Raw genomic sequence first — 57,671 nt, 5'->3', positions numbered from 1 at the left:
CTGTTGCGGCGGGGCGTACTGCTGCTGCGGCCGGCCGCCGCCGTATCCGGCGGGCTGCTGCTGTCCGTAGCCGCCCGGCTGCTGGCCGTACCCGGCGGGCTGCTGGCCGTACCCGTCCTGTCCGCCCTGCCCGCCCTGGCCTCGCGGCTGCGGCCGGCGTACCGGCTGCTGCTGCGGGGCCTGGCGCGGCGGCTGCTGCTGCGGCCGGGCCACCTGCCGCTGCGGGCGGCGGCGCAGCGGGTCCTCGCCCGGGTCGAGGTACTGGACCTGGGTCTGTTCGTTGCGGTCGCGGGCCGCGCGGAGCTGGGTCTGCCAGGGGTGCGGCTGTTCCGGCTGCTGCTGGCCGGGCTGACCCGGCTGGCCCGGCTGCCCCTGGGGCATCGGCGGCAGCACGGCCGTCGGGTCGGCCGCGCCGGTGTTCGGCAGCACGGCGGTCGGGTCGGCGGCGCCGAACGGCACCGGACCGCCGGTGTGCGGCAGGAAGCTGGTCGCGGCGTTCGGGTCGTACGTCCCCATCGGCGCGCCCGTGTTCGGCAGCACCTGGGTCTGGTCGGCGGCGCCCGGTACGGCGGTCGGCGCCGGGTCGGGGGCGAGCAGCGCGCCGACGCCCTCGGCCGCCGCGATCTGCGCGGAGTTCGCGTGCACGCCGACGCCCTCGGCGACGACCCGCAGGCCGCGCGCGAGGTTCTCCGCGCTGGGGCGTTCGTCGGGGTTCTTGCGCAGGCAGCGCTCTATGACCGTCCACAGCGGGTCGGGGACGGTCGAGGGGCGGCGGGGCTCGGCGCTCAGGTGCTGGTGGAGGACTTCCAGGGCGCTGCCGCCGGAGAACGGCGGACGGCCGGTGACCAGCTCGTACAGCAGGATGCCGGCGCCGTAGATGTCGACGGCCGAGGTCTGCGGACGGCCCTCGGCGGACTCCGGGGCGATGTACGCGGGCGTGCCGACGAACTCGTGGGTGCGGGTCAGGCCCGGGGAGTCGGCGAGGCGGGCGATGCCGAAGTCGGTCAGCATCGGGTGCATCTGGCCGTTGTACTGGGCGAGCAGCACGTTGGCGGGCTTCAGGTCGCGGTGCACCACGCCGTCGGCGTGGCTGGCGGCGAGCGCGTCGGCCACCTGGGCGGTGAGCAGGGCGGCCGCCACGGGTGTGAAGGGGCCGTTCTCCCGCAGGTAGCGGTGCAGGTCGGGACCGTCGACGAGGTCCATGACCAGGGCGAGGAGATCGCCCTCCACGACGAGGTCCCGGACCCGGACGATGTTCGGGTGGGTGAGCCGGAGCAGGACGGAGCGCTCCCGCAGGAAGCGCATCACGATGTCGGAGTCGTTCGCGAGCTCTTCCTTGAGCACCTTGATCGCGACGGTCTCGCCGGGCTGTCCGGGCACGGCTGCCTCGGCGCCCGCGGTCTCCCGCTGGCGGGCACGCCAGACGGTACCCGTGGCGCCGCGTCCCAGCGGCTCCTCCAGGAGGTACTTGCTGCCTACCGGCCGCACGTCATGCACTCCCTGCTGCTTGCTGAATGTCTCCGACCCATGTGTCCGACCCACTGTAGTGCCGTGGTGCCTGGGACCGGGCTGTCGTCCGGCTGTGCCTTCCCCTCCCTCGTAGGGGGCCGATAAGCGTCCCGACGTATCCCCATACGTTGGCGTTCCTGTATGCGTTCGATGGAAAGACGCTTGCTTCGGTCCGCCGGTTGCCGGGCTCGGACGTGACCGATCTCAAGTGATCGCGCGCAAGGTATTGGTCAGGCACTTTTGGGGGCAGAGCTGACCAATCAAGATCACTTACCATCGGGGCGTGGGCACGTTGTCAGTGGCAGGTGCGAGGATGCGTGCGACAGCAGAACTCGCCCACGCGCTAGTGATGGTGGGGGGAAATCCGCGCCCGCGCAGAAGGGACCGCTGACGGCGATGCAGATCCGGCTGACCGTCGTAGACCCGCTGGGCCCTGCCGCGCAGCGGGGCCGGGCCGTGAGCCGGGACGTGCTGGTGACGGCGCCCTCGGGCACGGACCTGGCCGCGGTGGCGTCGGGGCTGGCCTCGGCGGTCACCGGGGACGGCAGCCTGGGCGGCCGTGAGCCGAGCGGTGCCCCGGTCGTGCTGTACGCCGGGATGGAGCGGCTGGACGCCCGCCGCCGCATCCTGGGCGAGCCCCCGCTGGTCGACGGCGCGGTGCTGTCCCTGGGCGCGCCCGCTGCCCCCGAGCCCCACCCCGAGCTGGACGACGCCCCGACCCAGCTGCACGTGATCGCCGGCCCGGACGCGGGCGGGGTCCACCTCCTGCACGGCGGCCAGATCACCATCGGCCGTTCCGCCGACGCCGACGTCCCGCTCGACGACCCGGACGTCTCCCGGCTGCACTGCGCGGTCACGGTCGCCGCGGACGGCCGGGTCTCGGTCGCCGACCTGCACTCCACCAACGGCACCGCCCTGGACGGCACCCGCGTCACCGACCACCCGGTCCGCCTCACCCCGGGCTCGCTCCTGCGCATCGGGGAGTCGGCCCTGCGGCTTACGCCGTCCGGGGGCCCGGGCGCCCGGGTGGGCACGGCACCCGACGGGGAGGGGTGCGTGCGGGTGCTGACGGGGAGCGAGGGGGCCGACGAGGGCGGTCCCGCCGGCCCCGGGGGCGGTACGGCCGCTCCGGCGGGCCGTACCCATCACGCCTACGGCACCGCGGGCTGGGGAGCCGCGGGCGGGGCGGCCGGGGGCCAGGGGCACGGCCCGGTGGAGCCACCGGTCGTACCGGCCCAGGGGGACGCACCGAGGATCGAGAGCCGGGGCGGGCTGCCGACGGCCGGCCGCGGGGACGGAACACCACGGACCGAGCGGACCGGGCGGAGCGAGCGGACCGGACGGGAGAGCGGACCGCCGGCCGGGCACGGCGGGTACGCGGGCGGGTTCCCGTCGGCCGCCGGTCAAGGGATCGAGCCGCTGTCCGCCGGGCCCGGGGGCGACGACGACCGCCACGGACACCCGGCGGCCGGCGAGCACGGCACGCACGGCACGCTGCCGGGTCCACGCGGCGGTTCCGGCACCGCACCCGGGTCGGGCGCCGCGCAGGGCCCCGTCCCGTCCCACGGATCAGGGGCCGCACCCGGTCATGGCGCGGCACAGGGCCCCGGCACCGCGCACGGCTCCGCCGTCAAGCACAGCTCGGGCGACACCCATGCCGGCCGCTCCGGAGCCCTCGGCGGCCCGAGTTCCTCCGCCGGCGCCGCAGGCACCGGCGCCACCCGCCCCGCGGCCTCCGCGGCCTCCGCCGCCACCGACGACAACCCCTTCACCGACACCTCCGCCGACACCCCCGTCGACGCCTCCGCCCCCTCCGGCAGGCGCAAAGGCACCCCCCTCCGCGGTACCGACGCCCCCGCCCTGCCCGCTGCCCGCAAGCGCGGCGGTGGGCTCGGGGCCTGGGCGCGGCGGCTGGCCGGCGGGCGCGGTGAGCCCCCGTCGGCCGTCGACGACGAGACCGCGGCGGAGGACGGCGGCACCGCCTCCGTCGGTCTTCCCGCCCAGCCCGAGACCTGGCCGGACCCCGCCGCCCTGCTGCTGACCGTGCTCGGCCCCGGCCCCCGTCTCTGGGAGCGCGGACCCGGCCACCCGGAGGCGCTCACCGTCCGGCTGGGCACCGCGGACCGCTCGGCGCCCGACGGTTCGGGTCTGCTCCCCGCCGTCCCGGTCACCGCCGATCTGCGCGAGGCCGGCGCCCTCGGCCTGGCCGGCCCGCGCACCCGTCTGGCCGGCCTCGCCCGCGCGGTGCTGGCCCAGCTCGCCGCGCTGCACTCGCCCGACCTGCTGGAGATCGTGCTGATCAGCGCGGACCGGGCCCGCCCCTTGGAGGAGCGCACGGCCGAGTGGTCCTGGCTCGGCTGGCTCCCGCACGTCCGCCCGGGGCACGGCCAGGACTGCCGCCTGCTGCTGGCCTACGACCGTGAACAGGCGGCGGCCCGCGTGGAGGAGCTGCTGCGGCGGACGGAGGAGCTGTCCGCCCCCCGAAGGCCGGCCACCCCGTCCGACCGCCCGGCACCGGTCCCGCCGCAGGCACCGGCATCCGCCCGTACGGCAGCGGACGCCTCGCCCGCCGAAGCCGCCCACCGCCCCTCCTGGGCCCACGACGACCTCGGCGTCGACGACGACGGCAAGGGCGGCTTCCCGGGGCCGTACACGGTCGTCGTCGTGGACGGCGATCCCGGTGGATCCGCGCTGCGCGAGGCGGTGGCCCGGCTGACCGTGGCCGGCCCGCGCGCCGGAGTGCACGTGATCTGCCTCGCGGAGACGGCGCCCACCTCGTCCACCTCCCCGGTCGACCGGACCTACGAGGAGGCGTGCGCGGTGACGCCGACGTTCCGGGAGTGCGGGGCGGTCGCCCTGCTCAGCGGGGACGTGGCGACGGCGCTGCACCTGATGCGGGTCTCCGCCGGTCACGGCGGCCATGCCGGTCACACCGGCCCGGTCGGCCCCGGCACCCTGGCCGCGGTGGACGCGGTCTCCCCCGCCTGGGCCGAGCGGTTCGCGAGGGCGCTGGCCCCGCTGCGCCCCGACGGCCCGGGCGCCGACCGGCACGCGCGCGTGGCCGCCCCGCTCCCCCAGTCCTCGCGGCTGCTGGACGAGTTGGGGCTGGCGAGGGCCACCCCGGCCTCGCTGATGGCCCGATGGGCGGACGCGGCCGACGACACCGAGTCGCTGGGCGGCCGGGCCCGGGCGGTGCTCGGCGCCGGACCGCGCGGTCCGCTCACCGCCGACCTGGTGGCCGACGGACCGCATGTGCTGGTCGAGGGCCCGCCCGGCAGCGGCCGTACGGAGCTGCTGCGGTCGACGGTCGCCTCGCTGGCCGCCGCCGAGCGGCCCGACCGGCTCGGGATCGTCCTGATCGACGGCCGCGACGGCGTCGGCAGCGCTGCCGGGCACGGCGAGGGCCTGCGGGTCTGTACGGACATACCGCATGTCACCACCCACCTCACCGCCAACGACCCGGTGCGGATGCGGGAGTTGGCGCAGTCGCTGAGCGCCGAGCTGAAGCGGCGGGCCGAGCTGCTGGGCCGTTCCGACTTCACCGACTGGCATGCGCAGCGCGAGATCTCCGGCCGCATCGTCCCGCAGCGCACCCGCTCCGCCGCCGCAGGCGCCGCCGACATAGAAGCCCCGCCGAGTTCGACGATCCGGCTGCGCCCGTCGTCCGGCGCCGCGGCCCGCGAGCGTACGGAGACACCGCCCCCTCTCCCCCGTCTCGTGGTCGTGGTCGACGACCTGGACGCTCTGGTCTCCCCCGCCCTAGGCTCACCGGGCCGCCCGGCCGCCGGTTCCGTGATGCGGGCGCTGGAGGCGGTGGCGAAGGAGGGCGACCGACTGGGCGTGCACCTGGTCGCGGCGGCCGGCGCAGGCGGCCGTACGGCGGAGACGGAACCGGCCCGGCAGGCCACCCTGCGCATCACCCTGGACACCCCGGCCGGCGGCCCCGACGAACCGGCACCGGGCCGTGGCCGTCTGACCACCCCGGACGGCCGGACCACGGCGTTCCAGACGGGCCGCGTCACCGGCCGCATCCCGCGCACGGCGACGCAGCGCCCCACGGTGGTCCCCCTCGACTGGCACCGCATGGGCGACCCCCCGGCCCGCCGCCCGGTCCGCGAACTGGGCAACGGCCCGACGGACCTGGCCCTGCTGGCCAGCGCGGTGGAGCGGGCGGCGAAGGAGGTCTCGGCGGCTGAGGTTCCTTCACTTCTCTGAGCGAGGGCTCCCGCCGGTCACCGATCACAACGCAGTCACGATCCCCCGCGCTGACCTGTCGGCCCACTTGCCGCATACGCGGCCCCCGCGTACACCGGAGCGCACGGCACAGAGTTCTGACGTTCAACGAGGAACGACGAACGGGGAAGTGATGCGCGTCATGAGCAACACCATCCGGACACACAGGACCCTCACCACACTCGCCGCTCTGCTCGCGGGATCCCTCGCGCTCACCGCGTGCGGAAGCAGCGACAAGAAGTCCGGCGGCGGCGACACCAGCACCGGCGCCACCGCGACCAGCACCCTCACCCTGCCGAAGCTCGACGGCACCACCCTGGAAGTGGCCGCCGTCTGGACAGGTCAGGAGCAGAAGAACTTCAAGCAGGTGCTCGCGGAGTTCGAGAAGCGCACCGGCGCGAAGGTCACCTTCGTGCCCGCCCAGGACCCGATCATCAACTTCCTGGGGTCGAAGATCGCGGGCGGCCAGCCGCCGGACATCGCGCTGCTGCCGCAGCCCGGCGCGATCAAGCAGGCCGTGCAGAAGGGCTGGGCGAAGCCGCTCGACGCGGACACGCTCGCGGAGGTGCAGAAGAACTACTCGCAGGGCTGGCAGGACATCGGCAAGGTCGACGGCAAGCAGTACGGCGTCTACTACAAGGCCGCCAACAAGTCGCTGGTCTGGTACAACGCGAAGGTCTTCGAGAACGCGGGGGCCAGTGAGCCGAAGACCTGGAAGGACCTGCTGACGACGTCTCAGGCGGTGTACGACTCGGGCGTCACCCCGTTCTCGGTGGCCGGCGCGGACGGCTGGCCGCTGACCGACTGGTTCGAGAACGTGTACCTCTCCCAGGCGGGCCCGGAGAAGTACGACCAGCTGGCCCAGCACAAGATCAAGTGGACTGATCCGTCGGTGAAGCAGGCGCTGACCACGCTCGCCGAGATCTGGGGCAACGCGAACTACCTGGCGGGCGGCCAGGACGGCGCGCTGCAGACGGAGTTCACCACCTCGGTCACCCAGACCTTCACGGGCGGCGACCAGCCGAAGTCGGCGATGGTCTACGAGGGCGACTTCGTGCAGGTCAACATCGGTGAGACCAAGGCGAAGGTGGGCACGGACGCCAAGGTGTTCCCGTTCCCGGCCGTCGGTTCGACCGCGCCCGTGGTCTCCGGCGGTGACGCGGCCGTCATCTTCAAGGACTCCGAGGGCGCCCAGGCGCTGGCGAAGTTCCTGGCCTCGCCGGACGCCGCGACGATCCAGGCGAAGCTCGGCGGCTATCTCTCGCCGAACAAGAGCGTGCCGAACTCGGCGTACCCGAACGAGGTGCAGCGCACGATCGCCAAGTCCCTGATCGCGTCCGGCGACGACTTCCGCTTCGACATGTCCGACCAGGCCCCACAGGCCTTCGGCGGCACCCCGGGCAAGGGCGAGTGGAAGGACCTCCAGGACTTCCTGAAGAACCCGAAGGACGTCGCGGGCGCCCAGGCGAAACTGGAGAAGGACGCGGCGGCCGCCTACGGCAGCGGAAGCTGACCCGGCGATGGCCGCACCCGCGACCACGGCCCCCGCTCCGCCTCCTGGCCACCGCAGGAGCGTGACCGGCACCCGGAAGACCGTGGCGGCTCTCTTCCTCCTCCCCGCCCTGGTGCTGCTCGGCGCGCTCGTGGTCTACCCGATCGGGTACTCGCTGATCCGCAGCTTCTACAACGCGGACGGCGACGGTTTCGCCGGCGTCGACAACTACAAGGCGATCTTCACGGACGACGGCATCCGCACCGCCCTGAAGAACAACGTCATCTGGCTGGTGTTCGCGCCGACGGTCTCCACCGCCCTCGGTCTGGTCTTCGCGGTGCTGACCGAACGGGTGCGTTGGGGCACGGCGTTCAAGCTGGTCGTCTTCATGCCGATGGCGATCTCGATGCTGGCCGCCGGGATCATCTTCCGTCTCGTCTACGACCAGGACCCGGACAAGGGGGTCGCCAACGCGGTCTGGGTCGGCATCCACGACACCTTCGCCCAGTCCTCGGCGTTCCCCAACGCCCACCTGGGCCGCGAGTCGCCCCTGACGGCGGATCAGGGCGGCTTCGTCACGAAGGCGACGGTCCACACCGGCCAGGCCGTCACCCTCCCCCTCCTCGGTGTGGCCCCCGACCAGATGCCCGACGGCGCGAAGAAGGCCGTGGCGGCGAAGCCCGACCCGGGGAGGATCACCGGCACCACCTGGCAGGACTTCACCCGCGGCAAGGGCGTCGGCACGCTGGGCGCCCCCGACCCGTCCGAGGTCGGCTACGACGGGATGCGTGTCGAGGCGGTGAAGGACGGCAAGGTGGTGGCGTCCACGAAGGCCGCGGCCGACGGCACCTTCACCCTGCCCGCCGCCGCCGACGGTGCCCGGCTCCGGCTCCCCGCGAGCAACTTCAAGCAGCCCTACAACGGCGTCGACTGGCTCGGCCCGTCCCTCGTCACGCCGGCCATCATCGGGTCGTACGTCTGGATGTGGGCGGGCTTCGCGATGGTGCTGATCGCGGCCGGACTGGCAGGTGTGCCCCGGGAGCTGCTGGAGGCGGCGCGGGTCGACGGGGCCACCGAGTGGCAGGTGTTCCGCAAGGTCACCGTGCCGCTCCTGGCGCCGGTCCTCGCGGTGGTCACCGTCACCCTGATGATCAACGTGCTGAAGGTCTTCGACCTCGTGTACATCATCGCGCCGGGCTCCTCGCAGGACGACGCGAACGTGCTCGCCCTGGAGCTGTACCGCAAGGGCTTCTCGGAGGGCCAGCCGGGCATCGCCAGCGCCATCGCGGTGTTCCTGCTGCTCCTCGTGATCCCGGTGATGTGGTTCAACGTCAGGCGGCTGCGGCGGGAGGAGCGGCGATGAGCGTGCACCGCCTGTTTTTCGGCTGGGGGTCCGGGGGTTACCCCCCGGGATGGCGCAGTAACGTCAGGCGGCTGCGGCGGGAGGAGCGGCGATGAGCTGGCTGCTGGAGAAGATCAACGGCGGTCTGGTGCGGGTCTTCCTGATCGTCGTCGCCCTGTTCTGGCTGGTGCCGACGATCGGTCTGCTGGCGTCCTCCCTCCGTTCCCCGGAGGACATGAGCGCGAACGGCTGGTGGCACGTGTTCGCCAAGCCGTCCCAGCTGACGTTCGACAGTTACCAGAAGCTCCTGGAGAACAGTGACATCACCAACTCCCTCTGGAACACGGTCCTGATCACCGTCCCGGCGACGGTCCTGGTCGTCATCGTCGGGGCGCTGGCGGGTTACGCGTTCGCGTGGCTGGAGTTCCGGGGCCGGGACTGGTGGTTCCTGATCGTGGTCAGTCTGCTGGTCGTCCCGGTCCAGGTGGCGCTGATCCCGATCGCCGAACTCTTCGGGAAGATCGGCCTGTTCGGGACGGTCTTCGGGGTGGTCCTCTTCCACGTCGGCTTCGGGCTGCCGTTCGCGGTGTTCCTGCTGCGGAACTTCTTCGCGGAGATCCCGCGGGAGCTGCTGGAGGCGGCCCGTCTCGACGGCGCCGGTGAACTGCGCGTGTTCACCCGGGTGGTGATGCCGCTCGGCGGGCCGGCGATCGCGAGCCTGGGCATCTTCCAGTTCCTGTGGGTGTGGAACGACATGCTGGTCGCGCTGGTGTTCACCAAGTCGAGCACCCAGCCGATCACGGTCGCACTCCAGACCCAGGTACGCCAGTTCGGCAACAACGTCGACGTCCTCGCGCCCGGCGCGTTCATCTCGATGGTGATCCCGCTGGCCGTGTTCTTCGCGTTCCAGCGGCAGTTCGTGTCGGGGGTGATGGCGGGCGCGGTCAAATAACCGCACAAGACCGTACAAGGGGCTCTCGAAAGGGGCGAGTCGGCCTTCGGCTCGCTCCTCCCCGCTCACGGAACGTAACCCACATGACGTAGCGAACCGTAACCGAATCACTCCATTGGCCGTTCCCGGGCAGAACGCCCGCGCCGACCGACCCATGGATGCCCCTTGCCCAGGTTCAGTGTCATTGTCCCCGCGTACCAGGTCCAGGCGTATCTGTCCGAGTGCCTGGACTCGGTGCTCTCGCAGTCGTACCCCGATCTGGAACTGATCGCCGTCGACGACTGCTCCCCGGACGCCTGCGGCACGATCATCGACGAGTACGCGGCGAGGGACGCGCGCGTGAAGGCCGTGCACCTGCCGGAGAACCAGGGCCTGGGCGGCGCCCGCAACGCGGGGATGGCGCAGGCGCGCGGCGACTACCTGCTCTTCCTGGACAGCGACGACACGCTGACGCCGGACGCGCTGCGGGCGATCGCCGACCGGATCAAGGAGACCGGCGATCCGGACGTGCTCGTGTACGACTACGCGCGGACGTTCTGGACGGGCCGGGCGGAACGCAACAAGGTCGCGCTGCACCTGACCGAAGAGGGTCCCGCGCCGTTCCGCCTTGAGGACCGGCCGGGTCTGCTGCGGGTGCTGATGGTGGCCTGGAACAAGGCGTACCGGCGGGAGTTCGTCGAGGAGAACGGCCTCGCCTTCCCGCCCGGCTACTACGAGGACACGCCCTGGACCTACCCGGCCCTGATGACCGCCGGGTCGATCGCGACCCTCGACCGGGTCTGTGTGCACTACCGGCAGCGGCGGCAGGGCAGCATCCTCGGCACCCGGAGCCGCCGGCACTTCGACGTCTTCGACCAGTACGACCGGGTCTTCGCGTTCATCGAGGAGCGGCCCGAACTGGCGCGCTGGCGGCCGGTGTTGTTCCGCCGGATGGTCGACCACTTCTCGACGGTGTTCACCAGGAAGGACCGGCTCCCGAAGGGCAGCCGCGCCGAGTTCCTGCGCACGGCCCGCGCCCACTACCGGCGTTATCACGCGGGGGGCTCGAAGATCCCGTTCCGTACCCGGCTCCGGCACGGTCTCGTCCACTACGGCCTGCACCGCACCTATCGCGCCCTCCAGCTGGCGATGTCCGCCCGCCGCCGCGCCCTCAAGGCCGGCGTCAAGTCCGTCCGCGGTCTGCGCTCGGCCCTGCTCCAGCTGCACTACCGCATCCAGCTGCGGCTCCCGCTGCGCGCCGACCGCGCGGTCTTCGCCGCCTACTGGAACCGCGGCCACGGCTGCAATCCGGGTGCGCTGGAGGAGGCGTTCCGCACCCACGCCCCGCACATCCGCACCTCCTGGATCGCCCGCCCGGAGCACCACCACACGGTCCCGCCGGGTCCGCGCCGGCTGCGGCCGGGCACCTTCGGCTACTGGACGGCGCTGGCCCGCTCCAAGTACCTGGTCAACAACGTCAACTTCGACCGGCGGCTGAAGAAGCGCCCCGGCCAGGTGTTCGTGCAGACCCAGCACGGCACCCCGCTCAAGCACATGGGCCTGGACCTCCAGGAGCACCCGGCGGCCGCCGCCGACATGGACTTCGAGGAGCTCCTGCGGGGTGTCGACAAGTGGGACTACGTCCTGTCCGCGAACCGGCACACCACCCTGACCTGGGAGCGTGTCTACCCCGGCGGCTACCGGACCCTCGAATACGGCTACCCGCGCAACGACGTCTTCCAGCAGGCCACCTCGGCCGACGTCACCCGGATCCGCGCGTCGCTCGGCATCCCCGAGGGCACGGTCGCCCTGCTGTACGCGCCCACCCACCGCGACTACCGGCGCACCCAGCGCCCCGCCCTCGACCTGGACCGGATCGTGCGCCGCCTCGGCCCGCGCTTCGTGATCCTGGCCCGCGCCCACTACTGGCACGGCGGTCCGCTCGCGTCCGGGGACCGGGTGATCGACGTCAGCGGCCACCCCCGTGTGGAGTCCCTCTGCCTGGCCGCGGACGCGCTGGTCACCGACTACTCGTCGATCATGTTCGACTACGCCAACCTGGACCGGCCGATCGTCGTGCACACCGAGGACTGGGACGCCTACAGCGCGGCCCGCGGCACCTACTTCGACCTGCGCTCCAGCCCGCCCGGCGCGGTCGCCCGCACCGAGGACGAGCTGATCGACATCTTCGCGACCGGCCACTGGCGCGGCTCCCGCTCCGCGCAGCTGCGCGCCGCGTTCCGCGAGCGGTTCTGCCGGTACGACGACGGACGCGCCGCCGAGCGGGTCGTCCGGCACGTGGTGCTCGGCGAGCCGGCCGGGCTGCCGGAGGTCGTCCCGCTGGAGCAGCGGCACCCCGTGCCCTCGGCGGCCGCAGGGCTCGCCCACTCCCCGCTGGCCACCGTTCCGCAACCTTCCGGCCATCTGCCCGTCACCGAGAGCCGCTGAACGCCGTTTGCCTTGCAGGGAGTTCCCTCATGCCCCCCAACACCTCGCGACCCACTCCGTCCCGGCCGTCCACCTGGCGACCGACGGGAAGGCCGGGCCGCATGCACACCTGAGAAAGAGCAGCATGACCCGCTTCAGCATCATCGTCCCGTCCCACGGGGTCGCCGGCCGGCTGTCCCAGGCGCTGGACTCGGTCCTCGCCCAGTCCTTCGGCGACCTGGAGCTGATCCCGGTCTGCGACGCGCCCGACGCCCCGGCCGCCTCGGTCGCCGCCGCCTACGCCGAGCGGGACTCCCGGGTGGCCCCGGTGCACTCGCCGCCGGCGGCCGGGCTGAGCGGGGCCCGGAACACCGGGATGCGCGCGGCGAACGGCACGTACCTGCTCTTCCTCGACGGCGACGACGTGCTGGTCCCGGGCGCGCTGGCGCTGCTGGACGCCCGGCTCGCCGAGACCGGTGACGTGGACGTCCTGTATGCCGAGCACGAGCGGGCGCCCTGGTGGGAGGGCGAGCCGGGCAACCCGGCGGCCCCCCTGCTGGCGGGCGTCCCGGACGGCGCCTTCGCCCCGGACCGGGCGCCCCGGCTGACAGGCGTGGCCCTGCCCGCGTGGAGCGCGGTCTACCGCCGTGCCTTCCTGGCCGAACGGCGGCTGAGCTTTCCGGACGGATACTTCACGGACCTCGGCTGGGGCGGCCTGACCACCGTCGCCGCCGAGCGGATCGCTGTGCTGCGCTCGGTGGTCGTACGGCACCGGCCGCGCCGCCAGGGCAGCCGGCTGAACCTGCCCGGGCCGCACCAGCACGAGCTCCTCGACCAGGCGGAGCTGGTCCTTGAGCGGGCCGCCGCGCTGCCCGGGGAGCGGGCGCGGGCGCTGTTCGAGCAGGTCTTCGGGGTGGTGCTGAAGACGGCCGCGCGGCCGGACCGGATGCCGTCCGGGCGCCGGGCGTTCTTCTGGCGGGCGGCCCGGCTGCACCGCGCGCACCGGCCGGACGGGTTCCGGATGCCGGGCGGGAGCGTGGGTGTCCAGCACCGGCTGCTCGCGGCGGGCGCGTACACGGCGTTCCGCGTGCTGCGTGGTGCCAACCGGGTCGCGGCCTCGGCGGCCGGGCGGCTGCCGCGCCCGCGCCTGCCGCTCACCCGGCTGCGGTACGCCCTCGACCTGCGCCGCCCGCTGGACCAGAACCTCGCCGTGTACTGCGCGTACTGGGGGCGCGGCTACGTCTGCAACCCGGCCGCGATCCACGCCGTGGCCCGCGAACTCGCCCCGCACCTCCGCTCGGTGTTCCTGGTCGAGGCAGGCCAGGAACACACCGTGCCGGAGGACGTCGAGTACGCGGTGATCGGCAGCCGCCGGTACTGGCAGGTACTGGCCCGCGCCAAGTACCTCGTCAACAACGCCAACTTCGCCGAGGGGATCGTCAAGCGGCCCGGCAGCGTGCACGTCCAGACGCAGCACGGCACCCCGCTGAAGAAGATGGGCGTCGACCAGTCGACGTACCCGGTGGTCGCCGCGCAGACCGGCAGCTTCACCAAACTCCTCGGCCGCGTCGACCGCTGGGACTTCAACCTCTCCGCCAACCGCCACTCCACCCAGACGTGGGAGCGCGCCTTCCCCGGCTCGTACCGGACGCTGGAGTACGGCTATCCGCGCAACGACGTCTACTACACGGCGACCGCCCACGAGGTGGTCCGGGCCCGCCGCAGGCTGGGCGTCCCCGACGGCAGGACGGCCGTGCTGTACGCCCCCACCCACCGCGACCACCACACCGGTTTCGAGCCCGGCCTGGACCTGGAGGCGTTCTGCGAGGCGGCCGGCGAGGACGTCGTCGTGCTCCTGCGCGCGCACTACTTCTACGACCGGGGCCCTTCGGCGGGCACCGGCCGGGTCATCGACGTCACTGCGCACCGCTCCGTCGAGGACGTGTGCCTGGCCGCGGACGCGCTGGTCACCGACTACTCCTCCATCATGTTCGACTACGCCAACCTGGACCGGCCGATCGTCGTGTACGCCGACGACTGGGAGGTCTACCGGCAGACCCGGGGCGTCTACTTCGACCTGATGGCCGAGCCCCCGGGGCCGGTCGCCCGCACCCCCGAGGAACTGGCCCGGATCTTCCGCGACGGCTCCTACCGGGGCCCGGAGTCCCGGCAGCTGCGGGCCGACTTCCGCGCACGCTTCTGCCAGTTCGACGACGGCCTGGCCGCCGAGCGGGTCGTGCGCCGGGTGTTCCTCGGCCGGCCGCCGGAGGACATCCCGGCGGTGATCCCGCTCGCCGAACGCCTGCCCGCCCCGGCCGCGACCCTCGTCAGGAGCTGACCGTGCCCCGACTCAGTGTGATCATCCCCTGTTTCAAGGTGCAGGGCTTCCTCCGGGAGTGCCTCGACTCGGTCCTGGAGCAGTCCTTCCACGACATCGAGGTGATCGCCGTCGACGACCGCTCCCCGGACGGCTGCGGCGCGATCCTCGACGAGTACGCGGCCCGCGACCCGCGTGTGCGGGTCCTGCACCTGCCGGAGAACGTCGGCCTCGGCCGTGCCCGCAACGCCGGACTCCCCTACGCCACCGGTGACTTCCTCCTCTTCCTCGACAGCGACGACACCCTCGTCCCGGGCGCGCTGCGCGCGATCACCGACCGGCTGGCGGAGACCGGCGACCCGGACGTGCTGGTCTTCGACTACGCCCGCACCTACTGGTGGGGCGGGACCCGGCGCAACGCCCTCGCCGAGGTGCTCGGCGCGACGGCGGACGTGTTCACGGCGGCTGAACGCCCCGAGATCCTCGACCTGTTGATGGTGGTGTGGAACAAGGCCTACCGCCGGGACTTCGTCGAGGAGAACGGCTTCCAGTTCCCGCCGGGCTACTACGAGGACACCCCCTGGACCTTCCCCGTCATGCTCAGCGCGGCCCGGATCGCCACCCTCGACCGGATCTGCCTCCACTACCGCCAGCGCCGGCAGGGCAACATCCTCTCCACCACCAGCCGCAAGCACTTCGACGTGCACGAGCAGTACAAGCGGGTCTTCGCCTTCGTCGACGCCCGCCCGGAGCTGGCGGCCTGGCGGCCTTACCTGCACCGGAAGATGGGCGAGCACTGCCTGGACATCCTGGCGAAGCCGGACCGGCTGCCGCCCGCCGCCAAGGGCGAGTTCTTCCGGCGCACGGCGGAGCTGTACCGGGCGTTCCGGCCTGAGGGGGCCGACCCCGGTTACCCCGGTGACCTCGGTGACTTCGGTGACCTCGGTGACTTCGGTGACCTCGGTGTGCTGGGCGTGCTCGACGGGTCGTACGCCTCGTACCGGCTGCGGCAGCAGGCCGGGCGGGTCGGCCGGGAGAGCGGTCGGCAGGCGCTGCGGGTGCGGCGGGCGGCGGAGGCCCGGGCCCGGCGCGCGCTGACCGGGCTGCGCGGCCTGCGCCCCCTGGACGAGGAGCTGGTCCTGTACTCCGCGGCCTCGCACCAAGGGCTGCGGGGCGACCCGGCGGCCGTGTACCGCGCGGCCCGGGAGATCGCCCCGCGGCTGCGGGGCGTCTGGGTGGTGCGGGACGCGGAGGTCGCGGCGGGGCTGCCGCCCGGCGTGCAGCATGTGCTGCTGGACTCCCCGGAGTACCTGCGGCTGACCGCCCGCGCGAAGTTCTTCGTCAACGACGTCAACTGGCCCGGCACACTGGTGAAACGGCCCGGCAGCGTGCACGTCCACACCCACCGGGGCACCCCGCTCAAGTACCTGGGCGCCGACCTGCTGGGCAAGCCCGGCGCCCGGCTCGGCTTCGACGTCCCGCAGATGCTGCGCCGGGCCGACCGCTGGGACCACAGCCTGGTCGCCAACCGCCACTCGGAGCTGGTGTGGGAGCGGGCCTACCCCTGTCACTTCGCGTCGGCCCGCACGGGCAGCCCGCGCAACGACGTCCTGGTCACCGGCGGCCGGACGGACTTCCGGGCCCGGCACGCCATTCCCGCCGACCACACGGTGGTGCTGTACGCGCCGACCCGCCGCGACTACGTCCGGGGCGGTCACGTCGACCGGATCGACCTGGCCCGGTTCGCCGCCGACCTCGGCGAGGGGCACACGCTGGTGGTCCGGCTGCACCCGGCCCTCGCGACCGGTCCGGCACGCGGGACGGGCCTGGCCGAGCTGCACCGGCGCGGCATCGTGGTCGACGCGACCGGCGAACCGCACGCCGAGGAGGTCATGCTGGCCGCGGACGCCCTGGTCACCGACTACTCGTCGATCATGTTCGACTACGCCAACCTGGACCGGCCGATCGTCGTGCACGCCGACGACTGGGCCGCGTACACGGCGAGCCGCGGCGCCTATCTCGACATCACCGCCGAGGCGCCGGGCCATGTCTCGCACTCCTACCGGGAGTTGGCGTGGCTGTTCGCCTCGGGCGGCTGGCGGGACGAGGAATCGGCGCGGCTGCGGGCCGACTTCCGGTCCCGGTTCTGCGAGTTCGACGACGGCCGGGCCGCCGAACGGGTCGTACGGACGCTGCTGCTCGGCGAGTCGATGCCGGAGCCGCCGGCCCGGGTGCCCGGTCCGGCCGGGGCACGTGACCTGCTGGCGTCGACGTGAGACCGCGTACCTGGGTGCTCGTGCTGGCCGCGGTCTTCGCGGTGCTGCAACTCGCCGACGTCACCGGCCGGGACACCCCCGACTCCAAGAACTACGTGTCGTACGCGCTGACCCTGGCCGGGGCGGGCAAGCGGGAGGCGGCGGCCGAGACGACGGACTGGGCGTGCGCCGGCGAGGCGTCGGCGGCGGAGCGCGCCCAGCGCGTGGACGTGCTGCGCTTCCACGGGCCGAGTCCGGCGGACCGCGTGTTCGCGGACTGCCGGGCCGGTGAACTGGGGCGGGTGGAGCGGCGGTTGCGGGCCGGGGGCGCGCAGACGGACGGGCACGTCGTGCCGTTCGTGGCCCCCCGGCTGCGGCGGATCTTCGAGGTGCGGCCGGGCTATCCGGTGTTCCTGGTGCCGTTCGTCACCGTGTTCGGGGTGACGTGGGGGGTATGGCTGGCGAGCGTGCTGGTCGCGGGCGCGGGCGGGGTGCTGGTCTTCCTGGTGCTGCGGACGGTGTCGGTACCGGTGCCGCTCGCGCTGACCGGGCAGATCCTGTACTACGTCCTGCCGGTCGGCACGACCGCGATGCGGCCGATGGCGGAGGGCCTGATGCTGGCCCTGACCCTGACGGCGGTGTGGGGCTGCGCGCTGGCCCTGACCGGGCGAGTGCGGGCGGGGACGGCGCTGGTGGCGGGCACGCTGCTCGCGCTGTTCGCGGTGAAGCACTCGCAGGCGCTCTTCCTCGGCGGGTGCCTGGCCGGGGCCGCGGCGGTGGTCGCGCTGTGGCGGCGCCGGCACGGCCGGGGACCCGGGCGCGCGGTGTCGGCGATCGCGGTGGCGGGGTGCGGGGCGATCGCGAGCACCCTGCTGCTCGCCCGGCTGCTGCGCTATCCCTCCGAGGCGGAGAGCGTGCAGGATCTGCTGACCGTCCACTACACCCACCCGGACCGGGCCCACCCGTGGCGGGAGTTCCTCCATCTGGAGTTCGACTTCTGGGTGGAGTGGCTGCGCCGGCAGCTGACGGAGCCGCTGTTCCCGGCCGCGCTGGCGGCCGGGGCGTGGGGAGCGCGGCGGCGGCCGGCCTTCGGTGTCTTCCTGCTGGCGGCCGCCGCAACCGGGATCCTCACCCAGGCCGGGCATCCCGACATCACCGTCTTCGGCGACCGGCTGATCGTGCTGGCCTGGCTGCTGCCGGTGCTGGGCGTGCCGCTGCTCCTCGAACCGCTGCTGCGCCGACCGGTCCCGGTTCCCGCGCAGGGGTCGCCCAGGGCGGTCGGCGTCACTCGATGAGGTGGGCGTCACTCGATGAGGTGATGGACGGCAACGCCGTCGGGACGGACGGGAACACTTGGCAAATGGTCCGCCCTGTCCGTTTCCTCCGGTGAGCACCGGCGCCCTGCTCCGGCGCGCCATGCGTGGCTCCACCGCCCTGCGCGGCGGCCGGGTCCGCAGACTCACCCCGTACCAGGTCTTCGGCCTGCTGTTCTGGCTGCTGATGACCCTCGCCTACTGGCGGGTGCCGCCGTGCTGCGAGGCAGGGCTCCACGCGGCGGCGGTGGCACGGCTGCGGGCGGGCCTGACGGACCCCGCCGTGTCCCCGTACGTGCTGGCGCAGGGTGCGCTGGCCCGGCTGACCGGGCTCAGCGGCTGGCAGCTGCTGCGGGTGTGCGGCCCGCTGAACCTGGTGGTCCTGCTGACGGGCCTCGGCCGGCTGGTCCGGGTCCTCACCCCGCGGCCGTGGGCGCCGGTACTGACGCTGGCCTTCCTGTCCGTGCTGTGGGGCACGCGACCGGCCTGGGGCGGGGGCTCGCTGGCCCTGCTGCCGCTGACCGGCAGCCTCGGCTACCCGTCCGCGTTCGCCCTCGGCCTCACCTTCTGGGCCTGGTCCCTGACCGGCGCCCGCGCCCGTGATCTGCGCCGGGTGCGCTACGTCGGCCCGAACGGCCTGCGCAGCCTGTCCGGATACGCGGCGCTCGGACTGCTGTACGGGACGGTGGCCCTGGTCGACCCGGTGACCGGAGTGGGCGCGGCGGCCGGGGCGGTGGCGTTCGTGGCGGGGTGGCAGCGGGGGTGGCGGGGCTCGGTATGGGGGCGGTGGGCGCTGACGTGCGCGGTGGCGGCGGCGGTGCTCGCCTTCGGGACGCACGCGCGGGTGCCGGCGGCTTCGCCGTACGAGCCGTACGTGTCATCCGCGCTCTACGGGTCGCACGCGCCATACGGGTCGCACTCGTCATACGGGTCGCACGCGCCATACGGCTCGTACTCGTCATACGGGTCGTACGACGGGTCGGTCGGGTCGGTCGGGTTGGCCGGGCTGACCGGATGGGCGGGTCAGTGCTGGCTGGCCCTGCTCGGGGTCCCGGCGCTGTGGCTGCGGGCGCGGCGGGCGGCCGGGGTCGGTCCGCCGAGTTCGCTGGGTTCGCTGGGGTCGCGGGGTTCGCTGAATTCGCCGGGGCTTGCGGCACGGCGTGATCCGCTGGTGCTGTTGTTCGCCCTGGAGTGCCTGGTGCTGGCGGGCGGCCGACTCGTCGGCGTGCTCGGCCTCGCGCTGCTGGCGCCGCAGTGCGCGCTCGCCGTGGAGCTGGCGGCGGAACGGCCCTGGCCCCGGTGGCGGCGGGCGCTCGGCTGGGCCGCGGCCGGCGGGGTCTGCCTGGGCTTTCTGGCCGCGCAGGCCGGAGCGGTCGTACCTCGCTCGGTGGACCCGGTCGGCTTCGTCCAGCCACCGCGCTGGCCGTCGTACGACTGGGCGGCCCGGCACATCGGCCCGGGGGAACCGGTGATCACGGACGCCTACTACGCCGTCCGGCTGCTCCCCGGGTACGGCATCGACCTGACCGACGGCCACGACCACCGCCCCCGGGTGCGCTGGCTGCTGCTGACGCGGCAGGAGCGGCTGCCCGCGGAGGCGGTGGTCGTGGACTGGAGCCGGCGCACCGGCGAGGTGCTCGCGCGGCTCACCCGGACGCGGGACGCGTCCCCGGCGCCGCTGACTACTCGATGACGAGGTCGACCGGGATGTTGCCCTTGGTGGCCTTGGAGTAGGGGCAGAAGGCGTGGGCCTGGTGGACCAGCTTCTCGCCGGTCTCGTTGGCGAGCGCCTCGGGGAGCTCGACGCGCAGGGTGACCTTGAGCGCGAAGCCGCCGTCGGACTCGTCCTTGCCGATGCCGACCTCGGCGGTGACGGAGATCTCGCCGGTGTCGACCTTGGCCTGGCGGCCGATGGCACCGAGGGCGCTGGCGAAACAGGCGGCGTAACCGGCGGCGAAGAGCTGCTCGGGGTTGGTGCCCTGGCCGTTGCCGCCCAGCGCGGGCGGGAACGCCAGCGTCAGGTCCAGCTGCCCGTCCGAGCTGACCGCCCGTCCTTCCCGGCCGGTGGCGGTGGCGGCTGCCGTGTAGATGGCGTCCATGGAAGACCATCCCTCTCGAAGTACTCGAAGTCTCGGTGTTCCGGCGGCTCCCGTTCGGCCGCCCTCACGACGACAAGTAGAGCACACAACTCAATTGCGCACAACTAAATGACCCACAAGCGCTACCCTTGAACCATGACCGCGACAACCCCGGCCCCCGGCCCCGCCGCTCCTCCCGAGGCGCAGTGGCTCCACCTGGACCGCCAGATCTGCTTCTCCCTGCACGCCGCGTCCCGCGCCTTCAACGGCGTCTACCGCGTGATCCTCAAGGACCTCGGACTCACCTACCCGCAGTACCTGGTGATGCTGGTGCTGTGGGAACAGGGCGACCTGCCGGTCAAGAAGCTCGGCGAACACCTGCGCCTGGACTCCGGCACCCTTTCGCCGCTGCTCAAGCGCCTGGAGTCGGCGGGCCTGGTCCACCGCGAGCGCAGCACACGCGACGAACGCTCGGTGGAGGTACGGCTCACGGAGGAGGGCGCCGCGCTGCGGGAGCGGGCCCTGGAGGTACCGCGCCGGATCGTCTCGGCGACGGGGTTCGACGTGGACGAGATCCGGGACCTGAAGGCGCGCCTGGACCAGCTGACGGGAACGCTGGACGCGGCGGCCGCGGAGGAAGGGGCGCGCTGAGCGCGCCCCTCAGGGGCGCGGGGCCGTTGTCGATGTGCGGCTGTCGCCGCGCGGGCGCGACCAGCCACCGCCGGCCCGCATCGCGGACTCGGCCGAACCCACCCGAATCGGCCGCACATACAACCTCAACGCAACCCGGTCGATCACCATCTCCTCCCGCAGCACGAACTCCTGGTTCAGCACAGCCCACTTGGCCCGCTCCGTCCCGAGCCGCGGCCGATACCCGCTCACCAGCGCGTACTTCTCCATCACCGCCCACACCTCGTCCACCCCGGCGAGCCGCCGCCGCAGCGTCCCCACCTCCACCTCACGCCCGTACAGCGTGCCCGACGCCGGCCCCGGCTCGGCCAGTGCAACGTCCCTCGTGGACTTGAAGTCGGCGGGATACGCGAGCTCCGCCCCGCGCGCGTGGGCCGGCAGGAACAGCACGGGGTCGCCGGGCCGCAGCACCCGGGCCACGGCCGCCGCGACCCCGCCGAGGTTGTCGGGACGGGTGCCCGGCACCCGGTCCGCCCGCAGCAGCGGGATCTGGTGGGTGAAGGCGAGGAGGACCGCCAGGACCCCGGCCAGGGTGAGCGCGGGCGACCGGGGCGCGGGCGACCGGGGCGCGGTCGCCGTGCCGTGGGACCAGAGCCGGCCGAGCACCCCGGCGACCCGGTCCGCGCCGAGCGCCACCAGCAACGGCCCCCCGGCCAGCGCGTACAGCACGTACCGGTCGACGTAGAGCGGGGTGAGCTGGGAGGCCAGCATCAGCGCCACCGGTGGCAGCACCGCGAGCGGCAGCGCGACCGCCGCGAGGGTCACCTCACCGCGCCGGCCCACCAGCCGCGTCAGCCCGAGCAGCCCGAGCGCCAGGCACGCCCAGTACACCCCGTCGGTCGGTCCGAGGTACTGGCGCAGCAACTCCTGCGCGGTCTCCACGTCCGGCTCCCGCAACCACGCCACCTGGGCCGACTGCCCCCGTGAGACCACGACCATCGGCAGCAGCGACAGCGCCACGCCCCCGGCCGCGCAGCCCCACCCCCGCCACACCCTTCCCGACGAACGGGCCAGCACCAGAGTTCCCGCGTGTGCGAGCAGCAGCAGGACGGCGAACTCGTGCAGCCAGCAGGTGACTCCGAGTACGACGCCGTACCGGCACCAGGCCCGCCGTCCCCCCTCCCGCACCGCCCGGACGAAGAGCAGCGTCGCGCCGGTGGCGCCCGCGGCGACCAGGGCGTACGAGCGGCCCTCCTGCGCGTAGTGGCCGACCAGCGGGGTGACCGCGTACAGCAGCCCGGCCCACAGACCGACGCGCGGCCGGGCCAGACGGCTGCCCAGGGCGGCCACCAGGCCCGCGGTGACGGCCGCCGCGCACACCGAGGGCAGCCGGAGGACGACCTCGCCGGGGTGGCCGGGGTCGGCGGCGAGGACGACGTGCATCAGCAGGTAGTACAGGCCGTGCACCGCGTCCACGTCGTGCAGCAGCCGCCAGATCTGCGGCACCGTGCGCCGCGCGACCTGGTAGGTGACGGCCTCGTCGCGCCACATGCCGCCGCGGTGCAGCCCCCACAACCCGACCGCGAGCATCACCGCGGCCGGGACGGCCAAGGCCACGCCCCGGGCGGCCCCCGGCCACCGGGGCGGACCGCCCAACGGGCGCGGCCGACTCCGTGGAGCCGGCCGGCCGTCTTCTGCTGTTCGCGTCGTTCGCGGATGCGCTTTTACGAGAGGCCCGATAGTCACCACGGCCCGATCTTTTGCGATTAGCCAACCTTTGCCGGGTATTGACGGCGTATCGGCATGGATACACCATCCGCGCGGCTTACGCTCGCGGTTGATGAACCGCCGCTCGTACTTGCCGCTCCCGCGCGTCCCGTTCGCCCCGCCTGTTCGACTCCCGCGGCTCCGCCGCCCGCCCGGCCTCCCGCGTCTCCTCCGCCTCCTCTGTCTCGCCGTCGCCTGGGCCGTCACGCGCGCGTCGATGCTGTGGCTCCTCGCCCACAACAACGAGCGAACCCTGGGCCACGGAGCGGTCGCGCGCGAAGTGTGGCGGCTGTACTTCCACTGGTACGGCGTGCTGTCGCACGGCGCGTTCCCGGCGCACGACACGTTGTGGCAGTACCCGCCGGGCGCCGGCGCGGTACTGCTGGCGCCGGGGCTGGTGCCCGGACCGAGCTACTTCCAGGCGTTCGTGGCGCTCACCCTGGCCACCGACGCGCTGATCACGGCGGCGCTCGCCCGCGCGGGCACGCGTCCCGGCCGGACCCTGCTCGGCGCGGCCCTGTGGACCGGCGGCCTCCCCCTGCTGCTGCACCTCCCGCTCGCCCGCTACGACGTGGAGGTCACCGCCTTCGCCGTGCTCTCCCTGCTGGCGCTGTCGCGCTCCACGCGCGTGTGCGGTGCGCTGGCGGCGCTGGGCGCGCTGGTGAAGGTGTGGCCGGCGCTGGTGCTGCTGGGCCTGGCGCGCGGGCAGCCGACGCGCACGGCGTGGCTGTCCGCGGCCCTGACCGGGACCGTGGCCCTCGCCGCCTTCGTGGTGTCGTTCCGCAACCCGCTGGCCTTTCTGCGTCAGCAGGGCGGCCGGGGTGTGCAGGTCGAGTCGCTCGGCGGGACCGCGCTCAGCCTCGCGCGGCAGGCCGGCTGGCGGGGCACGACCCGCTACCAGTACGGCGCCATGGAACTGGTCGGCCCGCACGTGCACGCGGTCGCGACGGCCTCCCTCGCGCTCACCGCGGCAGCCTTCGCCCTCCTCCTGCTGTGGCGGGTACGGGCCCGGCGCTGGACCCCGGCCACCCCGTACGACGCGGCCCTGAGCGCCGTCCTCCTCTTCACCGTCACCAGCCGGGTGATCAGCCCGCAGTACATGATCTGGCTGCTCGGCCTGGCCGCCGTGTGCCTGACCTCCCGGCACACCACGCAGCGTCCGGTCGCCGCGCTGGTCGTGGCGGCGACCGCGCTCAGTTCCGTCGCCTACCCCGCGTTCTACGCCGAGGTCATCCACTGCACCTGGACCGGCTGCCTGCTGATGCTCGCCCGCAACGGCCTGCTGGCCACCGCCGCCGTGCTCTCCCTCACCCGTCTGTGGCGCGCCTCCCGCCGCCGGGAGAGCACGTCCCGTGTCCACATGGTCACCTCAGGTCAGGTCGGCCGTCCGCAGATGTCCGCGGCACCTGCTTCACTGAGGGGTGACCGCGGCTGACGAACACCACGGGCCAACTGACGGAGGGGACGGCCACACATGACCTGGCTGATCACCGGCGGCGCCGGTTACATCGGGGCGCATGTCGTACGCGCGATGGCGGAGGCGGGCGAGCGGACGGTGGTGTACGACGACCTGTCCACCGGCATCGCCGAGCGCGTGCCCGAGGACGTGCCCCTGGTGACGGGCTCCACCCTCGACGGTGAGAAGGTCGCGCGGGTCCTGGCCGAGCACGAGGTGACCGGGGTCGTGCACCTGGCGGCGAAGAAGCAGGTCGGCGAGTCGGTGGGGCGCCCGCTGCACTACTACCACGAGAACGTCGAAGGCCTGCGCGTCCTGCTGCAGGCGGTGACGGAGGCACGGGTCCCCTCCTTCGTCTTCTCGTCCTCCGCGGCGGTCTACGGCATGCCGGACGTCGACCTGGTGACGGAGGAGACGCCGTGCGCGCCGATGTCGCCGTACGGCGAGACGAAGCTCGCGGGCGAGTGGCTGGTCCGCGCGACGGGCCGGGCCACGGGCCTCGCCACGGCCTCGCTCCGCTACTTCAACGTGGCCGGCGCGGCCCGCCCCGAGCTCGCCGACACGGGCGTCTACAACCTCATCCCGATGGTCTTCGAGAAGCTCACGGAGAACGCGCCGCCGCGCATCTTCGGCGACGACTACGCGACACCGGACGGCACCTGCGTCCGCGACTACATCCACGTGGTGGACCTCGCCGAGGCCCATGTGGCCGCGGCCCGCGCCCTCCAGGCGGAGCCGGGCCGCACGCTGACCCTCAACATCGGGCGCGGCGAGGGCGTCTCGGTCCGCGAGATGATCGACCGCATCAACACGGTCACCGGCTACGACCTCCCCCCGACCGTCGCCCCGCGCCGCCCCGGCGACCCGGCCCGCGTCGTCGCCTCCGCCGACCGCATCACCACCGAACTCGACTGGAAGACCAAGCACGACATCCAGGACATGATCACCTCGGCCTGGGACGGCTGGGTACGCCTGCATCCGGAGGCGGCCCGGGGCTGACGTACGGCCCGGCCACCGGGTAGGTGACCTCCCGTCATGCCCCCGCACTGCGGGCCTGTTTGGCCTCCTCGGCGATGGACCAGGCGTCCGCGACCGGGCCCACGTGGCCGAGTTTGTCGGGGTTGAGGACCAGGCGGACGGCCTGGACGCGGCCGTCGAGGATGTCGAGGGAGAAGGTCTGCAGGACCTTGCCGTCACGGTCGCGGAAGATCGCGCCGGGCTGGCCGTTGACCTCGTGCTGCTCGCAGGTGACGTCGATCCGGAAGAGCAACGGGATGACGGCGGCGAGGAGGCGGGCCACGTTCTGGGCGCCCAGCACCGCGCGGGCCAGCTGCGGTGCCTTGCCGCCGGCGTCGCTGACCAGCGACACGTCGGCGGCGAGCAGTTCCTGGAGGCCGGCCAGGTCGCCTTCGTGGAGGGCCTCGAAGAAGCGTGCGGCCAGTTCGTCGCGTTCCCTGCGGTCCGCCGCGAAACGGGGGCGGCCCTCGGCCATGTGGCGCCGGGCCCGGACCGCCAGCTGGCGGCAGGCGGCCTCCGAGCGGCCCACCGCCGACGCGACCTCGGGGAAGCCGAAGTCGAACACCTCGCGCAGGACGAAGACCGCACGCTCCAGGGGGCTGAGCCGCTCCAGGAGCAGCAGGGCCGCCATCGACACCGAGTCGGCCAGCTCCGCCGACCGCACCGGGTCCTCGTAGGGGTCGGCGAGCAGCGGCTCGGGGAACCACGGGCCGACGTACTCCTCACGCCGGACCCGGGCCGAGCGCAGGACGTCGATCGAGATCCGGGTCACCGCGGCCGACAGGAAGGCCTTCGGCGACCTGACCTCGGTCGGCGAGCCGGCGAAGCGCAGCCAGGCCTCCTGGACCGCGTCCTCGGCCTCGGCGACGCTGCCCAGGATCCGGTACGCGATCGAGAACAGCAGCGGCCGCAGCTCCTGGAACTCCTCGGTCTTGCTCTTCATGTGCGTCTCCCCCTCGTCCCGACCTGTCCGGAACCGTGCCGGTCCCGCTCCGTGCTGCCCTGTCCCGCCCTGTCCCGCCCTGTCCCGTCAGAAGGCGCCCGGGCCGAACCGGCCCGCCGCGACGACCAGCGCCAGCGCGAGATAGACCAGGTTCAGCGCCACGAACGCCCGCTCGCCGCGCCGGCCGTGGGTGATCATCGCGCCGATCATCAGCAGGATCCAGGCGGTGGCGGTCACCGGCACCAGGACCGGGGCGACGCCTGTGACGGCGGGCAGCACCAGGCCCGCCGCGGCCAGGAGTTCGAGGATGCCGAGCGTCCGCACGAAACCGTCGCCGGCGTCACCGGTCCAGCCGCCGCCGTGGGCCGCGGCCAGCTTCTCCCTCGGCACGAACGCCTTGCTGATCCCGCCGGCCAGCGCCACCGCGGCGAGCAGCACGGTGGCGATCCACAGCGCGAGGTTCATCGTCCACTCCTTGATCGGGGATGCCTGCGCCCTCTACGACGAGACGGCCGCGCCGCCTGTGACATCCCCGGCGGAGTGGTTACAGCGCCTTGAGCGCCTCCGTGGTCCCGCGGGCCAGCGCCGCCAGGTACCCCTTCGGCAGCTTCGGGGTGCGGATCACCACCGAGCGCCAGTACAACGGGCCGGAGATCAGGTCCATGGCCAGGTCGTCGTCGAGGCCCTCGGCGAGTTCGCCGCGCCGCTGCGCCGCCTCGATGATCTTGCTGGCGACGCCCTCCTGGCCCTCGCGCAGCGTCTTCTGCATGGCCTCGGCGATGTCGGGGTTGCGGGCCGCCTCGGCCTGGAGGTCGGGGATGATCTGCGAGGCGACCGGATGGCGCAGCGCACGCGAGGTGACCTCGTACAGCAGGCGCAGGTCGCCCTCCAGGGAGCCGGTGTCGGGTACCGGCAGGCCAAGCACGGCGAGGGCCGAGACGACGTCGAGGACCAGGTGCAGCTTGGAGCGCCAGCGGCGGTAGACGGCGGTCTTGCCGACGCCCGCGCGGCGCGCGATGCCCTCGATGGACATCCGGGCATAGCCGACCGCCGCGAGCTCCTCGAAGACGGCGGCCCGGATGGCCTCGGTCACGTCCTCGCGGAGGACGGCCGCCCCGGCGGGGGCTCGTCGGCGCGGACGCGTCTGGGACTCCTCGGCGTTCGTCGTCATGACTCCCAGCATAGGGGCGTAACGACGAAACGGTTGCGTTCCGACGACGCAGCGGCACGGAGCCGCCACCCGAACGCCGCAACGCGGGCCCGCTGAACGCGTCCCAGGTCATCGCCGTACCGAACACGTGCCCGCACCACACCGCAACGAATCGGTCGCGCCCCGACCTCGAAAGTGTTACGGCGCACACCCGCCCGTGACGACGAAACGGTTGCGTTCCGACGCCAACTCGGCCTACGCTCCCGTTGCGACGATACGGTCCCGTCCCGACGTAAGAAAACGTGAAGAGAAGCGTAAGGAAACTTCGGGTGACGGGCCCGGCCCCAGCCGGACGCCGCAGCACCCCCACCCCCCGAGTGAAAGCAGCGGATGTGACCCAGGTTCTCCACACACCGCCCCCGGCCCCGGTCACGGCCGAGGACGACCTCGCGGCGCTCGCCGCCCGGCACGGTCTCTCGGTCAGCGGCGCCCGCCCCACCCTGCCCCAGTACATCCGCCAGCTGTGGGCACGACGGCACTTCATCGTCGCGTTCGCCACCGCCAAGCTCACCGCCCAGTACGCGCAGGCGAAGCTCGGCCAGGTCTGGCAGATCATGACCCCGCTGCTGAACGCCGCGGTGTACTACTTCATCTTCGGCATCCTGCTGGGCACCAAGAGGGGCGTCCCGGACTACATCCCGTTCCTGGTCACGGGCGTGTTCATCTGGACGTTCACGTCGAGCTCGATCATGACCGGCACCCGCGCGATCGCCGGCAACCTCGGTCTCGTCCGTGCCCTGCACTTCCCGCGGGCCGCGCTGCCCATCTCCTTCTGCCTCCAGCAGCTGCAGCAGCTGCTGTTCTCGATGGCCGCCCTGATCGTCATCCTGCTCTGCTTCGGCGTGCCGGTGGCCGCCTCCTGGCTGCTGGCGATCCCGGTGCTGATCCTGCAGTTCACCTTCAACACCGGCATGTCGCTGATCATGGCCCGATGGGGCGCCAAGACCCCGGACATCTCCCAGCTGATGCCGTTCGTGCTGCGCACCTGGATGTACATCTCCGGCGTCATGTGGAGCATCGACCGGCTGACCGGCAACCACAAGGGTCTGCCGAGCTGGGTGGCCCCGGTGCTCAAGGACAACCCGGCCGCCGTCTTCATCGACCTGATGCGCTACTCCCTGATCGACAGCTTCCACTCCAGCCAGCTGCCGCCGCACGTGTGGATCGTCGCGACCGGCTGGGCCCTGGTCGTCGGCGTCGGCGGGTTCATCTACTTCTGGAAGGCTGAGGAGACGTACGGCCGTGGCTGAGAACGTGAGCGACACCCCCAGCATGAGCGACGACATCCCCACCGTGCGCGAGTCCCGCACCGTGAGCGACGTCCCCACCGTCGTCTGCGACAGCGTCGACATCATCTACCGGGTCAACGGCACCGGCGCCGGCCGAGGCTCCGCCACCGCCGCCCTCAACCGCATGCTGCGTGGCAAGAAGAGGGCCGAGAACGCGGCCGGCGTCCGAAAGGTGCACGCCGTCAGGAACGTCTCGTTCGTCGCCTACAAGGGCGAGGCGATCGGTCTGATCGGCACCAACGGCTCCGGCAAGTCGACCCTCCTGAAGGCGGTCGCCGGCCTGCTGCCCGTGGAGAACGGCGCCATCTACACCGACGGCCAGCCCTCCCTCCTCGGCGTCAACGCGGCCCTGATGGGCGACCTGACCGGCGAGAAGAACGTCTACCTCGGCGGCCTCGCCATGGGCATGTCCCGCGAGGAGGTCAAGGAGCGCTACCAGGACATCGTCGACTTCTCCGGCATCAACGAGAAGGGCGACTTCATCACCCTCCCGATGCGCACCTACTCCTCCGGCATGGGCGCCCGGCTCCGCTTCTCCATCGCCGCCGCCAAGGACCACGACGTCCTGCTCATCGACGAGGCGCTGGCCACCGGTGACGCGAAGTTCCGGATCCGGTCCGAGGAGCGCATCCGCGAACTGCGCCAGCGCGCGGGCACGGTGTTCCTGGTCAGCCACAGCAACAAGTCCATCCGCGACACCTGCGAGCGGGTGCTGTGGCTGGAGCGCGGTGTGCTGCGCATGGACGGGCCGACCGAGGAGGTCCTCACGGAGTACGAGGCCTTCACCGGCGACAAGTCCGACAAGGCGAAGCCCAAGCCGAAGCCCAAGCCTAAGGTCACCCAGCCTTCCTGAAGCAGGCCCTGTCTACGACCGCGAGCCGCGCCGTTGCCGAACGGCGCGGCTCGCGTCCGTCTGGAACACCCAGGTCCGGTAGACGAGGAAGCGGAAGGCGGAGGCGAGCACGATCGACAGGGCCTTCACGATGTTGGATTCCAGCGGCCCGGCGAGACCGAGACCGTGATAGCCGGCATAGAACAGACCGCTTTCCAGCACGACACCCACCCCGCTGAACACGAAGAAAAGTGCGATCTGCTGTCGTGTGCGCGAGGCCCGGTCCCGATAGGCGAAAAACCGGAAGCCCACGTAATTGGTCGCCATCGCCAGGCAGCTGGCCACCACCGTCGCGGCCATGGCCTGCCAACGCAGGCCGTGCAGCAGCAGGTTGAAGACCAGGAAATTGACGAGGACACCGCTGCCGCCGACGACCCCGAATTTCACGACCTCAAGGACGACCTGCGGGACCGGCCGCCCCACCGTGAGTTGCACTGTCACACGGCAGACCATATCCGAGATGCCCGGATTAGCAGGAAACGGTAAATTAGCCGCCCATTCCCCCCTAAACATCGGCAAGAATCAGCACGGGTAAGAAAGAAAGCGCCCCGAGCCGTCACCGGCTCGGGGCGCATTTCATGTCGTACTACTGCTGTGTACGGACCCTTCGTACGACTACGAGTGCGTGCGCAGCAGCGTCCGCATCGTCCGCATGGCCACCGAAAGGTTGGCCAGGTCGAAGGAGTCCGAGCTGCGGATCTCCTCCAGGGTGGTCCGGGCCCGGCCCAGGATCGCGCTGTTGTTCTGCTCCCAGGCCTCGTAGCGCTGCTCGGGCGTCGACGTGCCGTTGCCCGCGGCGAGCACGTCGGCGGTGAGCAGCGCGTGGGCCGCGTACAGGTCCTCGCGGATGGAGGCGCGGGCCATCGACTGCCAGCGGTCGGCGCGCGGGAGCTCGATGATGCGGTCCATCAGCTGGGTGACGCCGAGCCGGTCGGCGAGGTCGTAGTAGACCTCGGCGACGTCCAGCGGCTCCTTGCCCGTGCGGTCGGCCACCGAGACGATGTCCAGCGCCGGGAAGGCGGAGGAGAAGCCGGCCACGCGGGTCGCGACCTCGGCCGGCACACCGGCGCCGGACAGCTCGTCGTACACGTGCTGGTACCACTCCAGGTCCGCGCCGCGCAGCAGCTTCGGCAGCTGCTGCCAGACCTGCTCGACCCGCTCGGAGAAGAAGTCGACGGTCTCCAGGAGCTGGAGCGGCTGCGGCCGGTTGTTGAGCAGCCAGCGGGTGCCGCGCTCCACCAGGCGGCGGGAGTGCAGCCGGATCCGGGTCTGAACGGCCGCGTCGACCTTGTTGTCCAGTTCCTCGACCGCGTCCCACACCGCGGCCGAGCGGAAGATCGCGCGGGCCGCGGTCTGCGCCCGGACGATCTCCTCCAGGGAGGCCCCGGTCTCCTCGCGCAGCCGGTGCAGGTAGGTCGTACCACCGGTGTTGACCGTGTCGTTGACCAGGACCGTGGTGGTGATCTCGCGGCGCAGCGGGTGGGTGGCGAGCGCGGCGGCGAACCGCTCGCGCAGGGCCGTCGGGAAGTACGCGTGCAGCAGGCTGCTCAGGTACGGGTCGTCCGGCAGCGTGGTCGCCAGCAGTTCGTCGGCGACCGTGATCTTCGTGTACGCCATCAGGACGGCCGTCTCCGGGCCGGTCAGGCCCTGGCCGGTGCCGATGCGCTCGCGGATCTGGCGGTCCGTGGGCAGGAACTCCAGGGCCCGGTCGAGGTGGCCTTCCCTGACCAGGTGGCGCAGGAAGCGCTGCTGGGCGTGGAGCATGTCCCCGGACTGGGCGAGCGCGTTGGCGATCGCCACGTTCTGCGCGTAGTTGTTGCGCAGCACCAGGGCACCGACCTCGTCGGTCATCTCGGCGAGCAGCTTGTTGCGCTGCTTGACCGTCATGTCGCCGTCCGCGACCGCGCCGTTGAGCAGGATCTTGATGTTCACCTCGTGGTCGGAGGTGTCCACGCCGGCGCTGTTGTCGATGGCATCGGTGTTGATCTTGCCGCCCTGGCGGGCGAACTCGATCCGGCCGAGCTGGGTCAGGCCCAGGTTGCCGCCCTCGCCGACGACCTTGACGCGCAGATCGGCGCCGTCGACGCGGATGGCGTCGTTGGCCTTGTCGCCGACGTCCGCGTTGGACTCGGTCGACGCCTTGACGTAGGTGCCGATGCCGCCGTTCCACAGCAGGTCGACCGGCGCCCCGAGGATCGCCTTCATCAGGTCGGCCGGGGTCAGCTTGGCGACCTTCTCCTCGATGCCGAGGGCCTCGCGGATGTGGCCGTTGACCGGGATGGCCTTGGCGCTGCGCGGGAAGATCCCGCCGCCCTGCGAGAGCAGGTCGGTGTCGTAGTCGCCCCAGCTGGAGCGGGGCAGGTCGAACAGGCGGCGGCGCTCGGCGTAGCCGGTGGCCGCGTCCGGGTTCGGGTCGATGAAGATGTGCCGGTGGTCGAAGGCGGCGACCAGGCGGATGTGCTCGCTGAGCAGCATGCCGTTGCCGAACACGTCACCGGACATGTCACCGATGCCGACGACCGTGAAGTCCTCGGTCTGGGTGTCGGTGCCCAGCTCCCGGAAGTGCCGCTTCACGGACTCCCAGGCGCCGCGCGCGGTGATGCCCATGCCCTTGTGGTCGTAGCCGGCGCTGCCGCCGGAGGCGAAGGCGTCGCCGAGCCAGAAGTTGTAGCTGCCGGCGACCTCGTTGGCGATGTCGGAGAACGTCGCCGTGCCCTTGTCGGCCGCGACCACCAGGTAGGTGTCGTCCTCGTCGTGCCGGACCACGTCCTGCGGGGGCACGACCTCGCCGGCCACCATGTTGTCGGTGATGTCGAGCAGGGCCGAGATGAACGTCTTGTAGCTGGCGATGCCCTCGGCCAGCCACGCGTCCCGGTCCACGCCCGGGTCGGGCAGCTGCTTGGCGACGAAGCCGCCCTTGGCGCCGACCGGCACGATGACGGTGTTCTTCACCATCTGCGCCTTGACCAGGCCGAGGATCTCGGTACGGAAGTCCTCACGCCGGTCGGACCAGCGCAGACCGCCGCGCGCGACCTTGCCGAAGCGCAGGTGCACGCCCTCGACACGCGGCGAGTACACCCAGATCTCGAACGCCGGGCGGGGCGCCGGGAGGTCGGGGATGGCCTGCGGGTCGAACTTCATGGAGACGTAGGAGTGCGGCTTGCCGTCGACCGTCTCCTGGAAGAAGTTGGTGCGCAGCGTCGCCTTGATGACGGTCAGGAAGGAACGCAGGATGCGGTCCTCGTCGAGGCTCGCCACCTGGTCCAGCGCCGCGTCCAGCTCCTCGAGGAGGGCGTCGGTGATCTCCAGGCCGGCCTTCTGCCGGTCCGGCGACATCCGCGCCTCGAAGAGGGAGACGAGCAGCCGGGTGGTGTGGACGTTGTTGCGGAGCGTGGTCTCCATGTAGTCCTGGGAGAACGTGGACGCGGCCTGCCGCAGGTACTTGGCGTAGGCCCGCAGCACCATCGCCTGCCGCCAGCTCAGCCCGGCGCTCAGCACCAGCGCGTTGAAGCCGTCGTTCTCCGCGAGACCGGTCCAGGTCGCGGAGAACGCGTCCTGGAAACGCTCACGGCCGTCGTCGCCCAGGTAGTCGCCGTTGCCGCCGCCGGCCACCTTCGGCATGCGCAGCCCGAAGTCGTAGATCCACGCGGTCGTCCGGTCCGCGCAGCGCAGCTCGTACGGCCGCTCGTCGATCACCTCGACGCCCAGCCGGTTCAGGACCGGCAGCACGGCCGACAGGGAGATCGCCGCGCCCTTGCGGTAGATCTTGAAACGGCGCTCGCCGGGGGCGGCGCCCACCGGCTCGTAGAGGCTGAGCGCGAAGTCGTTGCCCGGCTCCTCGGTGAGCCGCTCCAGGTGGACCAGGTCGGCGACCGCCGCGCGCGGGGTGTGGTCGGCCTTGTAGCCCTCGGGGAAGGAGTTCGTGTAGCGGCGCTGCAGCTCGGCAGCGCGCTCCTCGCCGCACTCGGCGTTGAGCGCCTCGGCGAAACCGTCGGCCCAGGAGCGGGCCGCCTCGACCAGCCGGGCCTCGATGCGGTCCTTGTCGGCCTCGGACAGCTCGGGCAGCTCGGTGCCCTGCGGGACGCGGACGACGAAGTGCAGCCGGGAGAGGATCGACTCGGTGTTCCAGGCGGTGAAGTCGACGCTGGTGCCGCCGAGCTCCTCCTTCAGGATGTCGATGATCCGCAGCCGGACGCCGGTGGTGTAGCGGTCGCGCGGGAGGTAGACGAGGGCCGAGTAGTAACGGCCGTACTCGTCCTGGCGCAGGTACAGCCGCAGCCGGCGGCGCTCCTGGAGGTAGAGCACGCTCGTGACGATCGACTCCAGCTCCGGGACCGGGGTCTGGAACATGTCGTCGCGCGGGTACGTCTCCATGATCTGCATCAGGTCGCGGCCGTCGTGGCTGTTGGGCGAGAAGCCCGCCCGCTCCAGCACCGCGTCGACCTTGCGGCGGATGACCGGCACCCGGCGCACCGACTCGGTGTAGGCGGCGGAGGAGAACAGGCCCAGGAAGCGCCGCTCACCCACCACGTTGCCGGCCGCGTCGAACTTCTTGACGCCGACGTAGTCCAGGTACGACGGCCGGTGCACGGTGGCCCGGCTGTTCGCCTTGGTCAGGACGAGGAGCTTGTGCTCACGGGCCTTGGCGCGCGCGTCGGCCGGGAGCCGCTCGAAGGACGGGCTGACCGGGTGGCCCTCCTCGCCTGCGTGCTGCGGGTCGGAGCGCAGGATGCCGAGACCGGTGCCGGGCACGGCCGCCAGCGAGTCGTCCTCGCGCAGCTCGTACTCGCGGAAGCCCAGGAAGGTGAAGTGGTCGGCGGCGAGCCAGCGCAGCAGCTCGCGGGCCTCCTCGACCTCGGCGCGCGGCAGGTCGGCGGGGACCGGCTCCTCGCCGAGCTGCTCGGCGACGCGGACGGCGCCCTCCCGCATCTTCTCCCAGTCCTCGACGGCCTCCCGGACGTCGGAGAGGACGCGCAGCAGGTCGGCGGTGATCTGCTTGAGGTCGGAGCGGTCGGTCTCGCGGTCGATCTCGACGTGGATCCAGGACTCGACGTGCGTGTCGTGCGGCAGTTCCTCGTCGTCGGACGGCGAGGTGGGCAGCACCTCGATCAGCTTGCCGGTGAGATCACGGCGGACGACGAACTGGGGGTGGATGACGACGTGGATCCCGCGCCCCTGCCGGGTCAGCTCATTGGTGACCGAGTCCACGAGGAAGGGCATGTCGTCGGTGACGACCTCCACCACGGTGTGGCTGCAGGTCCACCCGTTCTCCTCGACGGTCGGGGTGTGCACCCGGACGTTCGCGGTGCCCTGCGGGCGGGTCTCGGCGAGACGGTAGTGCGAGACGGCGGCGCCGAAGACGTCGACCGGGTCGCGGTCGGCGAGGTCCTCCGGTGCGGTGTGCAGGTAGTAGCGCTGGAGGAACGCGAAGACGGACTCCTGGTCCACCTCTCCCGTCGTCCCAGTCGGTAGGTGCCCCCCGGCCGGGCTGTTCTCAGCTACCCGGGCGGCCCGATCGAGCAGCTCGGCCTTGGCTTCGTCCAGCTTGGTCTGCATTGTCCTCTGGCTCCTGTCGCGCGCCATTGCGTGACGTAGAAGGAAGTACGGGCTCTTCCCCCTGCGGCTCGACGCCACGGCCGGGTTCTCCGGTCTGCTCCGACGCTATGCCGCAAGGTGAGACGAGCGGGGGGTATTGAGCCATATTTGAGCTGCTCGGCAGGTGTGATGCTGCTCTCGGCAGCGCTCCTGCCTGGGCCGCCTTCGGCGCCCTCCGCCCGGGAAGACCAGCGACCGCCGCCCGGTCACGGAGGTGCTCCGTGCAAACCGGGCGCAGGGCAGGGGCACCGAGGCCCCCGCGAACTATCGCGCTGATCACGCCACCAAGGCTATCGCTCCCCACCGGGGGGTCGTCATGAGCCGTATGTGTACAAAACAAGGGGTGGAACTTTGACGTTCTGCACAGGGTGCTGCGCAGGCTTGGCCGACGTATGGGCTGGCGGTGGCTGAGAGTGAGTGGTGATGCGCGGGTGGGTGGGGGCTGGCCGCGCAGTTCCCCGCGCCCCTTACGGGGCGCTTCACAGCTACCCAGCTGCGGGCAGGCGTGCCGCAGGGCGGCACGGGTGGGCGCTGGGGGTCCCCCCGGCCGAAGGCTGGGGGAGGCACCCGGCCAGCGCCGGTAAGCGAACCCACCCCCCGGCCCCAGCCCACCGGCACCGGCTCACGCCACCAGCCGCTCCGCCTCCTCGACCGCCTCCGCCAGCGAGTCCACGACCGGCACCCCGACCTCCTCCAGGCTCGCCCTCCCGTGCGACCCCCCGGTGTACAGCACCGCCTTCGCCCCCACCGCCCGCGCCGCCACCGCGTCGTCCGCCGCGTCCCCGATCACCACGGTCCGCCCGGGCTCCACATCCGCCAGCCGGCGCAGATGCCGCACCATGTGCTCGGCCTTGCTGCCCCCCGACGGCCCGATCCGCCCCTCCACCCGGAGGAAGTGCGGCTCGATCCCGAAGCCCCGCACCAGCGGAACCAGTTCGTCATGCGCGTACATGCTCAGCAGTGACTGGCTGCGCCCCGCCGAACGCCACCCGGCCAGCAGCTCCATCGCCCCGTCGGTCAGCGCGCAGCGGCCGCGGTGCTCGGCGTAGTACCGGTGGAAGATCTCGTCCATGACCTCCCACTCGGCCTCCGTCGGGAACCGTCCCATCAGCCGCTGGTAGAACTTCGGCACGGGCACGCAGTACAGCGCCCGGTACTGCTCCAGCGTTATCGGTGCCAGGCCCAGCTCTGCCGAGGCCGCGTTCGTCGCCCCGATGATCGCGTCGTTGTCGTGGAACAGCGTCCCGTTCCAGTCCCAGACGATGTGTGCGCTTCCGTGCTTCCCCATGCCAAAAACGCTACCCGCCGCCACTGACAGTCAAGACCTCCGGCACATCACCGCAGGTCACAGAGGTCCGGCCGGTCCCCGCAGGCCCCGCCGACCCCGGCGGCCCCGTCGGCCCCGCTCAGCCGCCGAACTCCACCAGGCTCGGGATCTCCTGCGTCGCGTACCAGAGCAGTTCGTGGTCCTCGGCCCCGTCCACGACGAACTGCGCGTCGTCGTCCCCGCCGTCCGCCGCCTTGAGGGCCCCGGCCGCCGCCGTCACGTCCTCCTCCGCGTCGTCGGAGTCGACGTGCACCGAGGCCGCCCTGGCCAGCGCCACCGTCCCGGTGACCCGGACCTCGCCCAGCGCCGCCGGGTCGAGCCCGCGGTCCGGGTCGGCCGCCGCCGTACCGTCGGGGACGTCCACGGCGACCACGACCCGGCGGCGCATCGCCCCGGAGTCGGCGGCGAGCAGCCGCAGGGAGGCCAGCGCGGCCCGGTTGAGGGCGGCGTACTCCAGTTCCTCTATGTCGTCGGAGAGGTACCACTCGCGCAGCGCGGGCGTGACGGCGTAGGCGAGGAAAGGACCGGTCCCCAGCTCGCCCGTCCTGTGCGCCTCGGCAAGCCCGGGGAGGGTCAGGGGGACGTAGACGCGCATGACTGGCCGCTCTCTTCCGGGACTCTTCGACTGCTCGACTCTGCGCCTCCCGAAGGTTCTGGTGCCTCCCGGAGGGCCTACAGGATACGTGCGGGCGTCCCCTTTCGGGTCCCGGGCGGTGACGTCGGGGGCGTCCACCCGGCGCCTCGCGATTCACCCGGTACCGCCGCCCGGCCACGGGGTTTCCCGCGCCCTCGACCACTCGGATAGGTGAACATTCCCGGCCTCCCGACACGGACCACCGCCGCCTTGCTGTCGCCGACCCGGCCCGTACAAGATCCGTAACCGAAAGTTACCGCCCGGTACCCGCCGGGCCCGCCGAACGGGGATCCCCATGAACAAGGTCATGACCAGGACCGCCCAGCTCCGCCCGGGCACCCGGCCGCCCGGCCGCCGCGACTCCCGGCGCCCCGGCGCCCCCTCCTCCCGTCGGCCGCTCACGCCCCCGGCGGCCCCGCCGAGCCCCCGCCCCACCGACCTCTTCGCGGAGCGTCTGCTGGCCGTCCTGAGCGGCCGCCGCCCCGTCCACTGGATGCTCCGGCACACCGCAGGACATGCCTACGACGACCTGGCCCGGCTCGCCGACCGCGGCCCCCTGCGCACTCGCGGCACCGACCCCGTCATCCGCGACATCGGCTACTACGTACCGCGCGCCGGCGCCCTGGAGGTCTTCGCCCGCATCGCCGCGGGCGACCGGCTGCGCGCGATGGCCTTCCGCCTCGAACAGGGCGCGGACCTGCGCTGGCGCTGCACGGCAGTGGAGATGGGCGGCCCACGCGCGCCGCACGACACCTGACGGCCGAGCGGAGGGCCAGAGGGCCCGGGCCCCGGTCCGGGATCCGGGGCCAGAGGGCTGAGGCCCGAGCCCCGAGAACCACGGCCCGCGCCCCGAGATCCGCGATCCGCGATCCGTGGCCGAGACCGGACGCCCGACGCCCGACGCCCGACGTTCGACGCCCGTGATCCGAGGCCGGAGACCCGACGCTCATGGGCCGGGTTCCGAGGCCCGAAGCCTGAAGTTCGAGCCGCGCAGGTGCCCGCCCGCCCCACGCCGAAGGGCCGGCCTCCCTCTCGGGTGACCGGCCCTCGCGTAGCGCTGATGCTGGGGTTACTTCCTCCGGCGGCGGATGCCCTTCGCCTGCTTGCGGCGCTCGGCGCGGGTCAGGCCGTCGGCCTCGGAGCGGGCCGGCTCCTCGTCGTCGTAGTCGAAGTCGCCCTCGACGATGCCGCCCTCGCCGTCCACGGTGGCCGCGGAGAAGTGCATGCCCCGCCGCTGCGGTGCCTCCAGGCCCTTGGCGCGGATCTCGGGACGGGAACCCGCCTGGGCCGGAACCGCGTCCTGGACGCCCTCCGCGGCCTCGACCGGGACCTCCTCGACCTGCTGCTCGACCTGGACCTCCAGGTTGAACAGGTAGCCGACGGACTCCTCCTTGATGCCGTCCATCATCGCGGTGAACATGTCGAAGCCCTCGCGCTGGTACTCGACCAGCGGGTCCTTCTGGGCCATCGCGCGCAGGCCGATGCCCTCCTGGAGGTAGTCCATCTCGTAAAGGTGCTCGCGCCACTTGCGGTCCAGGACGGACAGCACGACCCGGCGCTCCAGCTCACGCATGATCTCGGAGCCGAGCTGCGTCTCGCGCGACTCGTACTGCTCGTGGATGTCGTCCTTGATGGACTCGGAGATGTACTCGGCGGTCAGGCCCGCACGGTCGCCGGCCGCCTCCTCCAACTCGTCGACGGTGACCTTCACCGGGTAGAGCTGCTTGAAGGCTCCCCACAGGCGGTCGAGGTCCCAGTCCTCCGGGAAGCCCTCGGCGGTCTCCGCGCCGACGTACGCGTCGATCGTGTCGTCCGTGAAGTGCTGGATCTGCTCCTGCAGGTCCTCGCCCTCCAGGACGCGGCGGCGCTCGCCGTAGATGACCTCGCGCTGCCGGTTCAGCACCTCGTCGTACTTGAGGACGTTCTTACGGGTCTCGAAGTTCTGCTGCTCGACCTGCGACTGCGCGGACGCGATCGCGCGGGTGACCATCTTGTTCTCGATCGGCACATCGTCCGGCACGTTCGCCATGGACATCACGCGCTCGACCATCTGGGCCTTGAACAGGCGCATCAGGTCGTCGCCGAGGGAGAGGTAGAAGCGGGACTCGCCGGGGTCGCCCTGACGGCCGGAACGGCCGCGCAGCTGGTTGTCGATGCGGCGCGACTCGTGCCGCTCGGTGCCGAGGACGTAGAGGCCGCCGAGCTCCTTGACCTCGTCGAACTCGGCCTTGACGGCCCGCTCGGCCTTCTCCAGAGCCGCGGGCAGCGCGGCCGCCCACTCCTCGATGTGCTCCTCGGGGTCGAGGCCGCGCTGGCGCAGCTCCGCCTCGGCGAGGTCCTCGGGGTTGCCGCCGAGCTTGATGTCGGTACCACGGCCGGCCATGTTGGTGGCCACCGTCACAGCACCCTTGCGGCCGGCCTGGGCGACGATCGACGCCTCACGCTCGTGGTGCTTCGCGTTGAGCACCTCGTGCTGGATGCCGCGCTTGGAGAGCTGCTGCGAGAGGTACTCCGACTTCTCGACGGAGGTCGTGCCGACCAGGATCGGCTGGCCCTTCTCGTGCTTCTCCGCGATGTCGTCGACGACCGCCTCGAACTTGGCGACCTCGGTGCGGTAGATCAGGTCCGACTGGTCCTTGCGGACCATCGGCCTGTTCGTCGGGATCGGGACCACGCCGAGCTTGTAGATCTGGTGGAACTCGGCGGCCTCGGTCATGGCCGTACCGGTCATGCCGGACAGGCCCGGCTGTTCCTTGTCGTCGTGGTCGTGACGCTTGTAGAGGCGGAAGAAGTTCTGGAGGGTGATCGTGGCGAGGGTCTGGTTCTCGTCCTTGATGTCCACCCCTTCCTTCGCCTCGATCGCCTGGTGCATGCCCTCGTTGTAGCGGCGGCCGGCGAGGATACGGCCGGTGTGCTCGTCGACGATCATGACCTCGCCGTCCATGACGACGTAGTCCTTGTCCTTCTTGAAGAGCTCCTTCGCCTTGATGGCGTTGTTCAGGTAGCCCACCAGAGGCGTGTTCACCGACTCGTAGAGGTTGTCGATGCCCAGCCAGTCCTCGACCTTGGAGACACCGGACTCGTGGATGGCGACCGTGCGCTTCTTCTCGTCGACCTCGTAGTCGCCGGTCTCCTCGATGCCCTTGAGCGGGTTGCCGGCCTCGCCCTTCTTCAGGCGCAGGACCAGCTTGGCGAAGTCGCCGTACCACTTGGTGGCCTGGTCGGCCGGACCGGAGATGATCAGCGGCGTACGGGCCTCGTCGACCAGGATGGAGTCGACCTCGTCGACGATCGCGAAGTTGTGGCCGCGCTGGACGAGCTCGTCCTGCGCCCACGCCATGTTGTCGCGCAGGTAGTCGAAGCCGAACTCGTTGTTCGTGCCGTACGTGATGTCGCACGCGTACTGCTCGCGGCGCTGGGCCGGCGTCATGTTGGCGAGGATGCAGCCGACGGTGAGGCCCAGGAACTTGTGGACGCGGCCCATCATCTCGGAGTCGCGCTCGGCCAGGTAGTCGTTGACCGTGATGAGGTGGACGCCCTTGCCCGACAGTGCGTTGAGGTACGCGGGCAGGGTGCCGACGAGGGTCTTGCCCTCACCGGTCTTCATCTCGGCCACGTAGCCGAGGTGGAGGGCCGCGCCACCCATGATCTGCACGTCGTAGTGACGCTGGCCGAGGGCGCGCTTGGCTGCCTCGCGGACGGTCGCGAACGCCTCGGGAAGCAGGTCGTCGAGGCTCTCGCCGTCGGCGTAGCGCTGCTTGTACTCATCGGTGAGGGCCCGCAGCTCGGCGTCGGAGAGGTCGACGAAGTCCTCTTCGATGGAGTTGACCTGGTCCGCGATGCGGTGCAGCTTGCGCAGGATCTTGCCTTCGCCTGCACGCATGATCTTCGAGAGGACGGACACGGGGCTTTGTCTCCTTGCCGGTCGGGCCTGGGAGGGTCGGTTTCCATTTGACGTACTGAGCAACGGCCATCGTATGCGAGGACCCGGCCACGTCGGGAGGCCCGGGCGGCCCAACGGCCCTCCGTCGCTTTCCCGAGGGCCCCGTGAGCCCGCTTCGTGTCACTGTTCCAGGGGACTGATGGGTGGTGCCGGGCGGTGTCGCGGGTTTTGCCGCTTCATTAGGGACAACGGCCGGGGCCCGCGGATGGTGCCGCGCGGGGGCGAGGAATTGCGCGAATTGTGATCACGCACTCACGGACGGCGAAACCGATGGCGTAGCGGATGCCCTGGCGAGCAGAATCAGCCGATGGAACCCGTCACGCTCACCACCCCTCGTCTGCTGCTGCGCGCGGTCGGCCCGCAGGACACCGACGCGGTGTACGCGGCCGTCCAGGATCCCGACATCCAGCGCTGGACGACGATTCCCTCGCCCTACCTCGCCGAGCACGCCCGGAGCTTCACGGAGCAGATGGTCCCCGACGGCTGGTCCGAGGGCTCGATGTTCACCTTCGGCGTCTTCCTGCCGACGGGAGGGCTGGCCGGGATGCTCGCCCTGACCATGCGCTCCCTGGGGACGGCCGAGGTGGGTTTCTGGACCGCCAAGGAGCACCGCGGCCACGGCTACACCGCCGAGGCCACCCTCGCGGCCGCCCGCTGGGCGTTCACCCGGATGGCGATCGACCGGGTCGAATGGCGTGCCGAGGTCGGCAACCACGCCTCCCGCGCGGTCGCGGAACGCACCGGCTTCACCGTCGAGGGCACCCTCCGCTCCTCCCTCAACAACAAGGGCGTACGACGCGACTGCTGGGTGGGCTCCCTGCTCCCGTCGGACCTGGGCCTGCCGTCGGCGGCGCCCTACCTGCCGGCCCCTGCGCAGGCCTGAAACCCCGGAATCCGCAGCTCGTGCCGGGCTGTCAGTGCCACCCTCTATCGTCCGACCCATGACGACCCTCCCGCGCCCCGCCGCCGCTCTCTCGGCGGACGAAGCCCGCCGTATCGCGCTCAAGGCACAGGGCTTCCTCGGTGCCCCCGACCGCCGCTCCGGCGTGCGGGGCGTGCTCCGCCACCTCGGCGCGGTCCAGCTCGACACCATCTCGGTCCTCGCCCGCTCCCACGAGCTCATTCCGTACGCCCGCCTCGGCCGCCTCGGCCGCCGGACGGTCGAGAACGCCTACTGGCAGACAGGATCTCTGGGCGCGTCTCCGACACGACCGCACGCCTTCGAGTACTGGTCGCACGCGGCCTGCATCCTCCCCATCGAGGAGTGGCCGCACTTCGCCTTCCGCCGCCGCGCCTACCGTGACCGGCCGCACTGGAACCACGATCTTCCCGACGGTGTCTACGCCCAGGTCGTCAAGCAGCTGCGTACCGAAGGCCCGCTGACCGCGACGGAGCTGGGCGGCGCGAAGAAGACCAGCGAGTGGTGGGACTGGTCCGGCACCAAGGTCGCCGTGGAGCGCGCGCTGATGTACGGCGAGGTGGTGTGCGTCGAGCGGCGCGGCTGGAAGCGGGTGTACGACCTGGCCGAGCGCGCGGTCCCGGCCGAGCTGCTCCACGACGAGCTGGACGACGCCGAGTGCCTGCGCCGGCTGGTCCGGCTGGCCGGGCAGTCGCTGGGCATCGGTACGCGCGCGGACATCGCCGACTACCACCGGCTCAAGGGCGAGCAGGTCGACGCGGTGATCGCCGACTCGGGTCTGGTCCCGGTGGAGGTGGAGGGCTGGGGGAAGCCCGCCTGGGCGGACCCGGAGGCCCTGGCCACGCCCCCGCGCGGTCGGCACCGGACGACCCTGCTCTCCCCGTTCGACTCCCTCATCTGGGACCGGGCACGCACCGAGCGGATCTTCGGCTTCACCCACCGCCTGGAGGCGTACGTCCCGAAGCCGAAGCGGGTGTACGGCTACTACGCGATGCCGGTGCTGGCCGGCGGCCGGCTCGTGGGCCGGGTGGACCCGGCGCGCGAGGCGGGCGGCATCCTGGTGGCCCGCCAGGTCACGCTGGACGGCCCGAAGGCGGTCCCGGCGGTGGCGGAGGCGCTGGTCGAGGCCGCGAGCTGGGTGGACTGCACGACGGTGCGCGTGGAGCGCGTGGAGGCCCCCGAACTGCGCGAGCCGCTCCTCAAGGAAGTGACCCGCGCCCTGATCGCCGCGCTGCGCTGACCGGCGCCCGCGTCGGCGGCCTCAGCGGATTTCGAGGATCTTCTCCCGCATCGCGTAGACCACGGCCTCCATCCTGGAGTGCAGTTGCAGCTTCTCCAGGATGTTGCGCACATGGTTCTTCACGGTGTTCTCGGAGATGAACAACTCCTTCGCGATGTCGCGGTTGTTCATCCCCGTGGCGACCAGCTTGAGCACTTCGAGTTCACGGTCGGTGAGCCGCGGCGCGGGCACCAGCCGACGCTCGTCGGTGCGCTGGATCATCGACTTGAACTCGGTGAGGAGTTTCGACGCCATGGACGGACTGATCTGCGACTGCCCGTCGGCCACCGCGCGAATGGCGGTGGCCACCTCGTCGGTGGAGATCTCCTTGAGGAGGTATCCGGTCGCGCCCGCCTTGATCGCGTCGTAGAGATCGGCCTCTTCGTCGCTGATCGTCAGCATGATGATCTTCGCACTGGGAGCGACCTCCTTGATGGAGGTGCAGGCCTCGATACCGCCGCGCTTGGGCATCCGGACGTCCATCAGCACGATGTCCGGCAGCAGGTCCGCGGCCTTGTCGACGGCCTCCGCGCCGTCGCCCGCCTCCCCGACGACCTGGATGTCCTCCTCGGCGGCGAGCACGATCTCGAGTCCGCGGCGGAAGAGGGCATGGTCGTCGACGACAAGGACTCTGATCGGTTCCTTGCGTGGAGTACCGCCCGCGTCCGGGCCCATGCCGACAACGCCGCTGCCGGCATCGCCGTCCTGCATCGGTCCGAAGCTGTCCGCCATCGTTCCTCCCCCTGAAGGCTGTGGCCTGTGGTGCTGTGCCATCCCGCCAACCCAAGGCAACGGCCCACCGGTTGGGCCGTTGCGGCCATGATTCCATGTCCGGGCGACAACGCGGTGACAGAGCGGGGCGCGAAGTGGTTGCACACCGGTGCCCCTGGGGGCGCACGGCGCTTCCAGGGGCACCGGCTCAGCTGCCGACCGGGCGGGTCAGCCCCCCAGCGTGCCTCCTGCAGCGGGAGGTTGCGCCTGGGCGACCATCGGGTCCGTGCTGAGGTGGATGACGCCGTAGTCGTACGCGTGCCGCCGGTAGACGACACTCGGCTCCTTGGTCTCGGAGTCGACGAACAGGTAGAAGTCGTGGCCGACCAGTTCCATCTCGTAGAGGGCCTGGTCGAGGCTCATCGGGGAGGCGACGTGGGTCTTCTCGCGGACGACGAGGGGGCCTTCGCCCTTCACTTCCAGCGAGCCCATCTTCTTGGTGGGCACACCGTCGGGCTCCTCGTCGTGGACGGGGGTGCCGTTCCCGTTGAGTGTCGCCGCGCCCGGGACGTGGTCGGGGACCTCGGCGGCCGAGATCCGCCGTGCGCCACGGCGCGAGAACCGCTTGTCGTGCTGCTTGCGCAGCCGCGCGTCCAGCTTCTCCGCCGCCAGGTCGAGTGCCGCGTACGGGTCACTGGCCGCTGCCTCCGCCCGGATCACCGGACCGCGGGAGCGGAGCGTGATCTCCACTCGGTCGCAACGGTCGGCCTGTCGGGGGTTGGGCTCCTTGGACACCTCGACGTCGAGGCTGATCACCTTGCCGTCGAGCTTCTGGATCTTCTCCAGCTTCAGCTTCTCGGCCACGTGCTTGCGGAACCGCTCGGGCACCTCGGTCTTGCGGCCCTTGACGACGATGTCCACGCAGAACTCCGTTCCCGGATCACTCCGCTGCACTGCGGAGCATCTCCCTTTTGCACCCAGCTCCGGTGAACCCCGGAGCCTCGGACTCGGCGACTTCACCTCCTCCTCCCCCATGGGCAAGATCTGCACCCCAGCACCGCGATGATTACGGAAAACCCGCGGCACGGCATTCGGATAGGGGAGACATGGCCTGCGGCTTTCTCCCTCACAACCGAACATATCTCGCCCGGACGGATGTCGTCACCCTCTACTGATGCGTACCTCCATTCAGGTGAATTGACCCAGTCACTACCTGCAACGATGTACGTTCACGGTCAGTTCCGGTTGATTTCGAAAGAATCCGGTGTGGCCGCGACCACGGCCGCACGGACCGGTCCCGCGAGGCCGTTCGCCTCGGCCATTCCCGGTTCGTCCCGTCTCCACTTCGCCCGCTCTTCCCGTGATCCGGCCTGCCGTTCCTCCCTTCCTTCCCAAGCCGCGCGCCGATACACGGCCGTTGTTCCCTCTCCTGTCCCTCCGGCCCCCACGGCCTCCCGTACCGCACGCGCCGCCTCCGCCAGGGTGGCGCCCGTCGTGACGAGGTCGTCGACGAGGACGACCAGGCCCCCGGCGAGCAGCCCGGCACCGCCCGCCGTCACCTCCAGCGCACCCGCGAGATTCGCGAACCGCTGCCGGGAGTTGAGCCCTGTCTGGTCGGCCACGGCCCGCCGCTGCCGCAGCACCGGGGCCACCCGGGCCGAGCCCCCGGCACGCCGCAGCTCCGCGGCCGCCGCGAGAGCGATCCGCCGCACCGGGTCGTGTCCCCGCGCCCGCACGGCCCATGGCGCCGACGGCACCGGGACGAGCAGCACGGGTCCGGAGGCGCCGACGCCACCCGCCGTACCGCGCCACGAGGCGACGATCCGCACGCTCCGGCCGTCCCGGAGCCCGGCCCGCACCGCGCCCGCCACCGCCGCGCCCAGCGCCCCGGCGAGCGCCAGCGCACCGCGCTCCTTGTGGGCGAGAAGGGCCGCCCGTACCTCGTCCGCATAAGGCGCCGCCGCGTACACCGCCGGCAGCCCGGGCGGCTCCGGCACCGGTCGCACCCGGCGCGGTACGGCCCCGCTCAGGGCGGCACGGCACTCGGCACAGAGCACCGTGCGAGGCGTCCCACAGCCTCCGCACTCGGCCGGTAGCACCAGGTCGGTGAGGTCCTGCCACCACCCCCGCATGTGCCCACTGTGCCAATGACGGGCCGAACCGGCCACCCCTGTGGACAACCGCCTGTGGACAACTCCACGCGACACGCACAGCACGTCACCCACACGGGTGAGGGGCCCCAGGTCGTAAGCCGGTGCTGCACCCGAGAACAGTCGCCCGAGGCACACAACAGCCTCCGCGCCCACCCTGCACCCACCCCGCACCCGGCCGGCACCCGGCACCCGGCACCCGGCACCCGGCACCCGGCACCCGGCACCCGGCACCCGGCACCCGGCACCCGGCAACGGAAAACGGCCGTCCCGTCGGCTCGACGCCGGACCGGGACGGCCGTTCACGCACGGCTGGGGCTCACCCCGGATAGACCGGCGCCGACCCGTCCTTGACCACCTTCTGCCACTGGTCCCCGGACGGCAGCCGGACGATCCCGTCGTCCTGCGAGTCGGCCACCAGCGGCACCCGGTCGTCCTCGGACGCCGCGATCGCCAGGACGCCCGTGAGGGCCGCGGGCGCCGGCCCGTCCGGTGTGGAGCCGTCGACCTGGACGTACCGCGTCTGCTGCACACCGCCCTGCTCGCGTCCGACCACCACGAGCCGGCTGTCCCCGGCCCAGGACATCGCGGTGACCTCCTCGGAGCCGGGGGTGGCGGAGCGCAGTTCGAGGACCGAAACCTCCTGCTGGTCATCGGACTTGGTGCGTTCGATCCGCCCGACGAGCAGCGACTGCTTGCCGTCCTTCTCGACGACGAGCGCGATGCGCACCCCGTCCGCGGCGACCCGCACGTCCTCGATACGGCCGTTCAGTTCGGGGATCTGCACGGCCAGCGGCTGGCCCACGCCCTGCGCCAGCATGTACAGCTGCGGCTTCGCCGGGTTCCGGTCGGCCACCCACAGGTCGCCGCGGGCGTCCCAGCTCGGCGCCGTCAGGCGGTCGTCCTCGGTCGCACCGTGACTGGTCAGCACGGCGTCGCCGAGTGAACCGGCCGACGCGAGCGAGGTGACGTACATCGACCTGCCGTCGCTGGTGACCCCGGCCGCGGTCCGCTCGTCACGGGCGACCGCCACCGACCGCAGCGGCTTGGTGCCCGCGCCGAACGGGCCGGGTACCGCGACCGCGCTGGTGCCGGTACCGCCGGTCGTCATCCGCACCAGCCGGTGCTTGCCGTCGAGGAAGTACAGGTAGTCGGGGTGCTTGGCGGAGGCGCGCCAGGCGATGGCCTCGGCCTCCTCCTCGTCGGCGTCACACATGTGGGAGCCGCTGACGGACTGCAACGCGACCGAATCCACGGTGGGCGTCAGGTTCCGCAGCGTGAAGAGCAACTGGGTCGCCATCTCGTTGCACAGGGCCGACCCGATCCGGGACGCCTTCACGTTCAGCGGCACCGTGACCCGGTTCTGGTCGTCCGGGGCCAGCCCGGACACGCCCTTCTTCAGCGTCGTACCGGTCGGGAAACTCGACCGCACCACCGGGCCGAGCCAGGTGGTCGGACCGTTGAGCAGCGAACGCACCAGCTGGGTCGTCGGGTCCACGCTGCTGCGCACGAAGACGGGATCGGCGACCGCCACCGGCTGCCCGGTCTCCTCGGCCGACGTGTCCGAGGCGAAGTAGTACTTGTCGACGGACGTGTAGTTGCGCTGGAAGTCGGACTTGCCCATCACGACACCCTGGGGCAGCGAGTCGATCCGCCACTGCCCGCTCTTGGCGTCCTTGGTCAGATGCACCGCCCTGCGGTACGCCCCGCCCGCGGGCGCGTACGCCTGCTCCTCGTCGACGGTGGCCACCCGGCTGCCCTGGAGGGTGTAGGTGATGCTGCCGGTGCCTTCGCGGGTCGCCGGACGCGGGTCCGACTGGATGCTCGGCCCGTTCGCCAGCACCGTGGCCTGCGACTCCGGCTGCCAGGTCTTCGCGGCGGCCTGGGTCAGATACTTGCGCGCCGTGTCGTAGTTCGGATCGTCACTGGTCAGGGCCTCCAGGAAGCCCTGCACGATCTCCGTGGACGAGGCGTCCTGCTGCGGGGGTATCGCGAAGACCCGGACCTGGGTGTCCTGGCGCGGCGTGGACTCGACGTCCCGCAGGTCGCCGCTGTCCGGCATCGAGGCACAGCCCGCCAGCAGTACGGCCCCACAGGCGGCGTACGCCACCGCGCGCGCCGGCCCGCGCCGGGCGCTCCCCTCGCGGTCAGCGCCCACGAAATGCCTCCCCTGGCTTGTTCGACTCGTCCGCCCCGCCGGCCTGACCGGTCTCGGGCGTGCCCTCCTGACGCCGTGCGCCCTGGGCCGGGCGGGGCACCACGCGCGCGCCGTTGCCGGGCAGCGCGGTCGGGTCGGCGGTGGGCGCCACGCCGGCCAGCCGCTGCGGCATCGGCGCGAGCGGCGACGCCTGGCCGCCGGGCTGCACTGGGACCGTCGCCCGCTTGTCCTCGCCGCCGCCCGGCAGACCGGCCTCGTCGAGCCCCCGGTTGCGCCGGGAATCCTTGGGTTCCAGGGGTATCGGCGAGCCCCGCAGCGGCTCGTCCGCCGTCCTGGGGAGCGTCAGCCGGAACTGCGAGCCGCCGCCCGGCTCTCCCCACGCCTGCAGCCAGCCGCCGTGCAGCCGCGCGTCCTCCAGGGCGATCGACAGCCCCAGGCCCGTGCCGCCGGTGGTACGCGCGCGTGCCGGGTCCGCCCGCCAGAAGCGGCTGAAGACCCGGGTCGCCTCGCCGGGCTTGAGCCCGATGCCGTAGTCGCGCACCGCGACCGCGACGGCACCGCCGGCCGCCGCCAGCTTGACGACGACGTCCTTGCCCTCGCCGTGCTCCACGGCGTTGACGACGAGGTTGCGCAGCACCCGCTCCACCCGCCGGGCGTCCGCCTCGGCGACCACGGGCTGCAGGTCGCCGACCACGCGTATGTGCGTGCCCTTGCGCTCCGCGAGCGGCTCGGCCCCGCTGACCACCCGCCGTACGACCTCCCTGAGGTCTATCGGCTCGGCCTCCAGCGCCGCCGCGCCCGCGTCGAAGCGGCTGATCTCCAGCAGGTCGGCGAGGAGCGACTCGAACCGGTCCACCTGGTCGGCGAGCAGTTCCGCGGACCGCGCGGTCACCGGGTCGAAGTCCTCGCGCGCCTCGTGGATGACGTCGGCGGCCATCCGGACGGTCGTCAACGGCGTCCGCAGCTCGTGCGAGACGTCGGACACGAACCGGCGCTGCATCCGCGACAGGTCCTCCAGCTGCTGGATCTTCAGCTGGAGGTTCTGCGCCATCTTGTTGAAGGCCTCGCCGAGCCGCGCGATGTCGTCCTCGCCGGTGACCTTCATCCGCTCCTGGAGCCGCCCCGCCGACAGCCGCTCGGCGATCCCGGCCGCCATCCGCACAGGCGTGACGACCTGGCGCACCACGAGCCAGGCGATGGCTCCGAGGAGTACGACGACGAACAGCCCGGCGGTCGCCAGCGTGCCCTTCACCAGGCTGAGGGACTTCTCCTCCTGGGTGAGCGGGAAGAGGTAGTACAGCTCGTACGGGTCGTTGTTCGGGTCGCTGACCTGCTTGCCGATGACCAGTGCAGGCTGCGACTCCTTGTCGTCCGTGTAGATGATCCGCGTGTAGCTCTGTGCGGCGGTCGTGTTGTCGTTGATCCGCGTCCGCAGGTCGGCGGGCACGCTGGCCGTCGGGTCGACCTGCCCGGAGGCGCGCGGCCCGCGACCGCCGCCGCCGTTGTTGTCGCCCGCGGGCAGCGTCACCACGTCGAAGGCGCCCTGGCCACCGCTGGACAGGGACTCCACGAGGTCGCTCATCCACGAGGTGAGGTTCTGCGACTGCCGGCCGTCCACCGACGCGGTGGTGTCACCGGTACCGGTCGCGGCCTCGTCGGCCTTCTGCTTGGCCACCGCGAAACCGCCGGTGGCCTGGCTCTGCGAGGCCTTCACCTTGGCGTCCAGCAGGCCGTTGCGCACCTGCCCGATGACGACGAAGCCGAGCAGCAGTACGACGCCCAGCGACATCAGCAGGGTCGTGACGACGACCTTGAGCTGGATGTTGCGCCGCCACAGCCGCATGACCGGCAGCAGTGGCCGCCGTACCCAGCGCATGAACAGGCGCAGCACCGGGCTGCCCTGGACCCCGCCCTGGAGCAGCCCGCCCTCGAAGAGCAGCCGCCAGCGCTTCGCGAGCCGTTTCCCGCCGACAGGCCGCTCCGGACGGTCCCCGGACCGGCCGGGGGCCGAAGCGGCACTGTCCCCGGGCATGTCAGCTCGGTCCCGCCTTGTATCCGACACCACGGACGGTCACCACGATCTCCGGCCGCTCCGGGTCCTTCTCGACCTTGGAGCGCAGCCGCTGGACATGAACGTTGACGAGACGGGTGTCCGCCGCGTGCCGGTAGCCCCAGACCTGCTCGAGGAGCACCTCACGCGTGAACACCTGCCACGGCTTGCGGGCGAGCGCGACCAGCAGGTCGAACTCCAGCGGGGTCAGTGCGATCGACTGCCCGTCCCGCTTCACCGAGTGCCCGGCCACGTCGATGACCAGGTCACCTATGGCGAGCTGCTCCGGCGCCGGCTCTTCCGACCTCCGCAGCCTGGCCCGGATCCGGGCCACCAGCTCCTTCGGCTTGAACGGCTTCACGATGTAGTCGTCCGCGCCCGACTCCAGGCCCACGACCACGTCGACGGTGTCGCTCTTCGCCGTGAGCATCACGATCGGCACCCCGGACTCCGCCCTGATCAGGCGGCACACCTCGATACCGTCCCGACCGGGCAGCATCAGGTCCAGGAGCACCAGGTCGGGCTTGGTCTCACGGAAAGCGGCCAGCGCCTTGTCGCCGTCGGCTACGAAAGACGGCTCAAAACCTTCACCACGCAGCACGATGCCGAGCATCTCGGCCAGTGCGGTGTCGTCGTCGACGACAAGGACTCGTCCCTTCATAAACGACATCATCCCATTAGCTAATCGTTACCTGGCGTGACCTGGCACACAGCTCGGCAAGTGCCTCAGCCGTCACGGGCGAAACGGCGCCTTCCTCGGTGACGATCGCCGTCACCAACTCGGGCGGCGTCACGTCGAACGCCGGGTTGTACGCCTGGGTCCCCAGGGGTGCCACCGGCATCCCGCCTCCCGCTCCCGTCACCGGCACCTGTGGTGCTGTGACCTCGGTCACCTCGTATCCGGGGCGCTGTTCGACCTCGATGGATGCCCCGTCCGGTGTCTCCGGATCCACTGTCGTCACCGGCGCCACCACGATGAACGGAACGTGGTGGTACCGCGCGAGCACCGCAAGCGGATAGCTCCCCACCTTGTTCGCCACCGATCCGTCGGCCGCGATCCGGTCCGCTCCGATCAGCACCGCGTCCACCTCCCCCGACGCGAACAGCGAACCGGCCGCGTTGTCGGTGAGCAAGGTGTACGCCATGCCGCTGCGGGCCGCCTCGTATGCCGTCAGGCGAGCACCTTGCAGCAACGGACGCGTTTCGTCCACCCAGAGCCTTCGCAACCGCCCCGCCCGATGGGCCTGGAGCGCCACCGCGAACGCCGTGCCCTCCCCTCCCGACACCAGCGAACCGGTGTTGCAGTGGGTCAGGATCCGGTGCCCGCCGCCGGGCAGCAACTCGTCCAGCAGCGCCAGCCCGTGCTCGGCCATCCGGGCGCTGGCCTCGGCATCCTCCCGGTGCAGCGCCCTCGCGGCAGCCAGCGCCGCCGCGGCCGCCGCCCCGGTGTCACCGCCCCCGGCCAGAGCGGACCGGTACGCCGACACCGCCCTGCGCACCCCGACGGACAGATTCACCGCCGTCGGCCGGGCACCCGACAGCGCCACCGCTGCCTCGTCCACGTCGAAGCCCCGCGCGGCGGCGAGCGCGACGCCGTACGCCCCCGCTATCCCGAGCAACGGCGCACCGCGCACCGCGAGCGAACGGATCGCCTCCACCAGCGCGGGCGCGTCCGTGCACACCCGCTCGACCTCCTCGGTCGGCAGTCTGGTCTGGTCGAGAAGGACCACGACAGGACCTTCGGGCGGCTCCTCCCACCGGATCACCGGCATTCCCGTCGGCCGCTTGTCCTCGCCGGTTTGCGCGTACTGATCAGCCATGCGGTCAGTCTGCCCGGTATCCGGCGGACAATTGAAGGTGCGCAGCCTCCACCGCGGCCGGTCACTGGGCGCCCACCCCATGGCACGATGGCAGCCAACCTGCCGCCGCGACCGCGGACGGGCACCGTGAAGGAGCTTCGATGAACGACACTCCGGGCTGGGCCTCGCCCGGATCCGCCCCGTCCGACGGGCGGGAACCCGGCGCGTCCGCCCCTGCCGACCGCCCCGTCCCCGCAGGGCCTGCCGAACAGCCCGCCGATCAGCCGGGTGAGGATCCACAGGGCCCCGGCTCGCAGTGGTCCAAGGAGCAGCCGCCGCCCGGCCAGTGGTCCACGCCCACCGGCGCCCCGGCACCAGGCCAGGCACCCCCGCCCCCGCCCCCCGGCCCCGGCTGGGGCGGCCGGCCCCCCGGCGGCGGTTACGGGGGCCCCGGCGGGCCTGGCGGCTACGGAGGCCCCGGCGGATACGGCCCGCCCGGCGGATACGGAGCCTGGGGCGGCGGCTGGGGCGGCCCCCCGCCCGCCGCCAAGCCCGGCGTGATCCCGCTCCGCCCGCTCGGCGTCGGCGAGATCCTCGACGGCGCCGTCTCCACCATGCGCACCTACTGGCGCACGGTCCTCGGCATCTCGCTGACGGTCGCCGTCGTCACCGAGGTCGCGGTGATCCTCCTCCAGGGCCTCGTCCTGAACGACACCGAGACCACCGACGCCCTCAACGACCCCAGCGCCTCCCTCACCGAGATCAGCCGCGCCGCGGGCGAGGTCATGCTCAGCTCGGGCGCCGTCCTGCTGATCACCCTGGTCGGCACCATCATCGCGACAGCCCTGCTGACGACCGTCACCAGCCGCGCCGTGCTCGGCAAGTCCGTCACCATCGGCGAAGCCTGGCGCGACGCCCGCCCGCAGGTCCTCAAGCTGTTCGGCCTCATCCTCCTGACCGGGCTCATCGCGGTCGGCATCCTGCTCGTCGGCGCACTGCCCGGCATCGTCGTCGCGATCGCCGGCGGTCCCGCAGGTGCCATCGCCGCCCTGCTCATCGTCGGCATCCTCGCCGGTGTCGTCGTCACCGTCTGGCTGATGGTCCGCTTCTCCCTGGCCTCTCCCGCCCTGATGCTGGAGAAGCAGAGCATCACCAAGTCGCTGGGCCGCTCCACCAAGCTCGTCCGCGGCTCCTGGTGGCGGGTCTTCGGCATCCAGTTCCTCGCCTCGATCATCGCCAACATCGTCTCGTCGCTCGCCGTGGTCCCCTTCACCCTGGTCGGGGCCTACGTCGGCGGCCACGGCCTGACCGGCTTCCTCGAGAACACCAACGCCGACTACGGCTGGACGTTCCTCATCATCACCGGGATCGGCTCGGTGATCGGCTCCATGCTCACCTTCCCGATCAACGCGGGCGTCACCGTGCTCCTCTACATCGACCAGCGCATCCGCCGCGAGGCCCTCGACCTCGAACTGGCCCGCGCCGCCGGTGTCGAGAACTACGGCGCCGGCACCCCCGGCACCGTCCCGGGGAGCTGATGCGGTGAGCCCGACGGGGGGATTCCTCACCGCGGTGCCCGCAGCCCTGCCAGGCGCCGCCGACGAGGCCGTACGAGGCCTGCTGCGGGCCCGGGACACCGCCCTGCTGTCGCTGGCCGGCTCGGGCGACCAACCGCCCGTGACCATCCCTCGCGACCCCGCGCGGGAGGCGGCACGGCGTGAACTGTCCAAGCGGATGTACCACGAGAACGACCCCGGGCTGTTCCAGCGCGCCCTGAACGCCGTCCTGGACTGGGTCGACCGGTTGCTCGCCGCCGCCGCGTCCGCGACGCCCGGCGGCGCACTGGGCCTGGTCGTCGTGGTCCTGGCCGTCATCGCCGTCCTGGGCGCCCTGTGGTGGCGCCTGGGCAGCCCCCGCCGCCAACCCGCTTCCACCGCCGCCCTGTTCGACGACCGCCCCCGCAGCGCCGCAGAACACCGCGCAGCAGCCGAGGCACACGCAGCCCAGGGCCACTGGAACCAGGCCCTCCAGGAACGCATGCGTGCCGTCGTCCGCGCCCTGGAGGAACGCGCCCTGCTCGATGTCCGCCCCGGCCGTACCGCCGACGAGGCCGCCGCCGAAGCCGGCCGCACCCTGCCCGCCCACACCGACCGGCTGCGCGCCGCCGCCCGGGAGTTCGACGACGTGACGTACGGCGGCCGCAGGGCGACCCAGGCCTCGTACGACCGAATCGCCGACCTGGACCGCGACCTGGAGCGCACCAAGCCGGTCCTCACCAGCAGCGCCCACAGCACGGCCCACCACAGCCGCCAGGGAGCCGCCGAATGACCACCGGCGTAGCCCTCCCGCCCTCCGCCACCTCCACCGCGCCGACCACCCGCCAGGTGTGGACCCGCACCCGCGGCATCGTCCTCGCCTTCGTGCTCGTCCTCGCCGGGGCCGTCGCCATCGCCGTCATCCGCTCCGACAGCAGGCACGGCGACCTCGACCCGCGCTCCGCCGACCCCTACGGCAGCCGCGCCGTCGCCGAACTCCTCGCCGACCGGGGCGTGGACACCCGCGTGGTCACCACCCTCGCCGAGGCACGCGCCGCGGCCGGCCGCGACACCACCCTGCTCGTCGCCGTCCCGGACCTGCTGACCCCGCATCAGCAGTCCCAGCTGCAGGCATCGACGGCCCGGTCGGGCGGCCGCACCGTCCTGGTCGCCGCCGGCAGCTCGTCCGTCGAACGGCTCGCCCCCGGCGTCACCGCCGACCCCGCCACCAGCATCAGGTCCACACTCGACCCCCACTGCAACCTGGCCGCGGCCCGGCGGGCGGGCAGCGCCGACACCGGTGGCATCCGCTACACCACCACCCACCTCGACGCCAACACCTGCTACCCCAGCCAGCGCCTGGCCACGCTGCTCCGCATCCCGGCGGCCTCCGGAAGCGGTGACACCGTCGTCCTCGGCGCGCCCGACATCCTGCTCAACGACCGCCTGGACAAGCAGGGCAACGCCTCGCTCGCCCTCCAACTCCTCGGCTCCCGCCCCCATCTGGTCTGGTACCTCCCCTCGCTCTCCGACGCCACGGCCACCGGTACCGGCGACCAGAAATCCCTGTTCGACCTGCTCCCGTCCGGCTGGCTCTGGGGCACACTGCAGCTGTTCATCGCCGCAGCCCTCGCCGCCTTCTGGCGGGCACGCCGACTGGGGCCCCTCGTGCCCGAGAAACTCCCCGTGGCGATCCGCGCCTCCGAAACCGTCGAAGGCCGCGCCCGCCTCTACCGCAAGGCCAACGCCCGCGACCGCGCGGCCGCCGCTCTTCGCTCCACCGCTCGCACCCGCCTCGCCCCCCTCGTTGGCGTCCCCGTCTCCCAGGCACACGCGCCCGAGGCCCTGCTCCCCGCCCTGTCCGCCCACCTCCACGGCGACGGACAGGCCCTGCACTCCCTGCTCTTCGGACCGCCGCCCGGCGACGACGCGGCCCTCATCGCCCTCACCGACCAGCTCGACGCCCTCGAAAGAGAGGTACGCCGTCCATGATGGACCCGACCACTGACAACGCCGGGAACACCGGGAACCCGGCCGACGCCCGGGCCTCCCTGGAGGCCCTGCGCGCGGAGATCGCCAAAGCCGTGGTCGGCCAGGACCCCGCCGTGACCGGCCTCGTCGTCGCTCTCCTCTGCCGCGGACACGTTCTCCTTGAAGGAGTCCCCGGAGTCGCCAAAACGTTGCTCGTCCGCGCCCTCGCATCCGCACTCGAACTGGACACCAAGCGCGTCCAGTTCACCCCCGACCTCATGCCGAGCGACGTCACGGGATCCCTCGTCTACGACACCCGCACCGCCGAGTTCTCCTTCCAGCCCGGCCCGGTCTTCACCAACCTCCTCCTCGCGGACGAGATCAACCGCACCCCGCCCAAGACCCAGTCGTCCCTCCTCGAAGCCATGGAGGAACGCCAGGTCACCGTCGACGGCACCCCACGTCCGCTCCCCGACCCGTTCCTGGTCGCGGCGACCCAGAACCCCGTCGAGTACGAGGGCACCTACCCCCTCCCCGAAGCCCAACTCGACCGTTTCCTCCTCAAACTGACGATCCCTCTCCCCTCCCGCCAGGACGAGATCGCCGTCCTCACCCGGCACGCCGAGGGCTTCAACCCGCGCGACCTGCGCGCCGCCGGCGTACGCCCCGTCGCGGGCCACGCCGACCTCGAAGCCGCCCGCGCGGCGGTCGCCAAGACGACCGTCTCCCCCGAGATCACCGGCTACGTGGTCGACATCTGCCGCGCCACCCGCGAGTCCCCGTCCCTCACCCTCGGAGTCTCCCCGCGCGGCGCCACCGCCCTCCTGGCCACCTCGCGTGCCTGGGCCTGGCTGACCGGCCGCGACTACGTCATCCCCGACGACGTCAAGGCCCTCGCCCTGCCCACCCTCCGCCACCGCGTCCAACTCCGCCCCGAGGCCGAGATGGAGGGCGTGACCGCCGACTCCGTCATCAACGCGATCCTCGCCCACGTCCCGGTTCCCCGCTGATGCCCCTCACCGGACGCGCCGCCCTCGTCGCGGCCATCGGATCGATCCCCATCGGCATCTGGGGACCGAGCTGGACGGGCGTCCTCGCCGTCGACGGCCCCCTGGCACTGGCCTGTGCCTGCGACTTCGCCCTGGCGGCCCCGGTACGGCGCCTCGTGCTGACCCGCTCCGGCGACACGTCCGCCCGTCTGGGCGAGACCGCGGACGTCACCCTGACCGTGACCAACCCGTCCCGGCGCCCGCTCCGCGCCCGCCTCAGGGACGGCTGGCCGCCGAGCAGTTGGCAGCCGGGCACGGAGGTCGAGGCCTCACGCCACCGTCTGGACGTCCCCCCTGGCGAACGCCGCCGCGTCACGACCCGCCTGCGCCCCACCCGTCGCGGCGACCGCCAGGCGGACCGCGTCACCATCCGCTCCTACGGCCCCCTCGGCCTGTTCTCCCGCCAGGGCGGCCACAAAGTGCCCTGGACTGTACGGGTTCTGCCCCCCTTCACCAGCCGCAAGCATCTACCGTCGAAACTCGCCCGATTGCGTGAACTCGACGGCCGCACCAGCGTTCTGACCCGCGGCGAGGGCACTGAATTCGACAGCCTGCGCGAGTACGTGCCCGGCGACGACACCCGTTCCATCGACTGGCGGGCCACAGCACGGCAGTCGGCGGTCGCGGTACGCACCTGGCGTCCCGAACGCGACCGGCACATCCTCCTCGTCCTCGACACCGGCCGTACCTCCGCCGGCCGAGTCGGCGACGCCCCCCGCCTGGACGCCTCCATGGACGCGGCACTCCTCCTCGCGGCCCTCGCATCCCGCGCGGGCGACCGTGTGGATCTCCTCGCCTACGACCGCCGGGTCCGCGCCCTCGTCCAGGGCCGCGCCGCCGGTGACGTCCTCCCGTCCCTGGTCAACGCCATGGCCACGCTGGAGCCGGAGCTCGTCGAAACGGACGCCCGCGGGCTCACCGCCACCGCGCTGCGTACGGCCCCACGCCGTTCCCTGATCGTCCTGCTCACGACACTCGACACCGCCCCGGTCGAACAGGGCTTGCTGCCCGTACTCGCCCAGCTGACCCAACGCCACACGGTTCTGCTCGCTTCAGTGGCCGACCCGCATGTCGCCCGCATGGCGACGGCTCGTGGAAACGCCGACGCGGTGTACGAGGCGGCGGCGGCCGCACAGGCCCAGAGCGAACGGCATCGGACCGCGGAGCAACTCCGCTGGCACGGCGTGACTGTCGTGGACGCGACGCCTGATGATCTCGCTCCCGCATTGGCGGATGCGTACCTGGCTTTGAAAGCGGCGGGCCGGCTCTGATCCCCTTGACGTCTTCTCGCTCGGAGGGCAGAAGGGGACCAGTCCTTAAACGCAAAAGAGCCCCACACCGTGAGGTGTGGGGCTCTTTCTCAATATTTGTTCGGCGGTGTCCTACTCTCCCACAGGGTCCCCCCTGCAGTACCATCGGCGCTGTAAGGCTTAGCTTCCGGGTTCGGAAT

The 57,671-nt window shown here is 72.0% G+C and carries 40 protein-coding genes and 1 rRNA gene (1 of these 41 running past the window's edge); 22 read left to right on the top strand and 19 right to left on the bottom strand.

Annotated features, from left to right (window positions below):
* Positions 1–1,488, bottom strand: partial view of a serine/threonine-protein kinase gene (locus ACFWPQ_RS43500; RefSeq protein WP_384048175.1) — the 5' portion only. Its footprint begins 297 nt before the window's first position; only the first 1,488 of its 1,785 coding nucleotides appear in the window; the start codon lies at positions 1,486–1,488; the stop codon falls past the left edge of the window.
* Positions 1,489–1,905: 417 nt separating this feature from the next.
* Here ACFWPQ_RS43500 and ACFWPQ_RS43495 point away from each other — a divergent pair, with 417 nt between their 5' ends.
* The 9 genes from ACFWPQ_RS43495 to ACFWPQ_RS43455 all read left to right on the top strand — a co-directional run bounded on the left by ACFWPQ_RS43495 (position 1,906) and on the right by ACFWPQ_RS43455 (position 19,512).
* Positions 1,906–5,724, top strand: a complete 3,819-nt coding sequence (locus ACFWPQ_RS43495) for an FHA domain-containing protein (protein ID WP_384048172.1) — start codon at positions 1,906–1,908, stop codon at positions 5,722–5,724.
* Positions 5,725–5,875: 151 nt separating this feature from the next.
* Entirely contained in the window at positions 5,876–7,255 is a 1,380-nt protein-coding gene (locus ACFWPQ_RS43490) for an ABC transporter substrate-binding protein (RefSeq protein ID WP_384048170.1), read from the top strand.
* 7 nt (positions 7,256–7,262) lie between these two features.
* Positions 7,263–8,597 carry a carbohydrate ABC transporter permease gene (locus ACFWPQ_RS43485; protein ID WP_384048167.1) on the top strand — a complete coding sequence of 445 codons (1,335 nt, stop codon included), beginning with the start codon at positions 7,263–7,265 and terminating at the stop codon, positions 8,595–8,597.
* A gap of 91 nt (positions 8,598–8,688) precedes the next feature.
* On the top strand, positions 8,689–9,528 hold the full coding sequence (locus ACFWPQ_RS43480; protein WP_384048164.1) for a carbohydrate ABC transporter permease: 840 nt from the start codon (positions 8,689–8,691) through the stop codon (positions 9,526–9,528).
* Between the two features lie 165 nt (positions 9,529–9,693).
* Positions 9,694–11,955, top strand: a complete 2,262-nt coding sequence (locus ACFWPQ_RS43475; protein WP_384048161.1) for a CDP-glycerol glycerophosphotransferase family protein — start codon at positions 9,694–9,696, stop codon at positions 11,953–11,955.
* 124 nt (positions 11,956–12,079) lie between these two features.
* A complete protein-coding gene (locus ACFWPQ_RS43470; RefSeq protein WP_384048158.1) occupies positions 12,080–14,272 on the top strand; it encodes a bifunctional glycosyltransferase family 2 protein/CDP-glycerol:glycerophosphate glycerophosphotransferase in 2,193 nt (730 codons plus the stop codon).
* A 2-nt stretch (positions 14,273–14,274) separates the two neighbouring features.
* On the top strand, positions 14,275–16,527 hold the full coding sequence (locus tag ACFWPQ_RS43465) for a CDP-glycerol glycerophosphotransferase family protein (protein WP_384048155.1): 2,253 nt from the start codon (positions 14,275–14,277) through the stop codon (positions 16,525–16,527).
* Entirely contained in the window at positions 16,524–17,801 is a 1,278-nt protein-coding gene (locus ACFWPQ_RS43460) for a hypothetical protein (RefSeq protein ID WP_384048152.1), read from the top strand. Before ACFWPQ_RS43465 ends, ACFWPQ_RS43460 begins: the two co-directional genes overlap by 4 nt.
* Before the next feature lie 91 nt (positions 17,802–17,892).
* Positions 17,893–19,512 (top strand): hypothetical protein, encoded by a 1,620-nt coding sequence (locus ACFWPQ_RS43455; protein ID WP_384048149.1) that lies wholly within the window; start codon positions 17,893–17,895, stop codon positions 19,510–19,512.
* Here ACFWPQ_RS43455 and ACFWPQ_RS43450 read toward each other — a convergent pair.
* The gene (locus ACFWPQ_RS43450; RefSeq protein ID WP_189268199.1) at positions 19,502–19,918 is read right to left on the bottom strand and encodes an organic hydroperoxide resistance protein; all 417 of its coding nucleotides are present in this window, start codon (positions 19,916–19,918) and stop codon (positions 19,502–19,504) included. The two genes, ACFWPQ_RS43455 and ACFWPQ_RS43450, sit on opposite strands and share 11 nt — an antisense overlap.
* 135 nt (positions 19,919–20,053) lie before the next feature.
* Between ACFWPQ_RS43450 and ACFWPQ_RS43445 the strand changes: the two genes are divergently transcribed.
* A complete protein-coding gene (locus tag ACFWPQ_RS43445) occupies positions 20,054–20,548 on the top strand; it encodes a MarR family winged helix-turn-helix transcriptional regulator (protein WP_384048145.1) in 495 nt (164 codons plus the stop codon).
* A 9-nt stretch (positions 20,549–20,557) separates the two neighbouring features.
* Here ACFWPQ_RS43445 and ACFWPQ_RS43440 read toward each other — a convergent pair whose 3' ends face one another.
* Positions 20,558–22,144, bottom strand: coding sequence for a glycosyltransferase family 39 protein (locus ACFWPQ_RS43440; protein ID WP_384048142.1), 1,587 nt, complete (start codon positions 22,142–22,144; stop codon positions 20,558–20,560).
* A 367-nt stretch (positions 22,145–22,511) separates the two neighbouring features.
* Between ACFWPQ_RS43440 and ACFWPQ_RS43435 the strand changes: the two genes are divergently transcribed.
* The gene (locus ACFWPQ_RS43435) at positions 22,512–23,729 is read left to right on the top strand and encodes a glycosyltransferase 87 family protein (RefSeq protein ID WP_384048226.1); all 1,218 of its coding nucleotides are present in this window, start codon (positions 22,512–22,514) and stop codon (positions 23,727–23,729) included.
* 39 nt (positions 23,730–23,768) lie between these two features.
* Positions 23,769–24,749 (top strand): UDP-glucose 4-epimerase GalE, encoded by a 981-nt coding sequence (galE, locus tag ACFWPQ_RS43430; protein WP_384048139.1) that lies wholly within the window; start codon positions 23,769–23,771, stop codon positions 24,747–24,749.
* A 34-nt stretch (positions 24,750–24,783) separates the two neighbouring features.
* Here galE and ACFWPQ_RS43425 read toward each other — a convergent pair whose 3' ends face one another.
* From ACFWPQ_RS43425 to ACFWPQ_RS43415, 3 genes are all read right to left on the bottom strand, one after another.
* Complete coding sequence (locus ACFWPQ_RS43425) at positions 24,784–25,710, bottom strand: RNA polymerase sigma-70 factor (RefSeq protein ID WP_384048137.1); 927 nt, start codon at positions 25,708–25,710, stop codon at positions 24,784–24,786.
* An 87-nt stretch (positions 25,711–25,797) separates the two neighbouring features.
* Positions 25,798–26,175 (bottom strand): DoxX family protein, encoded by a 378-nt coding sequence (locus ACFWPQ_RS43420; RefSeq protein WP_384048134.1) that lies wholly within the window; start codon positions 26,173–26,175, stop codon positions 25,798–25,800.
* A 79-nt stretch (positions 26,176–26,254) separates the two neighbouring features.
* Positions 26,255–26,881, bottom strand: coding sequence for a TetR/AcrR family transcriptional regulator (locus ACFWPQ_RS43415; RefSeq protein WP_383706698.1), 627 nt, complete (start codon positions 26,879–26,881; stop codon positions 26,255–26,257).
* 371 nt (positions 26,882–27,252) lie between these two features.
* Here ACFWPQ_RS43415 and ACFWPQ_RS43410 point away from each other — a divergent pair, with 371 nt between their 5' ends.
* Complete coding sequence (locus tag ACFWPQ_RS43410; protein WP_384048131.1) at positions 27,253–28,170, top strand: ABC transporter permease; 918 nt, start codon at positions 27,253–27,255, stop codon at positions 28,168–28,170.
* Between the two features lie 22 nt (positions 28,171–28,192).
* Complete coding sequence (locus tag ACFWPQ_RS43405; protein WP_384048223.1) at positions 28,193–29,062, top strand: ABC transporter ATP-binding protein; 870 nt, start codon at positions 28,193–28,195, stop codon at positions 29,060–29,062.
* Between the two features lie 12 nt (positions 29,063–29,074).
* Here ACFWPQ_RS43405 and ACFWPQ_RS43400 read toward each other — a convergent pair whose 3' ends face one another.
* The 4 genes from ACFWPQ_RS43400 to ACFWPQ_RS43385 form a co-directional block, all read right to left on the bottom strand.
* A complete protein-coding gene (locus ACFWPQ_RS43400; protein WP_384048129.1) occupies positions 29,075–29,542 on the bottom strand; it encodes a GtrA family protein in 468 nt (155 codons plus the stop codon).
* Between the two features lie 174 nt (positions 29,543–29,716).
* Positions 29,717–34,657 (bottom strand): NAD-glutamate dehydrogenase, encoded by a 4,941-nt coding sequence (locus ACFWPQ_RS43395; RefSeq protein ID WP_384048126.1) that lies wholly within the window; start codon positions 34,655–34,657, stop codon positions 29,717–29,719.
* Between the two features lie 661 nt (positions 34,658–35,318).
* The gene (locus tag ACFWPQ_RS43390; protein WP_384048123.1) at positions 35,319–35,984 is read right to left on the bottom strand and encodes an HAD family hydrolase; all 666 of its coding nucleotides are present in this window, start codon (positions 35,982–35,984) and stop codon (positions 35,319–35,321) included.
* A 118-nt stretch (positions 35,985–36,102) separates the two neighbouring features.
* The gene (locus ACFWPQ_RS43385; protein WP_361288604.1) at positions 36,103–36,618 is read right to left on the bottom strand and encodes a DUF6912 family protein; all 516 of its coding nucleotides are present in this window, start codon (positions 36,616–36,618) and stop codon (positions 36,103–36,105) included.
* Positions 36,619–36,952: 334 nt separating this feature from the next.
* Between ACFWPQ_RS43385 and ACFWPQ_RS43380 the strand changes: the two genes are divergently transcribed.
* A complete protein-coding gene (locus ACFWPQ_RS43380; protein WP_361288607.1) occupies positions 36,953–37,414 on the top strand; it encodes an Rv3235 family protein in 462 nt (153 codons plus the stop codon).
* Between the two features lie 312 nt (positions 37,415–37,726).
* Here the strand turns inward: ACFWPQ_RS43380 and secA are convergent, their stop codons facing one another.
* A complete protein-coding gene (gene secA / locus ACFWPQ_RS43375) occupies positions 37,727–40,561 on the bottom strand; it encodes a preprotein translocase subunit SecA (protein WP_361288611.1) in 2,835 nt (944 codons plus the stop codon).
* 346 nt (positions 40,562–40,907) lie between these two features.
* Between secA and ACFWPQ_RS43370 the strand changes: the two genes are divergently transcribed.
* Together ACFWPQ_RS43370 and ACFWPQ_RS43365 are read left to right on the top strand one after the other, a co-directional pair.
* Entirely contained in the window at positions 40,908–41,483 is a 576-nt protein-coding gene (locus tag ACFWPQ_RS43370) for a GNAT family N-acetyltransferase (protein ID WP_384048119.1), read from the top strand.
* Between the two features lie 58 nt (positions 41,484–41,541).
* Positions 41,542–42,759, top strand: a complete 1,218-nt coding sequence (locus ACFWPQ_RS43365) for a winged helix-turn-helix domain-containing protein (protein ID WP_384048117.1) — start codon at positions 41,542–41,544, stop codon at positions 42,757–42,759.
* Between the two features lie 21 nt (positions 42,760–42,780).
* Here ACFWPQ_RS43365 and ACFWPQ_RS43360 read toward each other — a convergent pair whose 3' ends face one another.
* From ACFWPQ_RS43360 to mtnA, 7 genes are all read right to left on the bottom strand, one after another.
* The gene (locus ACFWPQ_RS43360) at positions 42,781–43,530 is read right to left on the bottom strand and encodes a response regulator (RefSeq protein ID WP_384048114.1); all 750 of its coding nucleotides are present in this window, start codon (positions 43,528–43,530) and stop codon (positions 42,781–42,783) included.
* 207 nt (positions 43,531–43,737) lie between these two features.
* Positions 43,738–44,430 carry a ribosome hibernation-promoting factor, HPF/YfiA family gene (gene hpf / locus ACFWPQ_RS43355; protein ID WP_384048111.1) on the bottom strand — a complete coding sequence of 231 codons (693 nt, stop codon included), beginning with the start codon at positions 44,428–44,430 and terminating at the stop codon, positions 43,738–43,740.
* Positions 44,431–44,744: 314 nt separating this feature from the next.
* Complete coding sequence (locus ACFWPQ_RS43350; RefSeq protein WP_384048108.1) at positions 44,745–45,641, bottom strand: ComF family protein; 897 nt, start codon at positions 45,639–45,641, stop codon at positions 44,745–44,747.
* 337 nt (positions 45,642–45,978) lie between these two features.
* Positions 45,979–47,817 carry an LpqB family beta-propeller domain-containing protein gene (locus tag ACFWPQ_RS43345; protein ID WP_384048105.1) on the bottom strand — a complete coding sequence of 613 codons (1,839 nt, stop codon included), beginning with the start codon at positions 47,815–47,817 and terminating at the stop codon, positions 45,979–45,981.
* Positions 47,807–49,849 (bottom strand): MtrAB system histidine kinase MtrB, encoded by a 2,043-nt coding sequence (gene mtrB / locus ACFWPQ_RS43340; RefSeq protein ID WP_384048103.1) that lies wholly within the window; start codon positions 49,847–49,849, stop codon positions 47,807–47,809. The genes ACFWPQ_RS43345 and mtrB overlap by 11 nt, the downstream gene beginning before the upstream one ends.
* A 1-nt stretch (position 49,850) precedes the next feature.
* Entirely contained in the window at positions 49,851–50,540 is a 690-nt protein-coding gene (gene mtrA, locus ACFWPQ_RS43335; protein WP_015659998.1) for a two-component system response regulator MtrA, read from the bottom strand.
* Between the two features lie 4 nt (positions 50,541–50,544).
* Positions 50,545–51,687 (bottom strand): S-methyl-5-thioribose-1-phosphate isomerase, encoded by a 1,143-nt coding sequence (gene mtnA / locus ACFWPQ_RS43330; RefSeq protein ID WP_384048100.1) that lies wholly within the window; start codon positions 51,685–51,687, stop codon positions 50,545–50,547.
* A 140-nt stretch (positions 51,688–51,827) separates the two neighbouring features.
* Between mtnA and ACFWPQ_RS43325 the strand changes: the two genes are divergently transcribed.
* Genes ACFWPQ_RS43325 through ACFWPQ_RS43305 form a run of 5 tightly spaced genes read left to right on the top strand, consistent with a single transcriptional unit; the run spans position 51,828 to position 57,492 of the window.
* Positions 51,828–53,204, top strand: coding sequence for a hypothetical protein (locus ACFWPQ_RS43325; RefSeq protein WP_384048098.1), 1,377 nt, complete (start codon positions 51,828–51,830; stop codon positions 53,202–53,204).
* A gap of 4 nt (positions 53,205–53,208) precedes the next feature.
* Positions 53,209–53,994 carry a DUF4129 domain-containing protein gene (locus ACFWPQ_RS43320; protein WP_384048095.1) on the top strand — a complete coding sequence of 262 codons (786 nt, stop codon included), beginning with the start codon at positions 53,209–53,211 and terminating at the stop codon, positions 53,992–53,994.
* On the top strand, positions 53,991–55,193 hold the full coding sequence (locus ACFWPQ_RS43315; RefSeq protein ID WP_384048092.1) for a DUF4350 domain-containing protein: 1,203 nt from the start codon (positions 53,991–53,993) through the stop codon (positions 55,191–55,193). Before ACFWPQ_RS43320 ends, ACFWPQ_RS43315 begins: the two co-directional genes overlap by 4 nt.
* Positions 55,193–56,182, top strand: coding sequence for an AAA family ATPase (locus ACFWPQ_RS43310; RefSeq protein ID WP_384048089.1), 990 nt, complete (start codon positions 55,193–55,195; stop codon positions 56,180–56,182). Before ACFWPQ_RS43315 ends, ACFWPQ_RS43310 begins: the two co-directional genes overlap by 1 nt.
* On the top strand, positions 56,182–57,492 hold the full coding sequence (locus ACFWPQ_RS43305) for a DUF58 domain-containing protein (protein WP_384048086.1): 1,311 nt from the start codon (positions 56,182–56,184) through the stop codon (positions 57,490–57,492). Before ACFWPQ_RS43310 ends, ACFWPQ_RS43305 begins: the two co-directional genes overlap by 1 nt.
* A 98-nt stretch (positions 57,493–57,590) precedes the next feature.
* Here the strand turns inward: ACFWPQ_RS43305 and rrf are convergent.
* Positions 57,591–57,671, bottom strand: a 5S ribosomal RNA gene (gene rrf, locus ACFWPQ_RS43300); the annotation flags it as partial.

It is taken from the genome of Streptomyces sp. NPDC058464, assembly GCF_042721035.1.
Lineage (GTDB): Bacteria > Actinomycetota > Actinomycetes > Streptomycetales > Streptomycetaceae > Streptomyces.
This window is presented reverse-complemented; position numbering and strand designations above follow the sequence as displayed.

What these genes read in the sequence shown, in the direction of transcription:
- ACFWPQ_RS43470 (WP_384048158.1), top strand. Translation starts at nt 12,080, where the DNA reads ATGACCCGCTTCAGCATCATCGTCCCGTCCCACGGGGTCGCCGGCCGG.
- ACFWPQ_RS43445 (WP_384048145.1), top strand. Translation starts at nt 20,054, where the DNA reads ATGACCGCGACAACCCCGGCCCCCGGCCCCGCCGCTCCTCCCGAGGCG.
- ACFWPQ_RS43365 (WP_384048117.1), top strand. Translation starts at nt 41,542, where the DNA reads ATGACGACCCTCCCGCGCCCCGCCGCCGCTCTCTCGGCGGACGAAGCC.
- ACFWPQ_RS43325 (WP_384048098.1), top strand. Translation starts at nt 51,828, where the DNA reads ATGAACGACACTCCGGGCTGGGCCTCGCCCGGATCCGCCCCGTCCGAC.
- ACFWPQ_RS43425 (WP_384048137.1), bottom strand. Translation starts at nt 25,710, where the DNA reads ATGAAGAGCAAGACCGAGGAGTTCCAGGAGCTGCGGCCGCTGCTGTTC.
- ACFWPQ_RS43480 (WP_384048164.1), top strand. Translation starts at nt 8,689, where the DNA reads ATGAGCTGGCTGCTGGAGAAGATCAACGGCGGTCTGGTGCGGGTCTTC.
- ACFWPQ_RS43385 (WP_361288604.1), bottom strand. Translation starts at nt 36,618, where the DNA reads ATGCGCGTCTACGTCCCCCTGACCCTCCCCGGGCTTGCCGAGGCGCAC.
- ACFWPQ_RS43415 (WP_383706698.1), bottom strand. Translation starts at nt 26,881, where the DNA reads ATGACGACGAACGCCGAGGAGTCCCAGACGCGTCCGCGCCGACGAGCC.
- ACFWPQ_RS43310 (WP_384048089.1), top strand. Translation starts at nt 55,193, where the DNA reads ATGGACCCGACCACTGACAACGCCGGGAACACCGGGAACCCGGCCGAC.
- ACFWPQ_RS43350 (WP_384048108.1), bottom strand. Translation starts at nt 45,641, where the DNA reads ATGCGGGGGTGGTGGCAGGACCTCACCGACCTGGTGCTACCGGCCGAG.
- mtnA (WP_384048100.1), bottom strand. Translation starts at nt 51,687, where the DNA reads ATGGCTGATCAGTACGCGCAAACCGGCGAGGACAAGCGGCCGACGGGA.
- ACFWPQ_RS43490 (WP_384048170.1), top strand. Translation starts at nt 5,876, where the DNA reads ATGCGCGTCATGAGCAACACCATCCGGACACACAGGACCCTCACCACA.
- mtrA (WP_015659998.1), bottom strand. Translation starts at nt 50,540, where the DNA reads ATGATGTCGTTTATGAAGGGACGAGTCCTTGTCGTCGACGACGACACC.
- ACFWPQ_RS43420 (WP_384048134.1), bottom strand. Translation starts at nt 26,175, where the DNA reads ATGAACCTCGCGCTGTGGATCGCCACCGTGCTGCTCGCCGCGGTGGCG.
- galE (WP_384048139.1), top strand. Translation starts at nt 23,769, where the DNA reads ATGACCTGGCTGATCACCGGCGGCGCCGGTTACATCGGGGCGCATGTC.
- ACFWPQ_RS43315 (WP_384048092.1), top strand. Translation starts at nt 53,991, where the DNA reads ATGACCACCGGCGTAGCCCTCCCGCCCTCCGCCACCTCCACCGCGCCG.
- ACFWPQ_RS43305 (WP_384048086.1), top strand. Translation starts at nt 56,182, where the DNA reads ATGCCCCTCACCGGACGCGCCGCCCTCGTCGCGGCCATCGGATCGATC.
- ACFWPQ_RS43450 (WP_189268199.1), bottom strand. Translation starts at nt 19,918, where the DNA reads ATGGACGCCATCTACACGGCAGCCGCCACCGCCACCGGCCGGGAAGGA.
- ACFWPQ_RS43360 (WP_384048114.1), bottom strand. Translation starts at nt 43,530, where the DNA reads ATGGCGGACAGCTTCGGACCGATGCAGGACGGCGATGCCGGCAGCGGC.
- mtrB (WP_384048103.1), bottom strand. Translation starts at nt 49,849, where the DNA reads ATGCCCGGGGACAGTGCCGCTTCGGCCCCCGGCCGGTCCGGGGACCGT.
- ACFWPQ_RS43390 (WP_384048123.1), bottom strand. Translation starts at nt 35,984, where the DNA reads ATGGGGAAGCACGGAAGCGCACACATCGTCTGGGACTGGAACGGGACG.
- ACFWPQ_RS43435 (WP_384048226.1), top strand. Translation starts at nt 22,512, where the DNA reads ATGCTGTGGCTCCTCGCCCACAACAACGAGCGAACCCTGGGCCACGGA.
- ACFWPQ_RS43395 (WP_384048126.1), bottom strand. Translation starts at nt 34,657, where the DNA reads ATGCAGACCAAGCTGGACGAAGCCAAGGCCGAGCTGCTCGATCGGGCC.
- ACFWPQ_RS43370 (WP_384048119.1), top strand. Translation starts at nt 40,908, where the DNA reads ATGGAACCCGTCACGCTCACCACCCCTCGTCTGCTGCTGCGCGCGGTC.
- ACFWPQ_RS43485 (WP_384048167.1), top strand. Translation starts at nt 7,263, where the DNA reads ATGGCCGCACCCGCGACCACGGCCCCCGCTCCGCCTCCTGGCCACCGC.
- ACFWPQ_RS43380 (WP_361288607.1), top strand. Translation starts at nt 36,953, where the DNA reads ATGAACAAGGTCATGACCAGGACCGCCCAGCTCCGCCCGGGCACCCGG.
- ACFWPQ_RS43495 (WP_384048172.1), top strand. Translation starts at nt 1,906, where the DNA reads ATGCAGATCCGGCTGACCGTCGTAGACCCGCTGGGCCCTGCCGCGCAG.
- ACFWPQ_RS43405 (WP_384048223.1), top strand. Translation starts at nt 28,193, where the DNA reads ATGAGCGACGACATCCCCACCGTGCGCGAGTCCCGCACCGTGAGCGAC.